Genomic DNA, 43,858 nt, shown 5'->3' on the forward strand with positions numbered 1-43,858 from the left:
TTTCTTCTACTTCGACACAGCTCCCGACGCCGTGCCGGGCATTACCACGCCGCGCGTGAACCTCGGCGAGTTCGTGCCAGGCCAGCCGCAGAACTACGTCACGGCGGTTGGCTCGATGCACCACATCGCTTTCAACGTCGAGCCCGATGCCTTGCTGGAGTACAAGCGACGCCTGGAAGACGCCGGCATCTACGTCTCCAAGGTGCTCGGCCACTACGACGAGGATCGCCGTACCGAGGATCGTCAGTCGGGCAACGCGGACGGCACCTGGCTGCGCTCGATCTATTTCCGCGATCCCGACGGCATCGGTCTCGAATTCGCCTGTTGGGATCGACCGCTGCGGGACGGCGACGTCAGCCACCAGCCCGCTTCATCCGGAAAGCCGAGCCGCGATCTGCACAAGACACGCTAACGTATTGAAGCGGCCGACGCGCGATGGGACAGCGCGCGTCGTGCCCGTGCAAAGAAGAACTGCCGTCGAACACAAAGGGGGAGGGGAATGCGAAAAGTTGAATCGCAGGAGAAGATCGTTGCCGGGTGTGTGAACGCATCGGCGTCGCCTATTCGTTACGGATCTCGTATCGGCCGGAGTGTGGCCTGCCTCGCATCTGCGACGCTTCTCGTCGCTTGCAGTGCTCATGCATGGGCGAAGGATGCCGACGAGGCGCATACTGCAAATGCGACACATCACTCGAAAGCTAAGCCGACTAAGGGAAATGCTCCGAAACTGAAGCTGCCACGTGAAGATCGGCCGGCCGAGCTAAAGGGAGCGCCCGCTTACGTCACGACACCGGCCATTCCATATTTTGCGCCCGATGCGTCCGCTGCCGACATCAACAAGAGGCTCGGATATCACGGCTACATTACTCCGTTTCCGACCTTCGCGGATTCCGTTTTGGGAAATGATCAGGGGTGGCGATCCGCGCTGGCCAACCAGGGCTTCGGCATCCTGATGTCGAATCGGGAGGTTATGTACTCGAACCTTCTCAACACGCCGAAGTCGGTGCCATCAACGTTTCCAGCCTGCGGCCCGAATGATGCCAGGCGAGGATCCATGTGTGCCGGGAATCAAATTTACACGGGCCAATCGCCGTTCTGGTTGAGCGAGTCGACCGCAACGTTAACCTACGACACAGGTCGCTGGGGCGTGCCAGATGGTTTGATCGCCGTCGCTGGCACTTGGAACGCGACGAACTATGAACGAGGGCTGACCCCAAACACGTTTCGTATGTCGTTGTTGTCCTGGTATCAGACCGCGTTCGTCAGGAAGATGGAAATCGAACTCGGTTACCTGCGGCTTGCGTATGAATTCATGGGTACCACTGTCGGTGGGTCCTACGCCGCCGTGTTCGGTCCGACCGCGGCGCTTACGGGCATCATGGGGCTGGGCAACTCGCAGGAAGCCGCGCCGGCGGCGAGGTTCACGTGGCACTTTGATGATCATTTCTACAATCAGTTCGCCGTCCAGCGGAGCATGCCCGTCAACGATCAGTATCCGGTGTACATCAGCGAACAGCTGAACAATCCAACCGGTTTCGATTTCACGTCGCCGGTCCGGGGTACGCGGGCGGTTTTTGTAAACGAGTTCGGCTATCGTCAGGAAGCCGTGCCGGGGACGCTCCGGACGTGGCTGCGGGTCGGCGGGATGTACAACAATTCCGCGTTCAGAGACCTGAGCAAACCGGGGGCTACGACCGACGGTTACGGCCTCTACGCCCTTGGTGATTGGCAGCTCTGGCAGCAGGATCCGTCGTCGCCGGGCACGGCGTACCGTGGCATCTATGTCGGCGGCACCTATACTTACGTGCCCGAGAAAGTATCGGCCTTCTCGCAATACTTCGAAGGGCGGGTGTACTGGATGGGACCGACCGCCGCACGCGCGAGAGACATGTTCTCGGTCGTCTATACCCATAACGATATCAGCAAATACTTCGCCAATCCCATCAATGCTGCGTCGTATGTGAGCGGCATATCGGCGGCCAACTGGGTCAATTCGGTGACAGCAAGCTATACAGCGCGCCTGTCCGCCGGCACCTACCTGACCGCGGGTCTCTCATACGTTGATCGCCCGAGCATCGCCTATTTCCAGAAGGAGGGCAGCGCATTGCTGTTCCAGGGCGCGTTGCTGGTCTACTTCTGAGTAGCGATCACGACGGCCCAACAACGTCGTCCGCGCGTGCATGGCGCAGGCTGCGTAGCGCGCATCACCAATGGTGACGCGAACATCTCGCTCCACTCCGTCGGCAAGCGTCTCGCGCGCTTGCCCTGTCCTGGAAGGTTTTCAAATGAACAGCATCCTGTTGCTGATTGGTCGCATTCTCATGTCGGTCCTCTTCTTGATCTCGGGAATCAAGAAATTCGGCATGGCCGCTCAGATGGCGGGAATGGTGGCGCAGATCGGCCTGCCCGCGCCACTGCTCATGGTCTATTTGATGGGGGCGTGCGAGCTGGTGGCTGTCGCCGCATTGATCATCGGCTTTCAGACGAGGATCGTTGGCATTCTGCTCGCTGTCTGGTGCGTCGCGACCGGCTTTGTCGTTCATGCCGGAGATCCAGTTCAACTGATGAAGAATATCGGACTCGCCGGCGGCTTCTTGATCCTCGCCGCGACGACGCCGGGTACGATCGCCTATTACGGAAATTGGCCGGAGCGTCGAACCGGTGCGGTGCCGCAGGCCTAACGCAGGGGCGCCAATGTGTTCTTTATAGGGATCGATGGATTTTGCTTGTCCGCTTAGTCATCGGTTCGGCTATGAGGGTTATTTGCGAGATTGACTCACGAGCACTTCGCGATTTTGCGAGACAGATTGGGCACACGAACCAACGCTCAGTCACGTTGAGGAAGCTTGAACCTTTCACGAATGGTACCAGCTCCGGTCCCGACGACCGCGCCGCACGCGTCACTGCTTCGATGTCGGCTCGACCTGCGACGGTTGCCGGTCCCGGAATTGCCCCGACGTCGCGCCGGTAAGCCATTTGTGAGAGACAAATTCGATACCTGACTAGGTGAGGCGTCACGACTAGGTGAGGCGTCACGGCCGCTCGGACTGGTTTCGATCATATCCGGTCCCAAGGGCTTTCGAACCCCGTCAGCTCGCTCGTGCTGCCGCGCCTGTTGCTGTCATTCCGCGGGCGCGATGACTTTCTTACCCTCTCCGGTGAACTTCACCAGCACGAGCGCGCCGATCGCGCTTAGGGCGATGATCGCAACCATCGGCAGCGGCGTTCCGTCGAACAGAAGCCCAACCAGGAGCATTGCCAGCGTGCCGATCACGCCCTGAACGGCGCCGGCGAATGCTGATGCCGCGCCGGCGATCGGTCCGTGGCGATCGAGCGCCAGCACCATGCTGACCGGCATGATTAATCCGATCAGGATGAAGGTCACGAACAACAACGCCATCAGCATTGCCAGGCTGTCGATACCAGCAACGAGCGCAACGAGTAGGATCGTCGCGACCGCGGCATAGCCGATCACGGAACCCATGAGCACATTGCCGAGGCCGTAGCGCTGGCCGAGCGGAGCCGCGAATTGCGCGGCGCCGCTCAGGGCAATGCCGTTGATGGCAAAGGCGATGCTATACTGCATCGGCGTCAGGCCGAAGTGATTGATATAGACGAAGGATGATCCGGCAAGAAAGATCAGGATGCAGCTTGAGGCAAGCGCGCCGACCAGCGTAATGGTCAGGAAATGACCGTCGCGCAGCAGCTGCCGATAGCTGGACAGCACGGTGCGCAGGTTGCCGGCAATCCGTTCGGTTGACGGAAGCGTCTCCGACTGCGCGACGGCGATCAGAAACAGGCACAGCGCAGAGACGATAGCGAAGACGATGAACAGGATGCGCCAGCCGAATTGGGTGAGCAGGATGCTCCCGAGCAGCGGTGCGATGATCGGCGAGAGATTGAGCACCAGCATCATCAGCGACATCAGCCGCGTTGCTTCAATCCCGGTATGAAGATCTCGGACGATGGCACGCGGAATGACCATCATTGAAGCTGCGCCGATACCCTGCAGCAGGCGACATGCGATCAGCCATGTGCTCGATGGCGCGAAGTAACAGCCGATCGACGACAGCCCGTACAGGGCGAGTCCGAAATAGAGCGGCGGCTTGCGCCCGACGACATCGGAAATCGGTCCGTAGACGACCTGCATGACCGTCAGGCCGAGCAGAAAGGCCGTCAAGGTCGCCTGCACGGCGACGGTGCTGGTGTTGAGTTGTTCGGCAATCGTCGGAAACGCCGGAAGATACGTATCGATCGCGAGCGGACCCGTGGCCTGAAGCAGACCGAGCACCAGCGCGTTGCGGAGAAATCCTTGGGACATTGCGGAATCCAGTCGCGGCCATCGCAGCGAGCCGATGTGAATGATGAGGTTTGATTATTGGCCGCGGCGCGGAGCGGACTGGCTCACAGCCTGCCTTCACGCTTCAGCGCTTCGCCCATCTCGTGATAGGTGCGTTCGCCGATCTCGAGCGCCTCGGTGCTGCTATGAACCGAGTAGTAGCCGAGTACGAGCTCGTGGGGATGCTTTACAGCCGACCCGAGGACAAGCCTGACATGATCCTGCGCATGGAAAACGATGGGCATCTCACCCTGCTCGAAGACGGCCAGTTCGCCGGCGCCCACCCTCTCGGGCACGTCCAGCTGTCCGGAGTGCACTGCGATCCAGGCCACGTCGTGGCCTCGCGGCGGAACGAACTCCCAGACTTCGCCGGCCTCCAGCACGACGTCCAGATAGGTGATCGGTGCGGGCGCGGGAATCGGGCTCGTCGTGCCGTTCCATTCGCCGAGGATCACGCGCACTGGGCCACGGCGCGGGAAATTCTCGGGGCCCAGATAGCGGCTCGTCGCCGGTGCAGTTTCCAGCGCCGGCGGCAGCGCCACCCAGAGCTGATAGACCTTCGCCGGTCCCATCGGCGCGCCGGCATGCCATGCACCACCACCCGCCTGGAACCATTCGACCGCTCCTTCGGAGAGCACGCCCTTCGCTCCCGTGCTGTCCGCGTAGGAGACCGAGCCTTCAAGCATCAGGGTCAGCGTGGCGATGCCGGAATGCGGATGCCAGCCGAGCTTGGAATTGCCAGATGGCGCGGCGTCAATGCTCGCTTCGTCCAGGAAGACGAAGGGCTTGATCAATTGGCCGAGATCGCCGGGGCTGACCAGCCGTGTGATCGGGCCGTGCTTGCGTCCCCTAGTGCGATGGGCGATCCCGCGCGCGGGACGCGATGTCGGCTTGCGAGCGGCGGAAGATGGTACGGTGCATCAATGATCTCTCCTGTTTTGTCGCGCCTGCGATTCAATTTGGCGTCGGCGCTTCCTGATTTCCGACCCGCTCCGTTCCCGATCCTGCTCTTGGTGACGGGAAGGGAGCGGGATATCGCGCGCCGTCATCCAATGACGTGAAGGCGAAAGCGCTTCGGCTTGTCGTGCTTGCAAACGCCGGTGCAGCTCAGGCGGCGTTGGATGCGGATCGGCTGGCGTCGACCTCGCGCGCGACCTTCAGGACGCGGCTCCACCAGGCGATGTCGTCGAGCAATCCGGTGGCCGCCTGATCGAGATGCGGGTAGTCGTCGAAGGTCTTGCCCTGTTGCCAGATGCCGAGGAACTCGACGAGACCGATATGCACGGCGTTACGCACGGGCGCCATTTGCAGCTCGATCGCAACCAGCCGAAGCTGCTCGATGGCACGCGCGGCACCGACGCCGCCATAACCGACAAAGCCGATCGGCTTGCGGGCGAACTCCTTGTAGGCGTAGTCGAGCGCATTCTTCAGGACCGCGCTGTAGCCATGGTTATACTCCGCGGCAGTCACAATCAGACCGTCGAGCGTCGCGAGCTTGGCGGCCCAACGCTGCGCGATCGGGTCTTTCGGCGGCGCCCAGGCCGGCGACATCGCCTCGTTGAAGAAGGGCAGCGGATAGTGCCGCAGGTCGATCATCTCCACGGTGATATCCTTGCGCTTGCTGGCAATGCCGTGGATCCAGTTCACCGGGCGATCGGCGAAACGGCCCTCGCGGGTCGAGCCGACCAGGATGCCGATGTGCGGGGGTTTGGTGGTCATGATGCGTCCTTTGCAGTTGGAAGAGATTGCGGTCGACGAGAAGATGTCGGGGGAGTTGGATCAGGCCTGCAGCGTTTTGGCGGGCTTGGGTTCCGGCCAATTACCGTAGAAGGCGTAAGCACGCGGCGCCGTCGCGGCGAGGGTCAGGAAGCCGCCTGCAAGTCCGATGTTCTTCATCAACTCGATGGCATCGCCGGCATGGGCGGCAAGACCGGTCGCGATGCACCAGACGGCAAGCAAGATGCCGATGATCCGGGTCTGAAAGCCGATGATGACCGCCACGCCGCCGATCACCTCGCAGATCGCCATCAGGTAGACCATCAACTCGGGGGCAGGCACGCCCATCTTCCCGAGCATTCCGGCCATCTGGGAGGCCATCGCGAACTTGCCGAATCCGGCGATAATGAAGAGCACCGACAGCAGGATACGGCCGAGCAGCAAGAGGACGTTGTTCATTGGAGGAATCCTTTGGGGTGAGAGCGAATTGAATACTTGCGGGTTCTGAAGAGGTCGCCGGAGGCGCAGCCGATGCCGCGCTTGGCGTTAGACGTCGGTGAGTTGATCGCGATGCACGAACGCGATCGCACCGGTGAGGACCAGCAGCACCGCTGCTGGGACGGGCGACAGCGAGGTCAGCAGGGTGAGATGCAGGACGACAGCGCAATACATCGTCGCTGCAAGCAGGGCGGCGCCCGTGAAAGCGCTCGCTGGCAGCAGCAGCAGGACGGCGCCGCCGACCTCGATGAGACCGGTGAAGATGCGAAACCACTGGCCGAAGCCGATGGCCTCGAACAGGTCGATCATCTGTTGGGTGCCGGCGACCTTGAGCACGCCGGCAGACAGGAAAGCCGTGGCGACGAGCGCCTTGACCCCCCAGAAGCCCATTGGCCGCCAGCTTGGGGTGGTGTGAATCTGGATCTCGGACATGTGTCATCTCCGGCTGTTGCTGGCGGACGGCGATGCCGCGCCTCGTTGCATCGGAAAATGACCGGTCAGGGATTGGTTGACAATTAGGCCAGATCGAGAATTACTCATCCAAAAATGGAAGGAATGAGTAGGTGTTTGACCTTAATGACATCGGATTGTTCGTGCAGGTTGCGCGCTACGGGAGTTTCTCCGAGGCCGGACGCCGCCTCGGCATCCCGCCCAACACCGTGAGCCGCCGCATTCAGGAATTGGAGCAACAGCTCGGCGCGCGGTTGATGCAGCGGACGACGCGCAGACTTGTACTCACCGACGCCGGCCAGGAATTTCACGAGCGCTGCGCGGCAGCGGTCGAGGGCCTGCGCCAGGCCGGCGAGGATCTGGTTGCCGGCGGCCGTATGCCGAGAGGCCTCGTGCGTGTCGCGGTCGCCGCGGACTTCTTCGATTTCTATCAGATGGAATGGGTCGCCGAATTCCTGGCGGAGCATCCGCTGGTGCGGCTCGAATTCGTGCTGAGCGACGCCACGGTCGACCTGATCGCCGAGGGGATCGACGTGGCGTTTCGCGGCAGTGAAACGCACAACCCCAACTACGTTGCGCGCCGTGTGCACAGCCAGTCGATGGGCCTGGTCGCCAGCCCGGCCTACCTCGCCGCGCGTGGCACGCCCGCTACGCTGCAAGACCTGGCACACCATGACTGCGTGACGTTTCCGCGCGCACGGGGACAAACAGTCTGGCGCCTTCAAGGCCCCGACGGTGTCGAACAGGAAGTATCCGTGACGGGGCGCATCACGGCCAGCACCGCGCAGGCGCTGCGCAAGGCGACGGTGGCGGGGCTCGGCATCGCCCTGCTCCCGTTTACCGCGCTGGCTGATATTGCCGCGGGCCGGCTCGCTCCCGTGCTGCCGAACTATCGGCGCAGCAATATAGCGCTGACCGTCGTCTATCCGGACCGCCGTCATCTGCCGCTTGCCGTGACGGCCTTTGTCGAGGCGACGGTCGATAAGATGCGCACGGAGTTGTTCGGAACTGCCTCCTGATCAGCATGAGCTATGAAGCAAGCGGAAGTGTGCTTTTCATATGTTGGTGCGAGCGGCAGCGGGACGCGAAGCGTGCCGTTACCTGAGCAGTTCCGGATACGAAAACGGGCGGCCTCACCGGCCTTGATCCACGCGGCGCGCTGTGAAACTCACCGACTGCTGGCTACGCGCGAGATACGGATGTGAACTCGGCGAGCCGAATTTCGCTTACCATTTCGCGCACCAGCACGTATTTCGTCTAGACGGCAGATGTCTCTAAGGTATTGTTTTGATGGGGCGTCCGCGAGACGCGCATCTGAAATACTTTAGCTACCCTCTGCCGCGCATCATTCAGGCTTTGCGCACGTCAACCTATCCGCACTTGGCGCCGATCGCGAACGCTTGGCACGAGCGTATGGGTAAGGCAGTCCGTTTTCCGCGCGATCATGCAACGTTCCGGAAGCGTTGCCATGACGCCGGTCAGCTGCGACCGACCCCGTTGCTGCTCAAATACGCGTCAGAGGATTACTGCTGCCTCCACCGTGACCTCTACGGCGAGCACGTTTTCCCGATACAAATTGCGATCCTCCTCAACGAGCCGGAAAGGACTTCGAAGGAGGCGAGTTTGTCATGACCGAGCAGCGTCCGCGCATGCAGACCCGAGCCATGGTGCTGCCACTCAAGAAGGGAGATGCTGCCGTGTTCGCGGTGAATGCGCGCCCCGTGCGTGGCGTCCGCGGCGACTACCAGGTGAAATTGAACCATGGTGTCAGCAAGCTCTATCAAGGTAGGCGGCACACGGTCGGCGTGATCTTCCATGACGCGACCTGAGTGTTCGAAGTAGCCAGATCCGGTCACCATCGGTGCCGGATTTTGCGCGACGCCGGCGCTGGATTGCGATGGACGGTCGGGCAGGGCGGCGCGAGTCCTTGAATAGGCGAGACGAGCTTTTCGAATTCAATGTGCTCTTCGGCAAGGCCGGCGACGTGCGCGGCGTGGTCCAATGCACGGTGCACGCAGATAATCTAACGGTGCCGGCGCAGGCGAGGGTAATCGTCGAACGGACGATTGAGCCCCTCGGGATGTTCGACTTGGCGAAAGCCATGGTCGATACTTCCAGTTGACGGCGCAGAGGCCCTCGACCCGCGACGACGTGCTCGACAACATCTCGTTGTATTGGCTGACCAACACCGCTATCTCCTCGGCGCGCCTGTATTGGGAGAACCAGGCCAACCTCTATCTGCCCGCCGGTGTCACGATCCCGGCCGCCGTGACGGCGTTCCCCGGCGAGAGCTTCGTGGCACCCCGAAGCTGGGCCGAGAAGGCCTATAGCAAGCTGATCTACTTCCATCAGGCTGAGGCCGGCGGCCACTTCGCGGCGTGGGAGCAGCCCGACATCTTCAGCAGGGAAGTCCGTGACGCGTTCCGCTCCCTGCGCGGTTCGATCTGAAGCATCACGGCGCGCGTTGCACGCGCGCCGTACCTCTTCGTGAAAGGAATGAGACCATGAGCACGCAAACATCATACGTTGACCCTCAACACCTTCGACGTGCCAATCCCGGAGGCTCATTGAATCAAACTGACGTTCCGCGGACGCTCCCCGGTGCTGCATTAGAACTATGAGTGTCCGTGGCTTGCTGCGACGCGTTCTTTTCTCAACGCAAGGTGGCAGCAAACTGAAATATCTGGCGTCCCAAAGTCACGCAGCACCGCAACCAAACTTATGCTAAGGAAGCACGACCTCTAGAAGGTTGTGTGAGATGAAAAAAAGCGACGTAATTTGTTCTGAGTGCTGCGCTGGATTTCGCCGTCTTGAGTTGTCGTCACAGCCCGGCGAAAGGGGCGAGTACCGCTGTCCGGCCTGCAACGCTTCCCTTGAAGTTTTTGACGGTAGTAGGCTAATCGCATACCGACTGACCATCGAACCATGCACGAGAGCCATGCGCGATTGAGCCGCCCGCGGTTGGGGATCGCGATGGCCGAGGTCACGTCAGTAATCGGCCGCAGCTAGGTGTCGACTTGAAGCGGCCCTACCGATCGCGCCGATAGCTCATGCGAGGGACTGGGATGTCGTCAATCCAACCGAAATGGGGCGACGGTTTCCTCTGGGTTGCTTACTCCTCGCATGAGCCAGAACGGCCGTCTCGATCTGGTGCACTCTTATCGCGCTATGATTTAGGGGAAAATGGCGCGCCCGACACGATTAGAACGTGTGACCTTGCCCTCGGAAAGGCAACGCTCCGGCCTCCAGGTTCTCGGATACGCAATTAGCCGACGGCAAGCGCGGGTGTTGGAGCCAAGCGAGCGCGCGCACGATCTCCGCTTACTCTGTGGTACGCTGCCCCTCGAAGCTGCACGATGTTGCTTCTGCCAAGTCGATAATCAAGAATGCCTTTCAGGGCCGTAGCTGAATTGGTAGGTTCTGACCCCAAAAGAACGAAAATGCATTGTCTTTCAATGGAGGTTGACTGACACTCTCTCCGCCGCGCTGCGATTAGACCGCAACTTGAACCGAGTGTCGGTATCGGTGGTTGCGCCTCCCCGCAACCACTTCTGTCATAACTCACTCACCGTCCCGGTCTAACCGCCGGGGCGGATTCCGGGAATCAGGGATCGCGACGGCCCAGGTTCGGCTGCGCGCAGCGCTATCGTTGGGGTTCATCGAGAGTGAAGGATATAGACGTCCTCTGGACAGAACCTTGCCTTTGCTACGAATCCGAGGGTCGGACGTTCGAATCGTTCCGGGCGCGCCATTTGCATACAAAACCACGAACATTTCCGTCCTCGGTCTGTTTACCGGCGATGGCAGCCTGGAGGATATCCTTGCTGCCAACGATCCGGATGGCCTTATCGTCCACCACGATGGCGTCGATGATGGAGTGGATGTAGCCCTTCCGGGTGTTGACGTCTGCGGTGTCGAGCTTTTCATTCATCAGCCGAGCGAACGCGTTGATCTTGCCAGCATCGATGGCGGCTGCGGTGCTGCATTGGGCGCGAGCGTGGTCCAGCGCCGCCTTGGCGCGTTCCCGCTGCGATTTGAGCGCGGCAGTGCGCTCCCGGAGGAGGTCGTCGAGTTCGACGATTCCGTCTTCGATCGAGCGGTAAAGACGCTTGAGGCGGTCCTCGGCGTCGCTGAGCTCCCGCTGGAGATCAAGCAGCCTCCGATCCGCAGACTCACTTTGGCAGCTTGGCGCTCCATCAGGGACTTGAGGAGATCGGCGATCCTGTCGGGTGCCAGGACGCGCTGCCTGAGGTTGGTTAGAACGATCTCATCCAGCGTCCCAGCGGGAAATGCCGGCCCTTGCAGACGGTCTTTCCCTTCTGGTGCGCGCCGGCGCAGGAGTAGTACGAATACGACCGGCCCTGCCGATTGATCGTGCCGGTGCGGGTCATTCCAGAACCACAGGATGCACAGACCGCGATACCCGTCAGCAGCGAGGGGCCGTTAACCACCCGCGGGGGAGTCGTCTTCGGATTGCTCTTGGTCAGTTTCGCCTGCACCCTGTCGAAATCCGCCTGCTCGATCAGGGCAGGCACCGGAATCTGGATGACCGTCGAGGGATCGTATTTGCGTCCGTCACGTGAGCTGCGCACGCCGTATGGCCATTGACCAGTGGCATAGCAGCTGTTGGTCAAGATCTTGTGGACCGGTCCGACGCCGAAGGTGCGCCGCGCCGGGTGCGGTAGCCGTGGCTGTTCAGCCATTTCGTCGTTTCCTTCACGCCGAGGGGGCCGGTGGTGCCATCTCCGTCCAAGTAGAGCTTGAAGATCAGCCGGACGGTTTCCGCCTCCACCGGGTCGGTATCGAGCTTCTTCTTGATCTTCTGACCACGTCGCTCTGCTTCAACGATCTTGTAGCCGAGCGGAGGCGTTGCGCCATTCCAGAATCCCTGTCGAGCCGACTCGCGCATCGCTCTGATTGTATTTTTACTTATTTCCCGCGATGTATGCTCATCAAACGCTCCGATGATTTGTCGCACGAGAATTTGGCTCGGGTCGTCGCCGGTGGGTTGTGTGACCGAAACGACCTCGACGCCGTGCTTGCGTAATTTCCGGATCGTCAATTCCATTTCGGCGACGTTGCGAAAGAACCGATTGAATGCGTAGAAAACGATCGCGTCGTACGGATGATCAGATCCGCAAGCGCGATCGATCATCTCCTGCAGGACGGGCCTGCGATCGTCGGTAGCCGTCTTCGCTTCGACGAATTCATCGACGATCAAATAGCTATTCTGATCACAGAAGCCCGCCGTGATTTTTCGCTGGCTCGGAATGCTGGCTTCGGTGGTTAGTTGTCGCCCCGTGGAAACCCTATAATAGGTGGCAACGCGCTTCGTTGCGTCGAGCTTCTTCGAGATCGAATTGCGGAAAACGTGCTTGTTCATGAGCAATATCTGCGATTGGATTGCAGTGAGTACGAGCCCTTCAGATAGATTCTGCGCAGCTTGAGAGGCGTACTGTCAACGAAAATCCGTCCGCCAAATCAGCGACCTTTCGGATCATCGCTGAACAACTCCAGGAGCTCATTGCCGAGCAGAATCTCGATTGCACGCAACTCCCTGTCCAGGACAGGCAAAGGCTGGGGCATCTCGAACGTCACCTGGAAATCCGCCGCCTGCGGCTGCCGAGGACCGCGCTTCCGGGGGATGCCGGGTGACACAACGACGTGGTCGCTCCCTGCAGCATTGCAGGGCAGCAGACCAGATCGCCTGCGATGGGCTACGCGCCTAGAGCCCATGACTGAGCTCCCGTCGCGTTTTGCGGATCCGCTCTGCTTGTCGGTCGAGGGGTCTTGCACTCTCGATCACGTCGAGCGTGGAGATCTTGGGCGACGCGCGAGAAAGCCGCTATGGCACCGTGCGCTCCTTCCTCGACTCTTGTATCCGATCGCGGGGCGATGTCCCGCTTGTCAGCGCTGCATTTGCAAATTCATCATCTCGCCTTGCACCATCATGTTCTGATTCAGGTCGGCCATGATCACGAGCGATCCTCCGAGAACCAGGAAGACAATGAGCACGCCGAACGCGAGCGCCAGGACATTGTTGGTGCTGTCCGGTCCGGTCGTGATGTGAAGGAAGAAGATCAGGTGCACGCTCATCTGGGCGATGGCAAGGACGAAGAGTCCAGCCATCACGCCGGGTGCCCAGAGCAGTGACGTGTTGACCACCCAGAAGGACGTGGCCGTCAGGATCACCGCCAGCAGCAGACCGATCGTGTACACAAGAAAGCCGGAAGAAGCTTGTTGCTCCGAGGCCGGGATCGCCGGCCTGTCACCCGGTGCAACGTTCCAATGCACTTCAGTCATGGAAGAACTCCCATCAGATAGACAACGGTGAAAATCAGGACCCAGATGACGTCGAGCGCATGCCAGAACAGGGAGAAGCAGTGCAGGCGGCGGACCACCACCTCCTGGAAACCCCTTAGCGACAGCTGAACCATCATCAGAACAAGCCACACCAGTCCGGTCGCCACGTGCAGCCCGTGACAACCGACCAGCGTGAAGAAGGCGGAAAGGAATGCGCTACGTTGCGGGGTCGCGACCGGCCATCAGCGGACGTGGCCTCGTAGTTCGTCTACGCCCCGACCTGCTTAAGCCGCAGGATGGTGGGCTTGCCGTCCATGAATTCAGCCATCGCCCGGCCGAGTGTCTTAAAGTATTCTGTGCTGCGATGGGCTTCGACCGCTGCTTGATCGGCGTAGCGCTCCATGAACACATAGGTATTCGGCACTTCACCGTAGTAGAGCTGATACAACAAGCAGCCCTTCTCGCTTTCGTTGACCTTATTGACGAGCTCAGTCGCGATCTTCTCGAATTCCGCGGCCTTGCCCTCCTTGATCTTGATCGTTGCGACAGTTCCAAACATTCGTATCTCCATCAAGTTTGAGTTCGTTGTAACTGCGTTCAGAATAGCGTTGCTCGACCTGCCTTAGGTGCTCAGGACGACCGGCTTGCAGTACTCTCTCGCTCAACGCGATCTGTTGCCCGCAGCCTGCCAATTTTCACGTCACCGCTGCTATCACTCCGACCTCGGAGCCATTGAGCAGTTGTAAGGTCGACGACCGCACACTCACACCCCTCATTCTGCTGGGTGAGGCGAACCGATCTTCCCAAGATGGGCATTGCCGGAGCCCTGATGATGGTCCGCTGTTAGCCCCATCTTGCCGCGGAAGACGCGATACCCGACAACGGCATAGAGCAGCATGAGGGGGTAGACAAAGATGCCCGCACCCCAGAACATGAACGCAAGGCTGGAGTGGGGGGCTGCGCCGGCGTCGATCGTGATGGCGAACGGAATCATGTAGGGCCAGAACGAAAGCGCGAGCGTGCCGAAGGCGGAAACGAAGATAAGCGTAACCAATCGGAATGGCCAACGGTCATCGCGACGCAGGATGCTGCGCGCGAGGACCAACGCCGCGACGCCACCAATGGCCGGGAAGACGAAAAGATATGGCCGATCGATCCATTGGTGCATGATCGGAAGGTGTTTGAGCAGCGCGTGCAAGAAGACGATGACCAGGAACGCCAATACGGCGCTTGCGAGGACGGGGATCGCGCGATGCGCATAGGCCCTGATCGGGCCATCAGATTTCCTGACGAGCCAGCACGCGCCAAGAAGTGCGTAGCCGAAACTCAGCCCGACGCCACACAACAGCGCAAAGCTCGTCACCCAGCCAAATGCGCCGCCAGAATATTGGCCATCGGTGAACTGCAGCCCCTCGACCAGAGCACCGACCATCACGCCTTGCATAAAGCTCGCCGCGAGCGAGCCGCAAGCGAAGCAAACATCCCAGATCCAGCGTCGCTGCGCCTCGTTGCGAAACTCGAATGATACGCCGCGTAGGATCAAGCCCGCCAGCATGACGACGACAGGAACATAAAGCGCAGATAGCAGTGTCGCGTAGACGACCGGAAACGCGCTCCACAGGACGACGGCAGTGACAATAAGCCAGGTCTCATTGCCGTCCCAGAAGGGCGCGATGGTGCGCAGCATGATGGTTCGGCTGGCCTCGCTCCTTGTCAAGCCGAACAGCATGCCAACACCAAGATCGAAGCCGTCAAGCAGCAGATACAGAAGCATGCTGATCGCGAGAACTGAAACCCAGAACATGACCATGTCTATTCTCCTGCAGTCATGAAGCTCGCCGCGCCAGCCTCTCCGCCGGCCAACGACATCGGCCGGTTGGGGGTGGCGTCATACGGAAGCTCGGTGGCATGTCGCGAGGGGCCATCGCGCAAGAGCCGGTAGATGTAGAGGGTGCCGAACGAAAAGATGAAGAGGTAGATTGCACCGAACAGGATGAGCGAGCTCAGCGCGGTGCCGGCCGTCAGGAACGGGGTCATGGCCTGATCGGTGCGCAACGCCCCGTAAATCACCCAAGGCTGGCGGCCGACTTCTGCCGTGTACCATCCCGTGAGGATGGCGATGAACGGCAGGGGAAAGCTCAGAAAGATGGACCAAAGCAGGAAGCGGCTTCGCTCGAGGCGGTGCGTGACGCTCAGATAGGAGCCAAGCCAGGCAAGCGCGATCATGATCAACCCACAGCCGACCATGATGCGGAAGGTCGCAAACGGGATGAGCACCGGCGGACGATCCTGCGGCGGGAAATCGGTCAGTCCGACCTCCTTTGACGTCAGGCTCATGCTGCCGACAATACTTCCGAGCACCGGAATCTTGATTTCGTATGTGTTGGTCTCGTGTACCGGATCGGGCCACGCGATCAGCACCTCGCTCGCCGGCTGCTCATCGTGCCAGCGGCCCTCGATCGCCGCGAACTTCGCCGGCTGAAAGTCGTGGACATAGTCGCCAACCAGGTGGCCGAACGCCAGCTGAATCGGCATGAGCACTGCCGCGAGGAGCAGACCCATACGGAGCATGACCAACGCCTCAGCGCGAGATTTGTCTCGCAGCAGATACCACGCACCGCTTGACGCGACGCAGAATGCGCCCGTGAGGTAGGAAGCGAGCAGCATGTGTGGGAAGCGTGACCAGACCACTGAGTTGAAGATGATCTTCGTCCAGTCGTCAGGAACAAACTGGCCATTGTGCACGACGTAACCGACCGGCACCTGCATCCAGCTGTTGTTCACCATGATCCAGAATGCCGAAAGTGTCGTTCCAAACGCCACCATGACCGTCGAGAACAAATAGAACCAAGGTGCTACACGCTGGCGTCCAAGAATGAGGACGCCGAAGAAGCCGGCTTCAAGCGCGAAGGCAGTGAATGCCTCGTAGGAGAGCAGCGGTCCTTGGACCGGTCCCGACATGTTCGACAGCACGCTCCAGTTCGTGCCGAACTGAAAGGCCATGACGACGCCCGACACCACGCCTAGGCCAAAAGCCACGCCGAATATCTTGAGCCAGAACTGAAACAGGGTCCGGTAGACGGCATTGCCGGTCCACAGATGCTTTGTTTCCAGAACAGCGAGCCAGGCAGCCAGTCCAATACTGAACGCCGGAAAAATGATGTGAAAGGAAATGGTAAATGCGAATTGCAGCCGCGACAAAAGAAGTGCTGAAGCGTCCATCGAAGCCTCCTATCTGATCAGGCAGGGTCTTGCACGGCGTCGCTCTTTGAAGAATTCAACGTCGGCCGCCCAGGAACCGGTGGACGTTGCGAGGCAAGTCAACAGCTCAACGTAGCTCTGCGCGGCCCCAGTGCTGCTCTCCCCGACGCAGGCCTGGGCGTCGGTCTCGTCTTTCGTGCAGTCTGCGACCTTTTCGGTGCCGACGTTAGCCACCTCCGTGTTGCAGTTTTGGACAATATCGAAGGCGGGTATTCGGTCGGCGGCCCGGGCCTGATCAATGGCCGACGAAGCGATGACAATGGCGGCCACGGCAAAAACGGAGGTGCGCATTTTGGTCTCTCTGCTGGATACGTGTGAGTTGCGCCAGTCCATGGCGCAAGCACGCTTGATCATCCGATCCTGGGAGGTTCAGGTATCAATCGCGAGCTGCGCTGGCCGGTGAAATACGACCAGAGCCACTGGTGCTGCACGCGCCAACGATTCTGTAGCTGCGGCAGGGCGAGGATGTGAACGAACGCCCACACCAGCCACGTCAACGCTCCGCTTGTGCGCAGCCAGCCTCGCTCAAGCACCGCGTAGTTCTTGCCGACGACCGCCATGTTGCCTTTGTCGAAATAGCGGAACGGACGCTTGACTTTCCGTCTCTTCAGCTCCTTCGCGATCAGGCGGCCGACATAGTGTCCTTCCTGGATCGCCGCCTGAGCTACGCCTGGCACCGGGTGTTCGTTCTTTTGCATGACCGACGCCGCATCTCCCACGACGAAGACGCCGGGCGCGTCCACGACCTTCAGGAAGGGATCGACGAGCGCGCGTCCAGCGCGGTCGGTCTTGGCGCCGAGCATCTTGGGGATCGGCGATGCCGCAACCCCCGCGGTCCAGAGCACTGTGGCGCTCGGGATCCGGTTTCCGCCGGCGACCACGCCCTGCGCGTCGACGGTCTCGACCTTCACTCCGGTCATGACTTTCACGCCGAGCTTTTCGAGCCGTCGCGTCGCCCTGCGAGACAGCGACTCGGCGAACGTCGGCAGAACCCTCTTGCCCGCGTCGAGCAGAATGATGTTCGCCTGTGCCGGATCGATGCGGCGGAAGTTAGCGTGCAGCGTGACCTTCGCCATCTGCGCGAGAGACGCGGCGAGCTCCACGCCCGAGGGACCAGCGCCGACCAGCACGAACGTCATCTGCCGCGCGCGTTCGGCTTCATCCTCGGTCGTTGCGGCCAGTTCGAACGCGCCGAGGATTTTGGCTCGAATCGTCTCAGCGTCGCTGAGGTTCTTGAGGCCCGGCGCATATTGAGCGAACTCGTCGTGCCCGAAGTAGCTCGGACGCATGCCGGTCGCGACCACCAGATAGTCGTAGGCGAGTTTGCGGACGCCCACGCCGGGGCAAGACGCCTCGATCGTGCGGGAAGCGACGTCGACGTCGGTGACCTCGGCCAGCAGCACGCTCAGGTTCGGCTGTTTCACCTCGAGCTGCCGGATCGGCGCGGCGATCTCGGCAGGCGAGAGCACCGCCGTCGCCACCTGGTAGAGCAGCGGCTGAAATATGTGGTGGTTGCGGCGGTCGACCAGGACGACATCGACATCAGTGCGCCGCAGTGCACGAGTCGCGGCGACGCCGGCGAAGCCGCCGCCGATGATCACGACGCGCTTGCGCTCTCCGTGGGTAGCTTCGACAATTGCGGTTGCCTCGTCAGGCCGGTTCTCAGCCAACATCACACTCATGGTTCACCTCGTTTGCGCTTGCGCCGCGCCGAACTCGACGCAGCGCCATGAATTGCTGCGAGCACGGACTATTCGGCCGCCACGTGCGTCGGGCTCTTCGTAAAATTGGGCGGGCGCTTCTCGAGGAAGGCCGAGAGCGCTTCCTTGGCGTCCGCCGAGGTCACTCGCTCCATGAACTCCTGGCTTTCACTCTCGATCGCTGCTTTGAGCTGGCCGATTGAAGCCTGTTTGAGAAGCCGCTTGCTTGCCAGCAACGCGCCGCTCGGTTTGGCCGCTAGCTTCTGCGCCGTTGCGGTAGCGGTCGTGAGCAGATCGGCGTCGGGCACGACGTGAGTCACGAGGCCCAGCTCCGCGGCCCGCGTGGCCGTGAAGGGCTCTCCCAGCAAGTACAATTCCGCCGCCCGGAGGTAGCCTACGCGCGCCGGTATTGAGAAGCTTGATCCGAATTCCGGCACGAGCGCCAGGTTGATGAACGGTAGCTGGAATTTCGCGCTCTCCACCGCATAGATGAAATCGCAGTGCGTCAGCATCGTGGTTCCGCCGCCGATAGCCGCGCCTTGCACGGCCGCGACGATCGGTTTTTCGAACCTGACGAATGCGTCCATCAGATCGCCTTGCGGAAACGCGCCCGGCCTTGGCGGATTCTTGAGGAAATCCACGACGTCGTTGCCGGCGCTGAACACGTTTCCGGTGCTGTGCCAGAGCACGACACGGATCGCCTCGTCCTTGTCGGCCTTGTTGAGGATGTCGGCCAGGTTCGTATACATGGCGGACGTCATCGCGTTCTTCTGGGCCGGGCGATTGAGCTGGACCCGCAGGATCGCGTCGGTGCGCTCGGTGATAATGTCGCTCATGGGTTGCTCCTTTTCTCTATATTGCCTGTGTCAGGCGTGTTCCCGCACTTTCGGCACTGCGCCGCTCGTGCGCAGGTCTTCGACGCCTTTGGCGTCAAATCCCAGGTCGCGGAGGATTTCCTCCGTGTGCTGGCCGAGGTCGGGCGCGCGCCGGGCTGGGACCTTGGCGACACCGTGCAGTTGAATTGGGCTGCTAATCGTCGAGGTGAGCTTGCCGCCGGCGCCTTCGAGCGGAACGACGATGTCGTTTGCCGCCAGTTGCGGATCGTTGATCACCTCTTGCGGCCCGCGCACGGCGCCGAACGTGACGTGCACGCCGCTGAAAACCTCATTCCAATGCTCCATGGGTTGCGCGGAGAAAGCCTCGTCGAGAATGGCCGTGAGCTCCGGCATGTTCTCTGACAGCTTCGCCGGATCGGAAAACCTCGGATCGGTGAGGAGATCCGACCGGCCGATCGCCTTCGCAACGGCCACCAACTTGTCGGGCATGACGACAAGAACAAACCAGGTGCCGTCGGAGGCGCGATACACGTTGAGCGCCGCGCTGGCCGGGTGCTTGCGATCGTGCAGCCCGTAGAACTTCGCGCCGGCCAACGCGGCCTGGATCGAAACGCTCGCCGACCAGATCCCCGTGGCAAGCAGTGAGGTCGTGACGTACGTCCCCTTGCCGGTTCGCTCGCGACGGTAGAGCGCGGTGACGATCGCCGAATAGATTCCGACCGCGGTCGCATTGTCGCCGCTACCGGCCACCGGCCAGGTTGGCGGCGCGCCGGCATCGCGCGTCATCGACAGCAGGCCGCTGCGCGCCCAATACGCCGTGAGATCGAAGCCAGGCAGTTCGGAATCGGGCCCGTGTTCGCCGAAGCCAGTAAGATCCGCGTAGATCAGCCGTGGGTTCCATTGCGCGACGTCGGTGTATTCGAGCTTCAATTTCTTGCGCGCGGGATGCGGCGTATTGACGATGAATACGTCGGCCCATTTGACAAGCTGCTCGATCACCTGCTGGGCGCCGGGCGACTTCAGATCAAGCGTGATGCTGCGCTTGTTGCGGTTGGCGAGATGCCACTGATAGGGATCATCTGAAGCCGGCTGCGGTGGGATTTTGTTCGCATGTCGCCAGGGGTCGCCGCTCGGCGGCTCGACTTTGATGACGTCTGCGCCGAAATCCGACAACATGACGGCAGCGCCGGGCCCCGCGATGAAGCTCGCGAAGTCAACCACCTTCAGTCCGGAAAAAATGTTGTCGTTTGCCATTTGGTCTCTCCTAGATTGTCGTGCTTGCTTCACCGTCCCAGGAACTGGGGCGCGCGTTTCTCGAGGAAGGCAGACGTGCCTTCCTTCTTATCTTCCGTCCCGGCGCACAGGCCGAAATAGGATGCCTCCAGCGCAAAGCCTTCGCTCTGGCTCGTGTCCATTCCCTTGTTCACCGCCTCGAGCGATTGCTTGATAGCGATGGGCGCGTTCGAACCGATCATCTTCAAGATGGCTTCCGCGCGGGGAATGAGATCGGTTGCCGCAACGACCTCGTTGACGAGCCCGATGCGCCAGGCCTCCTGCACGCTGATGATCTCTCCGGACAGAATGAGCTGGAGCGCGCGGCCTTTTCCGACCAGGCGCGGCAGCCGCTGCGTGCCGCCACCGCCGGGAAGCAGCCCCAGCTTGACCTCCGGCTGGCCGAACTTCGCGTGCTCGACAGCGACGCGAATGGTGCAGGCCATTGCCGTCTCGCAACCGCCGCCCAGCGCAAAGCCGTTGATCGCCGCGATTACCGGCTTGCCGAGGTTCTCAATCAGATCCAGCACCTGCTGTCCGTGGCGGCTGGACCGCTCGGCGTCGATCGCACTCGCCTGCGCGAGCTCGGAGATGTCGGCGCCGGCGACGAATGCCTTGTCGCCCGCGCCGGTGAGAATGACGCCACGCACGGCGTCGTCGTCCCGCGCAGCCTCGAAAGCAGTTCGCAAATCCTTCCATGTTGCGGTGTTCAGGGCGTTGAGCACCTTGGGCCGGTTAATGGTCACATAGGCGATCGTGTCGCGTCTCTCGTACAGGACGTTTGTGAGCGGCAGGACTGCCGCCGATGGATCGGCAGGCACTATCTTGGACGAAGATTCGAGCGTCGTTGTTGTCGATGACATGTGATCTCTCTTTCCATTTGGCGAGCCGGTGCAGTGCGCACCGGCACGCTTGCGGTCTCAGATGAATGGGCTGCACCCGCTCGGGCTTACGCAACTGGCTCGATCGATTTCGTTTGGGCCGACTTTGCAACCTTGTTGCGCAGCTCGATCAGGCCAAGCAGGACTTCGTCGCGCGCCGCCTCCAGCTCCGCGATGGTGCGCGAGCCGACCTCCGCGTGGACGCTGTCGATGAGCTTCTGTTGCACGTCCGGCGTCAGCACGGGCGAGCCGAGAGTCTTCCACCATGCCGTCATCGGCCCGGAGAACTGATGGAAGAAGTGCTCGATCCCACCCGGGCCACCGCCAAGGTGATTGAGCATCATGTTGCCCATGACGCCCCATCTCAGGCCCGGGCCCCAGGAGAGGGCGGTGTCAACGTCGGCGGCGCTCACCACGCCCTCGGCGACGAGATAGTAGACCTCGCGCGCCAGCGCGGACTGCAAGCGGTTGGCGACGTGGCCGGGCATCTCCTTGTTGACCCGCACGGTTTTCTGCCCGATCGAAGAGTAGAACTCCTCCACACGCTGGATTGTCGCTTCCGAGGTCTTGGCTCCGCCGACGATCTCGGTCAGCGGGATCAGGTGCGGCGGATTGAATGGATGGGCGATGACACAGCGCTCCGGATGGGTCTTGGCGCCTTTCTGGATTTCACTCATGGTGAGCCCCGACGAGCTCGATGCGATGATCACCTCGGGTGGCAGGAGCTCATCGAGCTGCCCGTAGAGCTTCTGCTTGAAATCGATCCGCTCGGGCCCGTTCTCCTGGACGAGGTCGACGCCGGCAACCGCCTGCGCGAGATCGGCGGTGAACGTGACGTTCGACTGCGATGCTCCCGCCGACAGGCCCAGTCGCTTGAGCGCTGGCCAGGCCGTCTCGACGAACTTGCGGAGCGAGGCTTCTGCGTTTGGCGCGGGGTCGGTCGCGACGACCTGCAGTCCCTTGGCGAGAAACAGCGAGGTCCAGCTCGCTCCAATCACGCCGGTCCCGATCATGGCGATGCGGCGAATGGGTTTATTGTTCGACATGGGTTGATTCTCCTGCTCGATTTTTAGACTTCGGCGTAGGCGATGCCGGTGAGATTGCCCTGGGCGTAGAGAAAGTTGCGCTCATTCTTGCCGTCGAGATCGGCGGAATAAACTGAGCCGGCGAAGTCGGTGACGAACATCCGGTTGCCGGGAACATCGAGGGCAATGCCGATCCCCTCCATCAAATGCGTGACGACGATCTCCGGGTCGGCCTTGGTGTCGATCGGCACGCGATTGACGGTATTGCCGCGCGGAGGATCGCCGCGGTCGGTCCAGTAGAGGATACGGTTCGCCAGATCGAGCTCGAGGTCGACGGGTTCCGGCAGATGATCGAACAGCAACTCGATGTCGGTGCGGTTCGTCGGCGTCTCGCCCTTCGGGATCTCGATGTTGGCGCGGAAAATGCGGCCCAGTCCGCCCTTCGTCGCGCCTTTTTGCGTCCAGTAGAGTTTGCCGAGCTTCGGATCGATGGTGATGCCGACGCACCAGCGAGTTTCATCGAGCTGCTCCTTATCGCCGCGGCCGCGTTCGACCAGCGTTTCGACCTGGGAGCCGTCGAGGTTCGCGCGCATCACGCGCATGCCCTCGCGGTCGCACCAATAGAGCTTGCCGTTCTCCTTATCGAGGTGGATCTGCTTCGGCGTGTGTGTGACGCCCTGCGGGACGATGACCTTGCGATTTCCGCCGTCGAGGTCGGCGCGCTCGATCGAGCCGTCGTTGAGAGGGGGAACGCCCATGTTGGTCCAATAGATGTGACCAGCCTCAACATCCACGGCGATGCCATCGGGGAGGCGACCGTCGGTGATGATGGTCTTGCGGTCGGAACCGTCGGGATTCATCGAGTGAATGCGATCGCCGCTCAGTTCGAGGACGAACAGTCGACCGGAGCGGGTGGCGCCCGATGAGTTCTTCGATTTGGTTGCTTCCAGTGTCGTCATGGTCTTTCCTTCGGTGTCACAGTTGGCTTGTCTCAAGTTGCCTTCGTTGGCCTCTATTTGACGCACAGGCGCCGCCATCGCCAGTTAAGCGGTTTGAATCGCGCTGAATCGTTGAGAACGAGAAGGCGGTCCACGTATGCCGGATCGGGCAAGATCAATGGACGGCTGGCATTTCGCAGCCATTGGAGTACGATGCCGGCAGGGCGGAGAGAGGCCCCGTGCATGGACGCATAAGCCGTGCTTGGTGCCACTCAACCCGGAAAGCCCGACCCCGGAGTTTGTCAGGCGGTGTCGCGTTCGCTGAACAGAGCGTACTCGGATGGCAGCTCTCAGATCCTCTGGGAGGACGGTGAGCGCGTCTTTCACCGTAGTTGGCGACTTAATGGCGACGGCACGCGCCGCGCCGTGCTGCTTGTTGCTCCTGCCGCCGACCAACCATCGCGCTCAAGCCTCGATCGTCTGACGCACGAATACGAGCTGAAGGACGAACTCGACGGGGCGTGGGCGGTACGGCCGCTGGAGCTCGTGGGCGAGGCCGGCCGAACCATATTGGTGCTCGAGGATGAGGGCGGCGAGCCGATCGAGCGGTTGCTCGGCGTGCCGATGAAGGTGGGACGCTTCTTGGGCCTTGCCATCGCTGTGACTTCGGCTGTCGGCAAGCTTCACCAGCGCGGTCTCATCCATAAGGACATCAAGCCGGCCAACATCCTGCTCAACGACGCGACCGGCGAGGTACGGCTGACGGGGTTCGGCATCGCCTCGCGTTTCGCGCGGGAACGACAGTCGCCTCATCCTCCCGAGACGATTGCCGGGACGCTTGCCTACATGGCGCCTGAGCAGACCGGACGGATGAACCGCTCAATCGATTCCCGGAGTGACCTCTACGCGCTCGGGGTCACCTTCTACCAAATGCTGACGGGTGTTTTGCCGTTTGATGCCGTGGACCCGATGGAATGGGTGCACTGCCACCTCGCCAGGCGGCCGGTGCCGCCCGCCGAACGGCTGAACGAGATTCCTGGCGCCGTCTCGGCCATCGTCATCAAGCTGCTCGCGAAGAGGGCCGAAGACCGCTATCAGACGGCCACCGGTCTCGAGGGCGACCTTCGAAAATGTCAGAGCGAATGGGCAGCGCAGCGCTCGATTGACGACTTCCAACTTGGTGAACGCGATATACCCGATCGTCTGTTGATCGCCGAGAAACTCTACGGGCGGCGGCGCGAGGTTGAGACCCTGCTCGCCTCCTTCGATCGCGCCGTCAACGGTGGCGCCCCGGAATTGATCCTGGTCTCGGGCTATTCCGGCGTGGGGAAATCCTCTGTCGTGAACGAGCTGCAGCCGGTGCTGGTACCGCCGCGGGGCCTTTTCGCTTCCGGCAAGTTTGACCAGTACAAGCGCGACATTCCCTATGCGACGCTGGCACAAGCCTTCCAGAGCCTGATCCGGCCCCTGCTTGGCAAAAGTGAAGCCGATCTTACACCCTGGCGCGATGCATTGCGGGAAGCACTCGGACAGAACGCAGGACTGATTGTCGATCTTGTTCCTGAAGTGAAGTTGATCGTTGGAGAGCCGCCGCCGGTTGCTGAGCTTCCGCCACAAGACGCGCAACGGCGCTTTCAACTGGTGTTTCGGCAGTTCATCGGTGTCTTCGCTCGACCTGAACATCCCCTGGCGCTCTTCCTCGATGACTTGCAATGGCTCGACGCAGCGACGCTGGACCTCGTGGAAGACCTGTTGAACCGTTCCGATCTCCGCAATCTTCTTCTCGTCGGCGCCTTCCGCGATAACGAAGTCACTGCAGCACATCCGCTCATGCGTAAGCTGGAGGCGATCCGGGCAACCGGACGGGTGCAGGACATCAAACTTGCTTCGCTGAGAACCGAACACCTCGGAGAGCTTGTCGCGGATTCGCTCCGCTGCCAGGCGGAGCTGGCCACACCGCTCGCAAGTCTGGTACACGCGAAGACCGACGGGAATCCGTTCTTTGTGATCCAATTTCTTCACGCGCTCGCCGACGAGAGTCTCCTGGCCTTCGATCATGCGCGCGCGCGATGGTCCTGGGATCTCGAAGGCATCCACGCCAAGCGGTATACGGACAACGTCGTGGAACTGCTGGCCAGGAAGCTGACGCGGCTGCCGCTCGGCACGCAGGGAGTGTTGCAGCAGCTCGCTTGCCTTGGCCATGTCGCGGACGATGCGGTGCTTTCGATCATTGTGGGAACAACCGAGGAGGGGGTGCACGCGGCTCTGTTGGAGGCCCGGCACCAACAATTGATCGACCGCGTCGATCGCTCCTACAAATTCATTCACGACCGCGTGCAGGAAGCCGCCTATGCCCTGATCCCGGAAAACGCACGCGCGGAGGCGCATTTGGCAATCGGCCGGCTGCTTTTGGCACAGACACCGTCGGAAAGACGCGACGAGACGATCTTCGAGATTGTCAACCAGCTCAACCGCGGCGCGCCGCTGATCACGTCACCGGAGGAACGCGAGCAGCTCGCGGAGCTGAACTTGACCGCTGGCAAACGCGCCAAGGCGTCGTCGGCCTACGCTTCCGCGCTGACCTATCTCGTTGCGGGGGCGGCGCTGTTACCTAAGGACGCCTGGGAGCGACGGCAGGAGTTGGCCTTTGAATTGGAGCTGTACAGCGCTGACTGCGAGCTCTGTGCCGGTGCGCTGCAGGCCGCCGAGAAGCGTCTGGCCGCGCTTGCAGCGCGCGCTGGCGGCGCGGTTCAACAGTGCATCGTGGCACAGCGGCGCGTGGATCTGTACGTAGGGCTTGGGGCTGGCGAGAGGGCAGTGGGAGTTGCCCTAGAAAGCTTGCGGCATGTGGGTATTGATTGGTCAGCGCATCCTACAGAAGCTGAGGCGCGCCGTGAGTACGAGCGCATCTGGTCTTTACTCGGAAATCGCGCAATCGAGGATCTCGTTGATCTGCCGCTGATCCGGGATCCGGAGGCCAAGGCCACGCTCGACCTGCTCAGCAGCCTGGTGGTACCGGCCCTGAACGCCAACAAGAACTTGTTCACGCTCGGTGTCTGCATGGCCACCAATCTCAGTCTGGAGTACGGCAACAGCGAAGCATCACCGTTTGGTTACATGACAACGGCTGCGATCGCCGGTCCCGGCTTCGGCCAGTACGTTGAAGCCTATCGATTTGGAAAAATGGCTTGCGATCTGCTCGAACGTCGCGGATTTACGCACTTTGGGGCGCGGGCCTATACCGGCTTCGCGATTGTGGTCCCGTGGACACGACTGCTCAGGGAGGCAATCGAACCGTCTCGTCGTGCCTTCCAGATGGCGAAAGAACACGGCGACCCGACATATGCCGCACTCGCGGCCCGCGGCCTCAGTACCATTCTTCTTGCCCTCGGCCATCCACTCGATCAATTCGAACGTGAAGCCCAGGACGCCCTGGAGTTCGTGCAGAGGTACGGGTTTTTCCTCGACAGGCTTTCGGCGCCACTCGCGCTTGCCCGGTCCTTGCGCGGAAGAACCGCGAAATTCGGCTCCCTCGACGCTGGTGGGTTCACGGAGCGCTCCTTCGAGGAGCGCTGCACGGGTCAGCCCTCTCGCGCGTTTCTGGAATGTTTCTACTGGATCCGAAAGCTCCAGGCACGCTTCTTCGCCGGCGATTACGTCTCGGCATTCGAAGCCGCCGAAAAGGTGGAGACATGGTACGCAACGTCCCCGGCGCCGCTGTTTATCTTTCCCCTGGAGAAGGCGGAAAGCCATTTCTATGCCGGCCTGTGCCGCGCCGCACGGTGCGAGCCCGCAGGTCCCGACCCCTACGCCAGGCATCGAGAAGCACTTGGCGCGCACGAGCGAGAGCTTCGGGCGTTGGCGGTGAATTGTCCGGAGAATTTCGAGGACCGTGCAACGCTGGTCGGCGCCGAGATAGCCCGGATCGAGGGGCGTCCGCTCGAGGCTATGGACCTTTACGAGCGCGCCATCGGCTCAGCTCGCAGCAACGGCTTTGTCCACAACGAGGCGCTCGCCTGCGAACTCGCTGCCCGCTTTTACGCGGCGCGCGGCCTCGAGGAGGTTGCGCATCACTACCTCGAAAATGCACGGCGTGGCTATCTGCGCTGGGGCGCCGATGGAAAGGTGCGGCAACTCGACCAGTTACATCCGCGACTAAGGCAGGACGAGCGCACACGGAGTCCAACCGGTACGATCGAGGCACCGGTCGAACATCTCGATCTCGCAACGATGATCGAAGTCTCGCAAGCGCTTTCCGGCGAAATGGTTCTGGAAAAGCTCGTCGACAAACTTATGCGCGCAGCCCTCAAGCACGCCGGCGCCGAACGGGGTCTTCTGATTGTCCCGCGAGGTGATGAGCTGCAGATACAGGCGGATGCGATCGCCAGTGGAGAAAATGTAACCGTGCATCTGCGCGACGGCTTCTACAGCACAGCCGCGTTGCCGGAGTCATTGGTTCGCTATGGAACGCGCACGCATGAGACGGTGATTCTCGATGATGCTCTATCTCAACAGGCATTTTCCGATCCCTATCTTCTTCGGGGTCGTGTCCGTTCTGTTCTCAGCTTGCCGTTGATCAATCAGGGAAAGCTCGCGGCGATTCTCTACCTCGAAAACAACCTGGCCCCGAACGTTTTCACGCCAGATCGCGTTGCTTTGTTGAAGGTGCTTGCATCACAAGCGACAATTTCGCTCGAGAACTCGCGGCTTTATCATGACCTCGCGGATCGGGAAGGGAAGATCCGGCGCCTGGTCGACGCCAATATCATTGGGATCATCATTGCCGACGGCGAAGGTCGGATTCTGGAAGCCAATGACGCATTTCTACGTATCGTGGGATATGATCGTAAGGACTTGGTTTCGGGGCGCATGCGCTGGACCGAGCTGACCCCGCTGGAGTGGCGCGAGCGCGACCAGCTCACGTGGGCACAACTGCGCTCAACAGGGATCGTTCAACCTTACGAGAAGGAGTATTTTCGAAAGGACGGCAGTCGCGTTCCCGTGCTTATTGGCGCCGCGTTGTTCAAGGAAGGTAGCGACGAGGGCGTTGCGTTCGTACTCGATTTGACCGAGCGCAAGCGCGTAGAGGAGGCGCTGCGTGAAAGTGAGCGAAGTTTGCGCTCGGCAATCGACGGGATACCCGGTCTTGTTGCGATCCTGGCGCCTAACGGCGAGGTCGAAGCCGTCAATCGCCAGATCCTCGAATATTGTGGCGCGACACTCGATCAAATGAAGAGTTGGGGCACCAACGGAACGATCCATCATGAAGACCTCCCCTCACTCGCCGAAGTCTTCACAAGGTCTATAGCGGCCGGTATTCCATATCGGACCGAAGCGCGCATCCGTCGCTTCGACGGTGAATATCGGTGGTTCGACATCGGCGGCATTCCGGTTCGGGACGCATCCGGCCGGATTTCCCGCTGGTACGCGCTACTGACCGACATTGAGGATCGCACACAAGCGTTGGCGCGGTTGCAGCAGATGCAATCGGATTTCGCCCACATGAACCGCGTGAGCATGATGGGAGAATTGGCTGCTTCGCTGTCTCACGAAGTTCTGCATCCGATCGCAGCCGCCCGCAACAACGCTCGTGCCGGGGTGCTTTTTTTGGAAAGGAGTCCGCCAAATCTGGATAAGGCCAAGGTAGCGTTCGGTTGTGTTGTCAAAGATGCCGACCGCGCTAAAGATATCGTCGGACGGGTGCGTGATCAAATCAAGAAGGCGCCCCCGCGAAAAGAGCGCTTTGACCTCAATGAAGCGATCGACGAGATGATCGTGATGATGCAAAGCACAATCGCCAAGAACAGAATCGTTGTCCGAGCCCACCTGATGGATGGGCTGGTTCCTATTTGGGGCGATCGCGTTCAGCTGCAACAAGTCCTGCTGAACCTCGCGCTGAATGCGGCTGAAGCCATGGGCTCGGTTGAGGAGGGGACACGAGAGCTGGTGATCAGCACCGAGCAGGACCAGACAGGCGCCCTCGTGGCTGTCCGCGATTCCGGGCCTGGCATTGATCCGGCGAATCTCGATCGGGTCTTCGATACCTTCTATACAACGAAATCCAGTGGAACAGGCATGGGGTTGTCGATATGCCGCTCCATCATCAATGCTCATGGGGGCAAACTATGGGCGGAAGCGAATAAGCCGCGCGGCGCTGTATTTCAGTTCACGTTGCCCGACGTTGAAGAGGACTCATGACTTGTCTTCAAATCGGTGTGCCAGGCTGCAGAGCAGAGCGCAGGCATCGATCGAGATGGTCGTCGTCCACTGGCTTGCAGAGGAAGCAAACAACCCCGTCGCTTAGGGCCTGATCCCTGATGGCTTCATCGGGGTATGCAGTAACGAGGATCGTCGGAATCGCGTATCCAGCGTCGACCAAGTGTTTGTGCAGCTCAACTCCGGTCATCCCGGGCATCTGAACGTCGGTGACCAAGCAGGCGGTTTCCCGCAGGAGACGCGATGCGAGGAAATCAGCTGCTGACGGAAACGCTTCGACAGTATAGCCCAACGACATCACAAGTTGATGCATTGATTCACGAAATGATTGATCATCATCGACGATGGAAACCAGTGCACGGTTCAACATCGCGGCTTCCATGCACGTTCTTCCTCACTGCACATATCATCGGCAGCAATACCTTGCTGCATGAAGCTCACTGTCGGCGACATTTCCCAGCAATGCAATACCTGCGCCCCTAAGCGATGTGCATAGGGGCGTAGCCCATCCGCTCAGGCAACAGATGCTTTTCATCTCGATGGATTGAGCCTAGAATACCGTCGTTTGCGGGAAGAATGCGCCCCCCTTAAATGCGGGATACCGGGAATGGGTAACGCAGATCCCAGCGTCTTGGTCATCGATGACGATCCTGAGTTTCGCGAGTCGGTCGCGCGGCTGTTGGAGGCGATCGGCTTACAGACCCGTCAATTTTCTTCTGTTCCTGATTTTCTTGGGGCTGATCCACCGGAGGGCCCCACTTGCCTGGTCCTCGACGTGCGCATGCCAGGGCGAAGTGGTCTTGATCTTCAGCGCGACCTTGCAGCTGCGAACAGGCAAGTACCGATCATCTTCATCACAGCTCATGCCGACGTGCCGATGAGCGTGCAAGCGATGAAGGGGGGTGCAATCGAGTTCCTTACAAAGCCGTTCCGTGATCAGGATCTTCTTGACGCGGTCGAGAACGGCCTCGCTCGCGATCGCACCCGTCAAGAGAGTGAACGAGCATTTGCCATGCTCAAGGCGCGTTTCGAAATGCTAAGCCCCCGCGAGCGTGAGATCATGCTCCATATCGTGGCGGGTCGCCTGAACAAACAGATTGCCAACGATATCGGCCTCGCTGAGGGTACGGTGAAGGTGCATCGCACCCACCTGATGCGAAAGATGGAGGCGCGTACGTTTCCCGAGCTCTGCCGGATGGCTGATATCCTCAATATGAAGCCGAAGAGGCCATAGAGTTCTGAGCCGGCGAAGTGCATCCTCTTCAGGCACATTTATCCTAGCGTATCGGTCATTCCTGCAAATTTGCCATCTGCCGTGCCAGCTACACCGCTGATCATCCTCCCTTGCCTGGTCATCCGGCCAACGGATGCGGCAGCAAGGGATCATAACTAGAGATCCCGCACCCGCATTGTCCCTAAGCGATTTGCATATGATAGCTTAACCACAGGCAGGCCTCACACCACCTGCGGGCAATCGACCGCAGCGCCGCAAACCGTCAAATTACGCCTCGCAAAAGACTCTTGCCGGAAAATCGCCTTTCCCAAGCACGCGAGGTGAGAATGAGCGTAACTATCGAGCGCTTGCCGCATCCAGAGCCGCGACTTGACGTAAAACATGCCAGTCCGGATACGGACAAGGCATTCTACGATAAGCGAGCCGAATCCACCGATTTCCATCCAACCAATGTTTCGTTCGGATCCTTTCGCTTGCTTCCGATGCAGCTTCTTCTGTTGGAGGGCGACAAGCCAGTGCCTCTCGGAAGCCGCGCCCTGGATATCCTGATTGCTTTGCTAGAACGACGCGGCGAGCTGGTCAGCAAACAGGACTTGACCGCTCGCGTTTGGCCCAATCTTTTTGTCCACCCCTCCAACCTCGCGGTCCACATTTCTGCGCTGCGACGCGCGCTACGCGATGGCCAGGACGGACGTCGGTTCATCGTCAACATCCCCGGACGTGGCTACCGCTTCGTCGCCTCAGTCAACGTGTCGGGCGACCAGAACTGAGCAGCGAACACAAAGCATCCGCAAGTTTCGAGGAGGGATTACGGTGGCCGCGACGATAGCTGAGCAGCCGTTCACTGTTGCGAAGATTCCGGTCAGTTCGTGGACCTTCGGCATCCGCGTCTGGCTGGCGATGATCCTGGCCTTGTTCGTGAGTTTTTGGCTGCAGCTTGAAGCGCCGGCCTCGGCCGCGGTTACCGTTGGAATTCTTGCCGAACCGACCCGCGGTCAGGCGCTGGACAAGGCGGGCTTTCGGCTGCTCGGCACCATTGTGGGCGTGGCAGCATCAATCGCAATCACCGGGCTCTTCTCCCAAACGAGAGATCTGATCCTCGCAGCATTCGCGGTGTGGATTGGCATTTGCGTCTTTGCGGCGAACGTTTTGGATGGCTATCGGGCCTATGCCGCAGTGTTGTCAGGCTATACTGTTGCACTTATTGCGGCACAGCAGATCGACAACCCGCAGCACGTCTTTGAATCCGGCATGTCGCGTGGCGCCGCAATCGCGGTCGGCATTCTGTCGATGGCGGTCATAAATACGTGGATGGATGCCCCCGACCGTCATCCGCGTCTCATAGTTCAGCTCGGGGCGATTCGTCGCCGCGTTCGCGAGTATGCGAACACAGGCTTCCGCGGCGAACCAGGCAAATCGAGCACCTTCTTGGCGCTACTCCAGCAAATTGTGGCGCTCCGGCCAGTGATCCCAAGCCTGGCTCTCGAGTCGAGTAGCGGCTCCGTCAGGAGCGTGGCCGCTCGCAGCGTGGCGGTCGGGTTGATTGCTGAATTGCAGGCGGCCAGGATTAAGGGCGATCCCGAGACCGAAGCATCTGCATGGGCAGCCCGAGAATTTCTGCATCGGGATGAAGAGGTTCGCCAGGATCTGTTAGCCCTGAAGTCGGCCCGCTGGCCGCTTCGGGCCTGGCGCGCGCCCTTGTATCGATCCTGCAGAATTGCAGTTGAAAGCGGTGTCCGCGCCGCTCTATGGCTTGCAATTACCTCGATTTTCTACGTTTGGGCCGGATGGCCTGCGGCGAGTGTTTCGCTGTCTTTTGTCGCGCTGATTATCGGATTGGGGGCCAAAACGCCGAGCGTGCGCGGCTTCACCACCATCACGCTCATTGGTGCACCGATCGCGGCTGCGCTGACCGGCATACTTGAGTTCGTCATCCTCAATGGTGCCGACGCCTTTCCTCTGTTGGCGATCGCAATGGCTCCCTTTACGATCGGCGCAGCGGTTCTCATGAAGTCGCAAAATCTTTTGTGGTCATCACTCGGTCGGGTCAATCTGCTTTTCGTACCAGTTATCCTCGCACCGAGCAATCCGCAGACCTATAATCCGCAGAGCTTCCTCTTCACCTCCCTATTTGTTGTGGCGGCAGCGGCGCTGTTGCTCGCAGCGCAGACGCTGATTCCGCCGGTCTCCGATGACGAGCGCAGGATGCGGCTGCTCGCGGAGGCTCGCAGCGAGCTGCAGGATGTGGCCCGCCACACTGGAGAAGCCGTAGAAGACGCAATGTTCCGGGACGCCACGCGAATCGGGCAATTTCTGGCCGTCGGAGGCGCGCAGGACAGTCGCGCCCTCGCGGAGATGCTCTCTTGCTTCGATCAATCGGCGATGGTCCGCCGTTGCGATGCGAAGCTAATGCTGCTCACTGATGGGCCGCTTGCACCACTAGCGGATGAAGCACGCGCGGCGATCGAGAAGCGAGATACGCCGACGCTGCGCACCATTGCGCATCGGTTGCGTGAAACGGCTCCGCAGAAAGCCTCGATCGAGGCAGATGCTGCTGCGTGCCTTTTCCTGACAAGCAACATTCTTGATCGGGCCAGCGGCGTCGACTTCTCTCGGGGGGCGATCTGATGTCGCACGCCTTTCCAGAGCTGATCATGGGAGGCGTTCTGTTGGCGCCGTTTGTAACCTACTTGATGACGGCTCTTGTCGTCATCATCATGGTGCGGCCACTCCTGCATGTCGTCGGATTTGGGAAGGTGTTCAGTAACGCCTCAGTCGCAGAGCTCAGCCTATACGTGACTGTTCTGAGCCTGTTGATGCTGTTGTTCTAGAGGAGGTGGCCATGAGCGGAACCATTGATGATGAGGTCTTTGAGCAAGACGAGGTGCTGGCACTCACAGTGCACTCGTCGCCGGGTGTTAGTGACGCATCGCCTCGTCAAGCCGATGAGATCGACGACGTCGCGCGAAGGGTATCCGAAACTTGTCAGGGCAACAAACCAATCGTCTCGTCCTCCGGAAAGTCCGTAGTGCAGCGGCGAGGCGGCGCCGTGCGAACCGCGCGGTTTCTACTGCGCAAGATAGCTACCGCCGGGATTGCAGTCCTTGCGGTGCTGGTCGCTGTCGTGGCCTGGGATCAGTACAACGCCGGACCGTGGACGCGCGATGGGCGTGTGCGCGTTCAGGTTGCGAGTGTGGCGCCCGAAATCTCCGGCAAAATCACGGAGTTGCGAATCGTCGATAACCAGTTCGTTCATAAGGGCGACGTCTTGTACGTCATCGAGCCCGTCGATTTTGATGTCGCGCTACGCACGAACAAGGCGGTGTTACAGCAAAGAATGGCGGACCTCAACGTGAAGGATTTGCAGTCTGAACGCCGGCGCCGCTTGTCGGATCTCGCGAGCAGCACCGAAGAGAAGCAGATCTATGAAGGGAATGCGCTGCAGGCAAAGGCCGCGGTAGATTCGGCTCAGCAGCAGGTGCGGCAGGCGGAGATCAACCTGCAGCGCACTGAAGTGCGCAGTCCGGTGAATGGAATTGTTACCAACCTTCTGCTCCGAGAGGGAGATTACGCGCATCTAGGCGCTACCAATGTTTCGATCATTGACACGGACAGCTATTGGATCGACGGTTATTTCGAGGAGACCAAGCTGGCCCGCCTGTGCGTGGGTGACCAGGCCGAGGCAAAACTGATGGGTTACCCGACCCCGATCACTGGTCACATCGCCACAGTGACACTTGGGGTCAGCGTATCTAACGCAGCCGCTTCCACGCAGGGGTTACCAAATGTTGATCCGGTTTACACTTGGGTACGTTTGGCGCAGCGCGTGCCGGTCCGGATTGCTATCGACAAAGTGCCGCCTGGCGTGCCGCTGGTATCGGGCTTGACCACAACTGTCACGATTCGAGACGGCAAGGACGGCGAGAATAGAACACTCGTGCAAAGAGTTCGAGCCGAGCTCAAGACGAGCTTCTCCAGCTTGATCGGTGAAGCCTCGGCACGGTCGGGATGCATTCCCAGCCCTTCGTTACCACACGGAGCTCAATCATGAGGAGAATAGCCGTTCTCACCGCTTCTGCCGCGTTCAACGCATCTACGATTCCCACTGAGAATTGCCTCATGAGGTTGCTCCTCCCGCGTCGCCTCCTCCCTCGGCGCGGGTGCGGCAGAGACCCGCTATCGAGCCCCTGTCCCCCCGAGGCGCTCTTGCGCCGCAATGCGGCGCCGGGTCATTGGGCCGGTGACGTCAGTCACCGGCCCCCTTTTTCAACGATACGATCGTGGGAACGAAAATGCTGCAGCGTAGTGGATGCAAGAATGGATGTGCGAAGAGGTCGCAGGCCCGCTAAGCATTGCACACAACTCCATCAATTGCTGACCTCAAAAAGCAGGTGGACGTTCTTACCCGCGAGTTGAAAGAGGCGCGGGAGCAGTCGACGGCAACTACTGAAGTGTTGGGGATTATTAATTCCCAGCCAGGCCGCCTTGCGCCGGTACTCGACACCTACTGTCGTCGGCGGCCCGGCTTTGTCAGGCTGACGATTTTTTCATCTACCTGCGCGAAGGCGGGACATTTCGGCTAGGTGCCGGTAACGACGCTGTACCCGAGTGGATCGAACACCTCAAACAGCAGTCTATTCAACCGGGGCAAGGCGCCATTCTTGAAGCCGGCATGGGTCATACCCGGATGTTGTATTAGACGAAGAATATACATTCCCCGAAGCACAGAAGCGGGATGGATACCAGACTGTGCTGGGTGTTCCGTTGCTGCGGGAAGGAATCGTGATCGGCGGGATGGTCATGTCCGGCCGGCCAGTCGCCCGTTCGACGACAGCCACGTCGCGCTGGTCACCATCATTGCCTTGCCGCGCAACGGCACCACGGTTAGTTCGGGTCTGGAATGCCGCGCCTGGACCCGTTGTGGAAGTCGGCACCGGAGTCATCGCGGCGCACAAGGACTGCCCCTAGCATAGAGGGGGTAAGTTTTTCCGTTCGCACGGCATGGGGCCGCTGGATCGTTCTCGCCTTCCGCCGAGCCCTGGCTGATGCTCGATATCAGCACGCTGACGCTCGTGCACGACACTTATCTCACGCGGCCGATCCCGGTGTTCGTTCGCGACCACGCGCGAGCGTTTCCGAATGCCGGCAATCGCGTTTTCTCGCGATCTATTTGCCGCTGACGGCGCTGAGCTCCGCTGCAACCGGTAAAAGGCACGGTCGTCGGGGTGCACTGGCACTACGCACGGCTTTGACAACCATGAACCAGAGGACATTCCATCGGCCTGAGCGTCGCCAGCTTTATGAAAGCAGGCAGACCATGGGGATACAACCACTATGCAGAGCGCGGCGTGTGATCAACACTTTCGCACGAATTTGCCGAGATTTGGACAGCTTTACTCGCACCAACGCTATTTGTCGGATACCAGTTTGCCTAGCGAGGGTAGGCAGCTACGCAAGGGCTTGGCGCTCCCTTCCCTGGTCCTCCCCACGCCGGGCTCGCCCACGGCCGGTCCTTTACCCCGAGGACCGGCCGTCTCCCTTAGAGGGTTGACGGACGACGTACCTGATCGAACGGACACTGAGAGCCGTTGCAGGAGCGCCGCGAGACCCAATCCGATCGTTGCAACGCGTTCCGAGTGCCCGATCGTGGCGCGCATCGGTCAGAGAATCGTCCTAGACACCCGTCAATTCGTTAGGGCCTGCACTCATAGAGGTCCGCTCTGATGCGAAGCGGAAGTCGCTTGGTCACCCTTGGTTGGGAATGCCCGAAGAACCGCTTCAGTGTGTTAGACTGGAAACCGAAAGTTCTTGAACTGGTCACGTAGCGTTGTTTTCATGATTTTTCCGGTTGCCGTATGCGGCATGGCGTCGACGAAAACAACGCTGCTAGGCATCCACCACTTGGCAATCTTGCCTTCCATGAAATCAAGTACTTGCTCGGCCGTGACTGTCATGCCGCTCTTGAGCTGGATGACGAGCAATGGCCGTTCATTCCATTTGGGGTGCGGTAGGCCGATCACGGCAGCTTCCATCACTGCGGGGTGACTAACGGCGAGGTTCTCGAGTTCAATGGAAGAAATCCATTCGCCGCCCGACTTGATGACGTCCTTCGCCCGATCCGTGATTCGCATATAGCCGTGTGGATCGATCGTGGCGACGTCGCCCGTGTCGAAATAGCCGTCTTCGTCGAGGATCTCAGCATCGCTCCCGTAATAGCGACGCACTACGGCGAGACCACGAATCTTCAAACGCCCGTAAGTCCTTCCGTCCCGCGGCAATGATGCGCCCGCGTCGTCCGTGATCTTCAATTCGACGCCGAAAGGCGGATAACCCTGCGCTGTGAGGAAATCGATCTTCTCGTTGTCGGGTAAGTCGGTCACAGGCGGTTTGAGTACGCTCATCGTGCCCATGGGGCTCGTTTCCGTCATACCCCACGCCTGGCGCGGCGTTACGCCAAGCTGCAAGAACGCTTCGATCATCGCACGAGGCATTGCGGAACCGCCGCACACAACGAGCTTTAGATGCGGGAGCGCGAGTTTGTTCGCCTCGATATAGCCCAGCAACATCTGCCAAACGGTCGGGACGCCGGCGGTTACGGTCACTTTCTCTGCTTGCAGGAGATTGTAGACCGAGGCGCCATCCAGTTTCGGTCCGGGCATCACCATTTTTGCTCCCACGAACGGAGCGGCGAAGGCAAGTCCCCAGCTATTGGCGTGAAACATCGGCACGACGGGAAGAATAGTCCCGGTTGCAGTGAGGGCCATGGCATCGCCAGTATTACCCATCATTGCGTGCAGCACATTCGTGCGGTGGGTGTAAACGACGCCTTTGGGATTGCCGGTGGTCCCCGACGTATAGCACATAGCTGACGCAGCATTTTCATCGCCAACATGCCAACGATAACTGCCGTCAACGTCTGCGATCCAGTCTTCGTAGGCAACCGCGTTCTTGAGAGACGTTTGCGGCATATGGGCGTTGTCGGTGAGCACGATGTAGCGCTCGACGCCCGGCATCTTGTCGGCAAGTTTTTCCAGGAGCGGGACAAAGGTGATGTCGGTCATCACGATACGATCGGCTGCATCGTTGATGATCCAGGCGATTTGCTCGGGAAATAGGCGGGGGTTGACGGTATGGCAGATCGCCCCAGTCCCCATAATGCCATACCAGCACTCGAGATGACGCCATGTATTCCAGGCGAGCGTCGCAACGCGATCACCAACTGCAATCCCATCTAGATCCAGCTTCTGCGCTACTCTGAGCGCGCGATCGCGGATCGCGGCATAAGTGGTACGGTGAATCGGGCCTTCGACCGACTGGGTGACGACTTCCTGCCGGCCGTGGATCAGCGCGGCATGGTCGATAATGCGATGGCACAACAGCGGCCAGTGCTGCATTAGATTGTCGGTCGGTTTCGTGACTTGGAGGTTCATTGGCTTCCTTCCCATGTTTGTTTCTTGTCTCGCGAGCGGCAAACGACGCGATCGCGCGGCGGATTCCACAGATGGCCGAACGGGCCAAATGCATCTGCAGATTGTGATCGGATGTGCTTGGGAGGAGAGGCGGCCGTCTACGACTTGCTGCGCGGGGCGGGCTTCTCGACGCCCTCGGCAGTGTAGACGTCCCTCATATGAAGGTCTTCACCGCAGCACGCACAGACCATGCGATGTCCGGCCTTGCCTCCACAGCGGTGTAGCAGCGTGACCGGCGGCCCATCGGGAGCAACATATTTATCACCCCAAGCCATCAGGGCATTGATCACGGGAAAAAGGTCGCGGCCCTTGGCGGTGAGACGATACTCTACCCACTCGCCGCCCGGGGAGATGACGACCTTTTTCACGACACCGAGCGCGTCAAGGCTCTCAAGTCGGTTGCTGAGAATGTTCTTGGCGATGCCAAGACCGCGCTCGATCTCTGAAAAGCGACATTTGCCGTTCATTAGCTCACGGATGATGAGCAAGGTCCATCGCTCGCCGACCACTTCCAGTGAGCGCGCTATGGAGCAATCCTGACCGGTATAGTCCTTCTTCAGCATCACCAGATCGCTAACACAATCAGCCCGAGGTGAAAAGCACGGCACGCCTCGCTTCGCACACCTGACGATACGTCATACTCTCCTTGGAAAACGTGATCGCGCCGAGAAGCGCAGAGTCCACGGGTTGCCAAAATCGGGATACTTCGCAGTGATGACCGTCACCAGCTCTTCAGCACTGGTTGCCTGGACGGCGGCATCGGCGAAGTCGCGGATGTAGCCTTTGGTTTCGGCGAAAATGCGCTCGACCTCTCGGTCGGAAGCCTCGGGCTTCTTGTGTCCGGCGACAATCATCTTCGGCTTCATGCGCTCCAGCTTGTCGACGTTGGCGTACCATTCGTCCCATTGCTTGGGACCGCTCAGCCCGAGCATCATGTGGATGCCGTTGTAGACGAGATCGCCTGGCACAATCAGGTCGATGGCCGGAACATGGAGCGCGGTGCTCGGCGCGATGTCTGCCTGTCCCAGCTCAAGGATGCTCAGTGCGTGGCCTTCGAGCGAAAGACCGTCGTCGACGACCTCAGGAATGTCGGACGGAATGGCGACGCGACTGCCGAACATCTGCCGCCACTGTCGTTCCTGAAAATCGGCATTCTCGCGGATATAGTCGACAACCCCCCTGGTTGCAAACGCTCGCGCGGTCGGAAAGCGCCGCATAAGTTCGGTGATGCCGTAATAGTGGTCGGCATGTCCGTGCGTGACGTAGATCGTCGTGAGCCGTCGCCCGCGTCGTTCGATCATGTCGCCGAGCGCCTTGATGTCGGGATGGAGATGCTGAGCGTCGACCAGCACAGCGTCGGTTTCCCCGTAGATTAGTGTCGAAGAAGTTGGCGAGAACGTTCCTTTCCCGTCCTCCAACGTTGCAAGCGGGCCGACGAACACCTCCGCATTCAGCGGCAGCCCTCCATCCTTACTCATCGAAGCCTCCCTGGTCAGACCGTGCGCGATCAATGGCGACCGCTAACATAATTGGTTGCGTGACGCAACTATTCGTGTTAGCGGTCGTCTCCGATGTCACGGGAGAAGACGCCATCCATGCAGCGCATCGTCGAATTCAAAGCCGAAGATGGAACGGTCTTGCGTGGACAGTTTCACGCCAGCAAAGGGGCTTCGGCGCCCGGCATCGTGATGTGTCATGGCTTTGGCGGCACCCAGGAGCACATCGAGCACTACGCGCAGTTCTTCTGCGAAGCCGGGTTCTCGGTCTTGCTGTACGACCATCGCGGCTTCGGCGCGTCCGATGGCATGCCGCGACAGGAGGTCAATCCCTATGCGCAATTGGCGGACCTTCGCGATGCCATTTCCTATTGCCTGGCCCGGTCAGAGGTGAGGACAGATAAAGGCGTCGCTCTCTGGGGATCCAGCTTCGCCGGCGGGCTTGCCCTCGTGACTGCGGCCAATGATCCGCGCGTGCGCTGTCTTTCGATTCAAATTCCAAATGTTAGCGGCCATCGCAACGGGCCGAAAATGTTCACCGATGAGCAGATGGCTGAACTTCGGCGGCGCCTTGCAGAGGATCGTGAGGGACGTCTGGCGGGAAAGGCACCCCAGATGATTCCGATGTTCGCGAGACATCCGGGAGAATTGGCCACCTTCCTGCTCGGCATTCCGAAGCGAATTCTGGATCCTAGCCCGACCCCGACCCGCTGGTTGAACGAAGTCACCTTGCGCTCGATCGAGTACATGTTCGACTTCGAGCCTGCGGGATGGGCGCGCTATGTCGCTCCCAAGCCGATCCAGATGATCCTGGCGGAAAACGACGTTTGCACCTTCACCGACATCCAGCGCGACGTGTACGAGACGTTGCAGGCACCAAAGCGACTGCTCACCTTTCCGGGAGGGCATTTCCAAGCCTACGACCGCTACTTCAAGGAAACATCCGAGCCGGCCCGCGAGTGGTTTCTGCTTCACCACAAATCACCGTAGCAGACGGCAGATTCGATTTACTGCAGGAGGAGAAAAGCATGCCACTCTGGCATATCTACTGTCCGAAGGGAGCCTACAGTGACGCCGAGAAGCGTCAATTTTCGAATCGCATCTCGGACGCCTACACCAAGTTCGGAATGCCACGCTTTTACGTCAGCGTGATCTTCCATGAAGTCGATCAGAACTCGTTGTACATCGGCGGAGAGCCGGCGAACGACTTCGTGCGAATCTGGGTCGATCACATTGCGCGAAGTTTGGAACCGCAACACCGCGGCTGGTGGATGAAACAGGTAAGGGAGATTGTGACTCCATTCGTTGAACCTCGAGCATTTCGCTGGGAGGCACACGTCGATGAAACGCCTACCGAACTTTGGACGATTCAGGGGCTGAAGCCGCCGCCGGAAGGCTCTGACGCAGAAAAACACTGGGTTTCCGAAAACCGTCCGTCGATCTACTAGCGATTAACGACCTACGATCGGTTTCGACAAGTAAACGAGGTTGTGACTCAAAGTGGTAGACGCGCCCCGCTGCGTCTCGCCCTTGGAGGGCTTAGGTCCGAGACAGGTGCCTTAACGATAAACGGCGAGGGCCGGGTTCCGAAGAGCCGGCCTTGCGAGCTTGTTGGCTGCTGTCAGCCAGTAGATCGAGTAGGGTCAACGGAGTGAAAGCGCTGAACAAAGACATTAGGACGATTGTCGAACCGAAAATCAGCGCATACTAACCGAGAGGTCGATGAGTTGCGAACGCGTTGACCTCTAGCCAGAGAGTTCAGCAATATAGTCGATAAATGCTCGTAGCTTTGGTGTCACGCGTCGGCTCTGTACCAGACGAGATGATGCGGCCGTGACAGCGTCTTGTAGTCAGATAGCACTCTTACAAGGCGACCACTATCCAGATCGTCGCTTACAAATTCAAGACGGAGCATCGCTATTCCCGCGCCGGGGAGAGCGGCATGCCGAATTCCGAATGCATTGTTGATTTGTAGCTGGCTCTTGACCTCCACGTAGATCTCCCCTCAGGTTCACCTATGTTCATTCGCTACTGCGCCATGATGCGACGCGTCTGCGCCGCGAGAATCTCGCATCTCTCCTAAAGGAGGTGCAGGCGTGGCTTGCCACCTTCAACGACCTCGACGAGTTGCAAACTCAGGTGAGCGAAGCTGGCCTGGCGATTGGCGTCGTCCGGAGCACAAGTGAGTTTGGCGCTAGCGAGTGGGCTCGCGAGTGGAACGCGGTGGTGGAGGTCGATGATCGCGCTGGCGGCACCGTTCTGATGCCGGGCAATCCGTGGATCTTCAGCAAGTCCGAATTGCCTTCGCCTGGGATTCCCGCCTTTCAGGGTGAGCAGGGCGAGGAGATTTTGCGCGAGAGTCGTCTTTCCGAAGTTGAAATCTCGGAGCTATGAAGACGCCGGATCGTACTGAGCCAAAAGAGCATTAGCGATCCGTTCGACTGACCACATGCGAGAGGGTACGGCGGTTGTTTAATGACGTGAGCTCACGTCTGGCAGGAGGGGGAGAGGCTCGTTCTCGCAAGTATTTGATTTAAAAGGAAAATCGTGCTGCCATCAACGGGAATTCTTCTCTCTCCGACTATAAAGCGGCTTCTCGAAAGCCCCTCAAAATCGGGCCTTACTGCAAGCCAGAGGTCTCTGGTGTAGCCCCAGGAAAGCGGCATCCGAGCCGCTATATGGCTTGCAACCGCTTCGGCCTTCTACGTCTCGGCGGGATGCCCGCGGCAAGCGTTTCGCTGTTCGAAGCTCATGGTGAACCCTGCAGATGGGCCGAGTGAACACGCGGGCCCCTCTTTCGTTGCGGTCTCGGCTCGACGATCAGCATTAATCACTCGACAAGTGCGGCCAAGCCGAGGCGGACCGTTCTAAGCCAAGGTTTATCGGCTGCAACCACAGCAGTATTGGCAATTACTTGCGCGCAATAGAACGTGGTCACATCGGACTGTTACTCTCCTCGCAACAATTCGCTTTGCGGAGTTCGATCATGAGGAGAATAGCGGTTCTCATTGCTTCTGCTGTCCTCAACGCGTCCACGGTTCCTTCACTTGCTGCCGAGTGCACCTCAAGCAAGGACATTTGCACTCACGCTGCGATTGCGCAGGGTCAACTCGCCGGTACTGCCGACAAAGAGAAGAGTTGCCGCGATTACGCCGCCTCGTTCTATCAATCGGTGACGCTGCGGCAAGTCGCAGTTCAGCGGGTCGAGGGCGCCCGGGTCCTGGTGGCGCTCGATTCCGTGATCAATGCGTTCAATGATCTGCTGGCAACGAAGTGCGGTGGCTGACACATACAGTCAACGAGGTGTTCAGATGATCCTATTTCCTCTCATGACCACCTGGATATGGTTCGAGCTCATGCGAGCATCTTCCACTCTGCCGTCGGTGCCACCGCCACGACATCTGCGGCGGTAATTTTCGGTAACCGTTTTGTTGTAGGAGCTCAACATGACCCAAGTTTATTTTCACTGTTCCAGCACGAAAAAAGTTTTCGTCGACCGACGTGGCGCCGTTGTAGACGGTCTCGAAGAGGCCCGTGATCACGCGACTCGCGTCGTGCACTCGTTCACTGATGAGCTTAGCCTTGAAGACTGGCGCGACTGGGTCCTGCACGTTAGCGACGACCAGGGCGATGAGCTCTTTGTCATCCCCTTCTCGTTCGTCCTCGGCAAGCCGCATTGAGGTCGCCATGGCAGTTCAATTACCTTCCAAGAACCCGCTATTTTGCTCGTTCTGCGGCAAGAGCCAGCACGAAGTCCGCAAAGTGATTGCGGGTGGCACGGTCTTCATCTGCGACGAGTGCGTCGAGCTCTGCATGGACATCATCCGCGAGGAGGACAAGTCCTCGCTGGTCAAGTCACGCGACGGCATCCCGACGCCGAAGGAAATCTGCAAGGTCCTGGATGACTACGTGATTGGCCAGAGGCATGCCAAGAAGGTCCTGTCGGTCGCTGTCCACAATCACTACAAGCGGCTTAACCATCAGACCAAGCACAACGACGTCGAGCTGGCGAAGTCGAACATCCTGCTGATCGGTCCGACCGGTTCGGGCAAGACGCTGCTCGCGCAGACGCTGGCCCGCATCCTCGACGTTCCCTTCACCATGGCTGACGCGACGACGCTGACCGAGGCCGGCTATGTCGGCGAGGACGTCGAGAACATCATCCTGAAGCTGCTGCAGGCCGCCGACTACAACGTCGAGCGCGCGCAGCGCGGCATCGTCTAC

Annotated in this window: 41 protein-coding genes, 1 tRNA gene and 3 pseudogenes; 19 read left to right on the forward strand and 26 right to left on the reverse strand. The window is 60.0% G+C overall.

What is annotated here, in order from left to right:
- From H8A95_RS18695 to H8A95_RS18705, 3 genes are all read left to right on the forward strand, one after another.
- Positions 1–412, forward strand: a 412-nt coding sequence (locus H8A95_RS18695) for a VOC family protein (RefSeq protein ID WP_229184444.1), incomplete at its 5' end; no start/stop codon positions are given.
- An 87-nt stretch (positions 413–499) separates the two neighbouring features.
- On the forward strand, positions 500–2,140 hold the full coding sequence (locus H8A95_RS18700; RefSeq protein ID WP_229184446.1) for a carbohydrate porin: 1,641 nt from the start codon (positions 500–502) through the stop codon (positions 2,138–2,140).
- 145 nt (positions 2,141–2,285) lie between these two features.
- Entirely contained in the window at positions 2,286–2,681 is a 396-nt protein-coding gene (locus H8A95_RS18705) for a DoxX family protein (protein ID WP_229184448.1), read from the forward strand.
- Between the two features lie 440 nt (positions 2,682–3,121).
- Here H8A95_RS18705 and H8A95_RS18710 read toward each other — a convergent pair whose 3' ends face one another.
- From H8A95_RS18710 to H8A95_RS18730, 5 genes are all read right to left on the reverse strand, one after another.
- A complete protein-coding gene (locus H8A95_RS18710; RefSeq protein ID WP_229184449.1) occupies positions 3,122–4,321 on the reverse strand; it encodes a multidrug effflux MFS transporter in 1,200 nt (399 codons plus the stop codon).
- A gap of 83 nt (positions 4,322–4,404) precedes the next feature.
- Positions 4,405–5,133 (reverse strand): pirin family protein, encoded by a 729-nt coding sequence (locus tag H8A95_RS18715; protein ID WP_229184451.1) that lies wholly within the window; start codon positions 5,131–5,133, stop codon positions 4,405–4,407.
- A gap of 313 nt (positions 5,134–5,446) precedes the next feature.
- Positions 5,447–6,058, reverse strand: a complete 612-nt coding sequence (locus tag H8A95_RS18720; RefSeq protein WP_229184452.1) for an NADPH-dependent FMN reductase — start codon at positions 6,056–6,058, stop codon at positions 5,447–5,449.
- A gap of 60 nt (positions 6,059–6,118) precedes the next feature.
- Positions 6,119–6,514: a DoxX family protein gene (locus H8A95_RS18725; protein ID WP_229184453.1), complete on the reverse strand. Its 396-nt coding sequence runs from the start codon at positions 6,512–6,514 to the stop codon at positions 6,119–6,121.
- A gap of 87 nt (positions 6,515–6,601) precedes the next feature.
- Positions 6,602–6,985 (reverse strand): DoxX family protein, encoded by a 384-nt coding sequence (locus H8A95_RS18730; protein WP_229184454.1) that lies wholly within the window; start codon positions 6,983–6,985, stop codon positions 6,602–6,604.
- A gap of 131 nt (positions 6,986–7,116) precedes the next feature.
- Between H8A95_RS18730 and H8A95_RS18735 the strand changes: the two genes are divergently transcribed.
- The 4 genes and pseudogenes from H8A95_RS18735 to H8A95_RS18750 all read left to right on the forward strand — a co-directional run.
- Positions 7,117–8,022 carry a LysR family transcriptional regulator gene (locus tag H8A95_RS18735; RefSeq protein WP_338027882.1) on the forward strand — a complete coding sequence of 302 codons (906 nt, stop codon included), beginning with the start codon at positions 7,117–7,119 and terminating at the stop codon, positions 8,020–8,022.
- A gap of 298 nt (positions 8,023–8,320) precedes the next feature.
- Positions 8,321–8,832 (forward strand): annotated as a pseudogene (locus tag H8A95_RS18740) (2OG-Fe(II) oxygenase); the annotation flags it as partial.
- A 32-nt stretch (positions 8,833–8,864) separates the two neighbouring features.
- Positions 8,865–9,125 (forward strand): hypothetical protein, encoded by a 261-nt coding sequence (locus H8A95_RS18745; RefSeq protein ID WP_229184456.1) that lies wholly within the window; start codon positions 8,865–8,867, stop codon positions 9,123–9,125.
- A 17-nt stretch (positions 9,126–9,142) separates the two neighbouring features.
- Positions 9,143–9,451: pseudogene (locus H8A95_RS18750) on the forward strand (epoxide hydrolase); the annotation flags it as partial.
- A 736-nt stretch (positions 9,452–10,187) separates the two neighbouring features.
- Here H8A95_RS18750 and H8A95_RS18755 read toward each other — a convergent pair.
- The 16 genes and pseudogenes from H8A95_RS18755 to H8A95_RS18830 form a co-directional block, all read right to left on the reverse strand.
- Positions 10,188–10,286 (reverse strand) — tRNA-Gly (locus H8A95_RS18755).
- 423 nt (positions 10,287–10,709) lie between these two features.
- Positions 10,710–10,934, reverse strand: a complete 225-nt coding sequence (locus H8A95_RS18760; protein ID WP_229184457.1) for a hypothetical protein — start codon at positions 10,932–10,934, stop codon at positions 10,710–10,712.
- Positions 10,935–11,259: 325 nt separating this feature from the next.
- On the reverse strand, positions 11,260–11,706 hold the full coding sequence (locus tag H8A95_RS18765) for a recombinase zinc beta ribbon domain-containing protein (protein WP_229184458.1): 447 nt from the start codon (positions 11,704–11,706) through the stop codon (positions 11,260–11,262).
- Positions 11,634–12,386: a recombinase family protein gene (locus H8A95_RS18770; RefSeq protein ID WP_229184459.1), complete on the reverse strand. Its 753-nt coding sequence runs from the start codon at positions 12,384–12,386 to the stop codon at positions 11,634–11,636. Before H8A95_RS18770 ends, H8A95_RS18765 begins: the two co-directional genes overlap by 73 nt.
- 524 nt (positions 12,387–12,910) lie before the next feature.
- Positions 12,911–13,306 (reverse strand): cytochrome o ubiquinol oxidase subunit IV, encoded by a 396-nt coding sequence (gene cyoD / locus H8A95_RS18775; protein ID WP_229184460.1) that lies wholly within the window; start codon positions 13,304–13,306, stop codon positions 12,911–12,913.
- A pseudogene (locus H8A95_RS18780) lies at positions 13,303–13,533 on the reverse strand (cytochrome c oxidase subunit 3); the annotation flags it as partial. The gene cyoD and the pseudogene H8A95_RS18780, both read right to left, overlap by 4 nt.
- Before the next feature lie 41 nt (positions 13,534–13,574).
- Positions 13,575–13,865, reverse strand: a complete 291-nt coding sequence (locus tag H8A95_RS18785; RefSeq protein ID WP_229184461.1) for a putative quinol monooxygenase — start codon at positions 13,863–13,865, stop codon at positions 13,575–13,577.
- Between the two features lie 213 nt (positions 13,866–14,078).
- Positions 14,079–15,116, reverse strand: coding sequence for a cytochrome d ubiquinol oxidase subunit II (gene cydB / locus H8A95_RS18790; RefSeq protein WP_229184462.1), 1,038 nt, complete (start codon positions 15,114–15,116; stop codon positions 14,079–14,081).
- A 2-nt stretch (positions 15,117–15,118) separates the two neighbouring features.
- Positions 15,119–16,528: a cytochrome ubiquinol oxidase subunit I gene (locus H8A95_RS18795; RefSeq protein WP_229184463.1), complete on the reverse strand. Its 1,410-nt coding sequence runs from the start codon at positions 16,526–16,528 to the stop codon at positions 15,119–15,121.
- Positions 16,529–16,537: 9 nt separating this feature from the next.
- Positions 16,538–16,858, reverse strand: a complete 321-nt coding sequence (locus tag H8A95_RS18800; protein WP_229184464.1) for a hypothetical protein — start codon at positions 16,856–16,858, stop codon at positions 16,538–16,540.
- Positions 16,859–16,917: 59 nt separating this feature from the next.
- Positions 16,918–18,168 carry an NAD(P)/FAD-dependent oxidoreductase gene (locus H8A95_RS18805; protein ID WP_229184465.1) on the reverse strand — a complete coding sequence of 417 codons (1,251 nt, stop codon included), beginning with the start codon at positions 18,166–18,168 and terminating at the stop codon, positions 16,918–16,920.
- Between the two features lie 149 nt (positions 18,169–18,317).
- Positions 18,318–19,103 carry an enoyl-CoA hydratase gene (locus tag H8A95_RS18810; protein WP_229184466.1) on the reverse strand — a complete coding sequence of 262 codons (786 nt, stop codon included), beginning with the start codon at positions 19,101–19,103 and terminating at the stop codon, positions 18,318–18,320.
- Positions 19,104–19,133: 30 nt separating this feature from the next.
- A complete protein-coding gene (locus tag H8A95_RS18815; RefSeq protein WP_274617431.1) occupies positions 19,134–20,357 on the reverse strand; it encodes a CaiB/BaiF CoA transferase family protein in 1,224 nt (407 codons plus the stop codon).
- A gap of 29 nt (positions 20,358–20,386) precedes the next feature.
- Complete coding sequence (locus H8A95_RS18820; protein ID WP_229184468.1) at positions 20,387–21,196, reverse strand: enoyl-CoA hydratase-related protein; 810 nt, start codon at positions 21,194–21,196, stop codon at positions 20,387–20,389.
- A gap of 128 nt (positions 21,197–21,324) precedes the next feature.
- Positions 21,325–22,302, reverse strand: a complete 978-nt coding sequence (locus H8A95_RS18825) for a 3-hydroxyacyl-CoA dehydrogenase NAD-binding domain-containing protein (RefSeq protein WP_229184469.1) — start codon at positions 22,300–22,302, stop codon at positions 21,325–21,327.
- A gap of 23 nt (positions 22,303–22,325) precedes the next feature.
- Positions 22,326–23,240 (reverse strand): 3-hydroxyacyl-CoA dehydrogenase, encoded by a 915-nt coding sequence (locus H8A95_RS18830; protein ID WP_229184470.1) that lies wholly within the window; start codon positions 23,238–23,240, stop codon positions 22,326–22,328.
- A gap of 288 nt (positions 23,241–23,528) precedes the next feature.
- Here H8A95_RS18830 and H8A95_RS18835 point away from each other — a divergent pair, with 288 nt between their 5' ends.
- Complete coding sequence (locus H8A95_RS18835) at positions 23,529–29,417, forward strand: AAA family ATPase (RefSeq protein WP_229184471.1); 5,889 nt, start codon at positions 23,529–23,531, stop codon at positions 29,415–29,417.
- 7 nt (positions 29,418–29,424) lie between these two features.
- Here the strand turns inward: H8A95_RS18835 and H8A95_RS18840 are convergent, their stop codons facing one another.
- Positions 29,425–29,817, reverse strand: coding sequence for a response regulator (locus H8A95_RS18840; RefSeq protein ID WP_229184472.1), 393 nt, complete (start codon positions 29,815–29,817; stop codon positions 29,425–29,427).
- Positions 29,818–30,042: 225 nt separating this feature from the next.
- Between H8A95_RS18840 and H8A95_RS18845 the strand changes: the two genes are divergently transcribed.
- From H8A95_RS18845 to H8A95_RS18865, 5 genes are all read left to right on the forward strand, one after another.
- Positions 30,043–30,669, forward strand: coding sequence for a response regulator transcription factor (locus H8A95_RS18845; protein WP_229184473.1), 627 nt, complete (start codon positions 30,043–30,045; stop codon positions 30,667–30,669).
- A 326-nt stretch (positions 30,670–30,995) separates the two neighbouring features.
- On the forward strand, positions 30,996–31,439 hold the full coding sequence (locus tag H8A95_RS18850; protein ID WP_229184474.1) for a winged helix-turn-helix domain-containing protein: 444 nt from the start codon (positions 30,996–30,998) through the stop codon (positions 31,437–31,439).
- A gap of 43 nt (positions 31,440–31,482) precedes the next feature.
- Positions 31,483–33,297: an FUSC family protein gene (locus tag H8A95_RS18855; RefSeq protein WP_229184475.1), complete on the forward strand. Its 1,815-nt coding sequence runs from the start codon at positions 31,483–31,485 to the stop codon at positions 33,295–33,297.
- Positions 33,297–33,500 carry a DUF1656 domain-containing protein gene (locus H8A95_RS18860; protein WP_229184476.1) on the forward strand — a complete coding sequence of 68 codons (204 nt, stop codon included), beginning with the start codon at positions 33,297–33,299 and terminating at the stop codon, positions 33,498–33,500. Before H8A95_RS18855 ends, H8A95_RS18860 begins: the two co-directional genes overlap by 1 nt.
- Positions 33,501–33,511: 11 nt before the next feature.
- Positions 33,512–34,720: an HlyD family secretion protein gene (locus H8A95_RS18865; RefSeq protein WP_229184477.1), complete on the forward strand. Its 1,209-nt coding sequence runs from the start codon at positions 33,512–33,514 to the stop codon at positions 34,718–34,720.
- Between the two features lie 1,735 nt (positions 34,721–36,455).
- Here H8A95_RS18865 and H8A95_RS18870 read toward each other — a convergent pair.
- The 3 genes from H8A95_RS18870 to H8A95_RS18880 all read right to left on the reverse strand — a co-directional run bounded on the left by H8A95_RS18870 (position 36,456) and on the right by H8A95_RS18880 (position 39,649).
- Positions 36,456–38,099, reverse strand: a complete 1,644-nt coding sequence (locus tag H8A95_RS18870; RefSeq protein ID WP_229184478.1) for a long-chain-fatty-acid--CoA ligase — start codon at positions 38,097–38,099, stop codon at positions 36,456–36,458.
- 137 nt (positions 38,100–38,236) lie between these two features.
- Positions 38,237–38,701 carry a winged helix-turn-helix transcriptional regulator gene (locus tag H8A95_RS18875; protein WP_229184479.1) on the reverse strand — a complete coding sequence of 155 codons (465 nt, stop codon included), beginning with the start codon at positions 38,699–38,701 and terminating at the stop codon, positions 38,237–38,239.
- A gap of 72 nt (positions 38,702–38,773) precedes the next feature.
- Positions 38,774–39,649, reverse strand: a complete 876-nt coding sequence (locus H8A95_RS18880; protein ID WP_229184480.1) for an MBL fold metallo-hydrolase — start codon at positions 39,647–39,649, stop codon at positions 38,774–38,776.
- Between the two features lie 84 nt (positions 39,650–39,733).
- On the opposite strand from H8A95_RS18880, the gene H8A95_RS18885 reads away from it, so the two are divergent.
- Together H8A95_RS18885 and H8A95_RS18890 are read left to right on the forward strand one after the other, a co-directional pair.
- Positions 39,734–40,624, forward strand: a complete 891-nt coding sequence (locus H8A95_RS18885; protein ID WP_229184481.1) for an alpha/beta hydrolase — start codon at positions 39,734–39,736, stop codon at positions 40,622–40,624.
- 38 nt (positions 40,625–40,662) lie between these two features.
- Positions 40,663–41,082, forward strand: coding sequence for a tautomerase family protein (locus H8A95_RS18890; protein ID WP_229184482.1), 420 nt, complete (start codon positions 40,663–40,665; stop codon positions 41,080–41,082).
- Positions 41,083–41,429: 347 nt separating this feature from the next.
- Here the strand turns inward: H8A95_RS18890 and H8A95_RS44465 are convergent, their stop codons facing one another.
- Positions 41,430–41,627, reverse strand: coding sequence for a LysR substrate-binding domain-containing protein (locus H8A95_RS44465; RefSeq protein ID WP_420839426.1), 198 nt, complete (start codon positions 41,625–41,627; stop codon positions 41,430–41,432).
- Positions 41,628–41,722: 95 nt separating this feature from the next.
- Here H8A95_RS44465 and H8A95_RS18895 point away from each other — a divergent pair, with 95 nt between their 5' ends.
- The 4 genes from H8A95_RS18895 to H8A95_RS18910 all read left to right on the forward strand — a co-directional run.
- Complete coding sequence (locus H8A95_RS18895; RefSeq protein WP_229184483.1) at positions 41,723–42,028, forward strand: CoA-transferase family III protein; 306 nt, start codon at positions 41,723–41,725, stop codon at positions 42,026–42,028.
- A 592-nt stretch (positions 42,029–42,620) separates the two neighbouring features.
- Positions 42,621–42,920, forward strand: coding sequence for a hypothetical protein (locus H8A95_RS18900; RefSeq protein WP_229184484.1), 300 nt, complete (start codon positions 42,621–42,623; stop codon positions 42,918–42,920).
- A gap of 160 nt (positions 42,921–43,080) precedes the next feature.
- Positions 43,081–43,314: a DUF6894 family protein gene (locus H8A95_RS18905; protein WP_229184485.1), complete on the forward strand. Its 234-nt coding sequence runs from the start codon at positions 43,081–43,083 to the stop codon at positions 43,312–43,314.
- A gap of 7 nt (positions 43,315–43,321) precedes the next feature.
- Positions 43,322–43,858 (forward strand): ClpX C4-type zinc finger protein (locus tag H8A95_RS18910; protein ID WP_229184486.1); only part of this gene is annotated, 537 nt, incomplete at its 3' end.

This window comes from Bradyrhizobium oropedii, from assembly GCF_020889685.1.
Taxonomy (GTDB): domain Bacteria; phylum Pseudomonadota; class Alphaproteobacteria; order Rhizobiales; family Xanthobacteraceae; genus Bradyrhizobium; species Bradyrhizobium oropedii.

What these genes read in the sequence shown, in the direction of transcription:
- H8A95_RS18905 (WP_229184485.1), top strand. Translation starts at nt 43,081, where the DNA reads ATGACCCAAGTTTATTTTCACTGTTCCAGCACGAAAAAAGTTTTCGTC.
- H8A95_RS18710 (WP_229184449.1), bottom strand. Translation starts at nt 4,321, where the DNA reads ATGTCCCAAGGATTTCTCCGCAACGCGCTGGTGCTCGGTCTGCTTCAG.
- H8A95_RS18785 (WP_229184461.1), bottom strand. Translation starts at nt 13,865, where the DNA reads ATGTTTGGAACTGTCGCAACGATCAAGATCAAGGAGGGCAAGGCCGCG.
- H8A95_RS18830 (WP_229184470.1), bottom strand. Translation starts at nt 23,240, where the DNA reads ATGACGACACTGGAAGCAACCAAATCGAAGAACTCATCGGGCGCCACC.
- cydB (WP_229184462.1), bottom strand. Translation starts at nt 15,116, where the DNA reads ATGGTCATGTTCTGGGTTTCAGTTCTCGCGATCAGCATGCTTCTGTAT.
- H8A95_RS18870 (WP_229184478.1), bottom strand. Translation starts at nt 38,099, where the DNA reads ATGAACCTCCAAGTCACGAAACCGACCGACAATCTAATGCAGCACTGG.
- H8A95_RS18770 (WP_229184459.1), bottom strand. Translation starts at nt 12,386, where the DNA reads ATGAACAAGCACGTTTTCCGCAATTCGATCTCGAAGAAGCTCGACGCA.
- H8A95_RS18850 (WP_229184474.1), top strand. Translation starts at nt 30,996, where the DNA reads ATGAGCGTAACTATCGAGCGCTTGCCGCATCCAGAGCCGCGACTTGAC.
- H8A95_RS18800 (WP_229184464.1), bottom strand. Translation starts at nt 16,858, where the DNA reads ATGCGCACCTCCGTTTTTGCCGTGGCCGCCATTGTCATCGCTTCGTCG.
- H8A95_RS18875 (WP_229184479.1), bottom strand. Translation starts at nt 38,701, where the DNA reads ATGCTGAAGAAGGACTATACCGGTCAGGATTGCTCCATAGCGCGCTCA.
- H8A95_RS18890 (WP_229184482.1), top strand. Translation starts at nt 40,663, where the DNA reads ATGCCACTCTGGCATATCTACTGTCCGAAGGGAGCCTACAGTGACGCC.
- H8A95_RS18840 (WP_229184472.1), bottom strand. Translation starts at nt 29,817, where the DNA reads ATGGAAGCCGCGATGTTGAACCGTGCACTGGTTTCCATCGTCGATGAT.
- H8A95_RS18825 (WP_229184469.1), bottom strand. Translation starts at nt 22,302, where the DNA reads ATGTCGAACAATAAACCCATTCGCCGCATCGCCATGATCGGGACCGGC.
- cyoD (WP_229184460.1), bottom strand. Translation starts at nt 13,306, where the DNA reads ATGACTGAAGTGCATTGGAACGTTGCACCGGGTGACAGGCCGGCGATC.
- H8A95_RS18810 (WP_229184466.1), bottom strand. Translation starts at nt 19,103, where the DNA reads ATGAGCGACATTATCACCGAGCGCACCGACGCGATCCTGCGGGTCCAG.
- H8A95_RS18900 (WP_229184484.1), top strand. Translation starts at nt 42,621, where the DNA reads ATGAGGAGAATAGCGGTTCTCATTGCTTCTGCTGTCCTCAACGCGTCC.
- H8A95_RS18885 (WP_229184481.1), top strand. Translation starts at nt 39,734, where the DNA reads ATGCAGCGCATCGTCGAATTCAAAGCCGAAGATGGAACGGTCTTGCGT.
- H8A95_RS18700 (WP_229184446.1), top strand. Translation starts at nt 500, where the DNA reads ATGCGAAAAGTTGAATCGCAGGAGAAGATCGTTGCCGGGTGTGTGAAC.
- H8A95_RS18705 (WP_229184448.1), top strand. Translation starts at nt 2,286, where the DNA reads ATGAACAGCATCCTGTTGCTGATTGGTCGCATTCTCATGTCGGTCCTC.
- H8A95_RS18760 (WP_229184457.1), bottom strand. Translation starts at nt 10,934, where the DNA reads ATGAATGAAAAGCTCGACACCGCAGACGTCAACACCCGGAAGGGCTAC.
- H8A95_RS18860 (WP_229184476.1), top strand. Translation starts at nt 33,297, where the DNA reads ATGTCGCACGCCTTTCCAGAGCTGATCATGGGAGGCGTTCTGTTGGCG.
- H8A95_RS18865 (WP_229184477.1), top strand. Translation starts at nt 33,512, where the DNA reads ATGAGCGGAACCATTGATGATGAGGTCTTTGAGCAAGACGAGGTGCTG.
- H8A95_RS18725 (WP_229184453.1), bottom strand. Translation starts at nt 6,514, where the DNA reads ATGAACAACGTCCTCTTGCTGCTCGGCCGTATCCTGCTGTCGGTGCTC.
- H8A95_RS18815 (WP_274617431.1), bottom strand. Translation starts at nt 20,357, where the DNA reads ATGGCAAACGACAACATTTTTTCCGGACTGAAGGTGGTTGACTTCGCG.
- H8A95_RS18795 (WP_229184463.1), bottom strand. Translation starts at nt 16,528, where the DNA reads ATGGACGCTTCAGCACTTCTTTTGTCGCGGCTGCAATTCGCATTTACC.
- H8A95_RS18765 (WP_229184458.1), bottom strand. Translation starts at nt 11,706, where the DNA reads ATGGCTGAACAGCCACGGCTACCGCACCCGGCGCGGCGCACCTTCGGC.
- H8A95_RS18845 (WP_229184473.1), top strand. Translation starts at nt 30,043, where the DNA reads ATGGGTAACGCAGATCCCAGCGTCTTGGTCATCGATGACGATCCTGAG.
- H8A95_RS18720 (WP_229184452.1), bottom strand. Translation starts at nt 6,058, where the DNA reads ATGACCACCAAACCCCCGCACATCGGCATCCTGGTCGGCTCGACCCGC.
- H8A95_RS18730 (WP_229184454.1), bottom strand. Translation starts at nt 6,985, where the DNA reads ATGTCCGAGATCCAGATTCACACCACCCCAAGCTGGCGGCCAATGGGC.